The organism is Curtanaerobium respiraculi (assembly GCF_024609215.1).
GTDB classification, from domain to species: Bacteria; Actinomycetota; Coriobacteriia; order Coriobacteriales; family Eggerthellaceae; genus Curtanaerobium; species Curtanaerobium respiraculi.
Map to the genome: position 1 here is coordinate 1 of NZ_JANIPD030000044.1, position 57,671 is coordinate 57,671.

General features: G+C 61.4%; 52 protein-coding genes, 2 tRNA genes and 1 riboswitch (1 of these 55 running past the window's edge). Of the genes, 20 read left to right on the forward strand and 34 right to left on the reverse strand.

Translation table 11 applies throughout. The features are described 5' to 3' along the window. Positions 1-482: 482 nt before the first annotated feature. From NOV21_RS10855 to NOV21_RS10885, 7 genes are all read right to left on the reverse strand, one after another. The gene (locus NOV21_RS10855) at positions 483-1,097 is read right to left on the reverse strand and encodes an L-2-amino-thiazoline-4-carboxylic acid hydrolase (protein ID WP_283171067.1); all 615 of its coding nucleotides are present in this window, start codon (positions 1,095-1,097) and stop codon (positions 483-485) included. A 7-nt stretch (positions 1,098-1,104) separates the two neighbouring features. Then, entirely contained in the window at positions 1,105-1,941 is an 837-nt protein-coding gene (locus NOV21_RS10860) for a class I SAM-dependent methyltransferase (RefSeq protein WP_283171068.1), read from the reverse strand. 162 nt (positions 1,942-2,103) lie between these two features. Continuing rightward, positions 2,104-3,192 carry an ABC transporter substrate-binding protein gene (locus tag NOV21_RS10865; protein ID WP_283171069.1) on the reverse strand — a complete coding sequence of 363 codons (1,089 nt, stop codon included), beginning with the start codon at positions 3,190-3,192 and terminating at the stop codon, positions 2,104-2,106. Positions 3,193-3,305: 113 nt separating this feature from the next. Next, the gene (locus NOV21_RS10870) at positions 3,306-4,157 is read right to left on the reverse strand and encodes an ABC transporter ATP-binding protein (RefSeq protein ID WP_283171070.1); all 852 of its coding nucleotides are present in this window, start codon (positions 4,155-4,157) and stop codon (positions 3,306-3,308) included. After that, positions 4,154-5,176 carry a FecCD family ABC transporter permease gene (locus NOV21_RS10875; protein ID WP_283171071.1) on the reverse strand — a complete coding sequence of 341 codons (1,023 nt, stop codon included), beginning with the start codon at positions 5,174-5,176 and terminating at the stop codon, positions 4,154-4,156. Before NOV21_RS10875 ends, NOV21_RS10870 begins: the two co-directional genes overlap by 4 nt. 446 nt (positions 5,177-5,622) lie before the next feature. Then, positions 5,623-7,134, reverse strand: a complete 1,512-nt coding sequence (locus NOV21_RS10880; protein WP_283171072.1) for a sensor histidine kinase — start codon at positions 7,132-7,134, stop codon at positions 5,623-5,625. Then, positions 7,134-7,811, reverse strand: coding sequence for a response regulator transcription factor (locus NOV21_RS10885; protein ID WP_283171073.1), 678 nt, complete (start codon positions 7,809-7,811; stop codon positions 7,134-7,136). The genes NOV21_RS10880 and NOV21_RS10885 overlap by 1 nt, the downstream gene beginning before the upstream one ends. Positions 7,812-8,035: 224 nt before the next feature. Here NOV21_RS10885 and NOV21_RS10890 point away from each other — a divergent pair, with 224 nt between their 5' ends. From NOV21_RS10890 to NOV21_RS10905, 4 genes are read left to right on the forward strand one after another with little or no spacing between them, the layout of a single operon-like run. Continuing rightward, positions 8,036-8,272 (forward strand): hypothetical protein, encoded by a 237-nt coding sequence (locus tag NOV21_RS10890; protein ID WP_283171074.1) that lies wholly within the window; start codon positions 8,036-8,038, stop codon positions 8,270-8,272. Positions 8,273-8,298: 26 nt separating this feature from the next. Beyond that, complete coding sequence (locus tag NOV21_RS10895; protein ID WP_283171075.1) at positions 8,299-9,210, forward strand: efflux RND transporter periplasmic adaptor subunit; 912 nt, start codon at positions 8,299-8,301, stop codon at positions 9,208-9,210. Between the two features lie 8 nt (positions 9,211-9,218). Next, positions 9,219-9,938, forward strand: coding sequence for an ABC transporter ATP-binding protein (locus NOV21_RS10900; protein WP_283171076.1), 720 nt, complete (start codon positions 9,219-9,221; stop codon positions 9,936-9,938). Then, positions 9,935-11,089: an ABC transporter permease gene (locus NOV21_RS10905; protein ID WP_283171077.1), complete on the forward strand. Its 1,155-nt coding sequence runs from the start codon at positions 9,935-9,937 to the stop codon at positions 11,087-11,089. The genes NOV21_RS10900 and NOV21_RS10905 overlap by 4 nt, the downstream gene beginning before the upstream one ends. A gap of 444 nt (positions 11,090-11,533) precedes the next feature. Here NOV21_RS10905 and NOV21_RS10910 read toward each other — a convergent pair whose 3' ends face one another. The 3 genes from NOV21_RS10910 to NOV21_RS10920 are packed head-to-tail and all read right to left on the reverse strand — an operon-like array spanning position 11,534 to position 15,738. After that, complete coding sequence (locus NOV21_RS10910) at positions 11,534-12,169, reverse strand: TetR/AcrR family transcriptional regulator (protein WP_283171078.1); 636 nt, start codon at positions 12,167-12,169, stop codon at positions 11,534-11,536. 60 nt (positions 12,170-12,229) lie between these two features. Further along, the gene (locus NOV21_RS10915) at positions 12,230-13,969 is read right to left on the reverse strand and encodes an ABC transporter ATP-binding protein (RefSeq protein ID WP_283171079.1); all 1,740 of its coding nucleotides are present in this window, start codon (positions 13,967-13,969) and stop codon (positions 12,230-12,232) included. Between the two features lie 14 nt (positions 13,970-13,983). Further along, positions 13,984-15,738 (reverse strand): ABC transporter ATP-binding protein, encoded by a 1,755-nt coding sequence (locus tag NOV21_RS10920; protein WP_283171080.1) that lies wholly within the window; start codon positions 15,736-15,738, stop codon positions 13,984-13,986. Between the two features lie 326 nt (positions 15,739-16,064). Here NOV21_RS10920 and NOV21_RS10925 point away from each other — a divergent pair, with 326 nt between their 5' ends. Next, a complete protein-coding gene (locus NOV21_RS10925; protein ID WP_283171081.1) occupies positions 16,065-16,193 on the forward strand; it encodes a hypothetical protein in 129 nt (42 codons plus the stop codon). A gap of 186 nt (positions 16,194-16,379) precedes the next feature. Here the strand turns inward: NOV21_RS10925 and NOV21_RS10930 are convergent, their stop codons facing one another. The 10 genes from NOV21_RS10930 to NOV21_RS10975 form a co-directional block, all read right to left on the reverse strand. Beyond that, entirely contained in the window at positions 16,380-17,141 is a 762-nt protein-coding gene (locus NOV21_RS10930; RefSeq protein WP_283171082.1) for a glucose 1-dehydrogenase, read from the reverse strand. Between the two features lie 232 nt (positions 17,142-17,373). Beyond that, on the reverse strand, positions 17,374-18,087 hold the full coding sequence (locus NOV21_RS10935) for a hypothetical protein (protein ID WP_283171083.1): 714 nt from the start codon (positions 18,085-18,087) through the stop codon (positions 17,374-17,376). After that, positions 18,084-18,878 carry a DUF4428 domain-containing protein gene (locus tag NOV21_RS10940; protein ID WP_283171084.1) on the reverse strand — a complete coding sequence of 265 codons (795 nt, stop codon included), beginning with the start codon at positions 18,876-18,878 and terminating at the stop codon, positions 18,084-18,086. Before NOV21_RS10940 ends, NOV21_RS10935 begins: the two co-directional genes overlap by 4 nt. 51 nt (positions 18,879-18,929) lie before the next feature. Beyond that, positions 18,930-19,358, reverse strand: a complete 429-nt coding sequence (locus tag NOV21_RS10945; RefSeq protein ID WP_283171085.1) for a hypothetical protein — start codon at positions 19,356-19,358, stop codon at positions 18,930-18,932. A gap of 1,018 nt (positions 19,359-20,376) precedes the next feature. Continuing rightward, positions 20,377-20,598 carry a hypothetical protein gene (locus tag NOV21_RS10950; protein WP_428978398.1) on the reverse strand — a complete coding sequence of 74 codons (222 nt, stop codon included), beginning with the start codon at positions 20,596-20,598 and terminating at the stop codon, positions 20,377-20,379. Then, complete coding sequence (locus tag NOV21_RS10955) at positions 20,516-21,106, reverse strand: AAA family ATPase (RefSeq protein ID WP_283171087.1); 591 nt, start codon at positions 21,104-21,106, stop codon at positions 20,516-20,518. The genes NOV21_RS10950 and NOV21_RS10955 overlap by 83 nt, the downstream gene beginning before the upstream one ends. Continuing rightward, positions 21,075-21,344 (reverse strand): AAA family ATPase, encoded by a 270-nt coding sequence (locus tag NOV21_RS10960; RefSeq protein ID WP_283171088.1) that lies wholly within the window; start codon positions 21,342-21,344, stop codon positions 21,075-21,077. Before NOV21_RS10960 ends, NOV21_RS10955 begins: the two co-directional genes overlap by 32 nt. Before the next feature lie 173 nt (positions 21,345-21,517). After that, positions 21,518-21,594, reverse strand: a tRNA-Glu gene (locus NOV21_RS10965). A gap of 3 nt (positions 21,595-21,597) precedes the next feature. After that, positions 21,598-21,671, reverse strand: a tRNA-Gln gene (locus NOV21_RS10970). A gap of 122 nt (positions 21,672-21,793) precedes the next feature. Further along, the gene (locus tag NOV21_RS10975) at positions 21,794-22,732 is read right to left on the reverse strand and encodes an NYN domain-containing protein (protein WP_283171089.1); all 939 of its coding nucleotides are present in this window, start codon (positions 22,730-22,732) and stop codon (positions 21,794-21,796) included. Between the two features lie 159 nt (positions 22,733-22,891). On the opposite strand from NOV21_RS10975, the gene NOV21_RS10980 reads away from it, so the two are divergent. Then, positions 22,892-24,250 (forward strand): CCA tRNA nucleotidyltransferase, encoded by a 1,359-nt coding sequence (locus NOV21_RS10980; protein WP_283171090.1) that lies wholly within the window; start codon positions 22,892-22,894, stop codon positions 24,248-24,250. A 324-nt stretch (positions 24,251-24,574) separates the two neighbouring features. On the opposite strand, the gene NOV21_RS10985 is transcribed toward NOV21_RS10980, so the two are convergent. Continuing rightward, the gene (locus NOV21_RS10985; protein ID WP_283171091.1) at positions 24,575-25,867 is read right to left on the reverse strand and encodes an amidohydrolase; all 1,293 of its coding nucleotides are present in this window, start codon (positions 25,865-25,867) and stop codon (positions 24,575-24,577) included. A 184-nt stretch (positions 25,868-26,051) separates the two neighbouring features. On the opposite strand from NOV21_RS10985, the gene recN reads away from it, so the two are divergent. Then, a complete protein-coding gene (gene recN, locus NOV21_RS10990; RefSeq protein ID WP_283171092.1) occupies positions 26,052-27,686 on the forward strand; it encodes a DNA repair protein RecN in 1,635 nt (544 codons plus the stop codon). A 116-nt stretch (positions 27,687-27,802) separates the two neighbouring features. Here the strand turns inward: recN and NOV21_RS10995 are convergent, their stop codons facing one another. Continuing rightward, a complete protein-coding gene (locus NOV21_RS10995; protein ID WP_283171093.1) occupies positions 27,803-28,813 on the reverse strand; it encodes an MBL fold metallo-hydrolase in 1,011 nt (336 codons plus the stop codon). 105 nt (positions 28,814-28,918) lie between these two features. Beyond that, positions 28,919-29,053, forward strand: a riboswitch (FMN riboswitch). Positions 29,054-29,057: 4 nt separating this feature from the next. Between NOV21_RS10995 and ribD the strand changes: the two genes are divergently transcribed. The 6 genes from ribD (at position 29,058) to NOV21_RS11025 (ending at position 34,610) form a co-directional block, all read left to right on the forward strand. Then, complete coding sequence (gene ribD / locus NOV21_RS11000; protein ID WP_283171094.1) at positions 29,058-30,194, forward strand: bifunctional diaminohydroxyphosphoribosylaminopyrimidine deaminase/5-amino-6-(5-phosphoribosylamino)uracil reductase RibD; 1,137 nt, start codon at positions 29,058-29,060, stop codon at positions 30,192-30,194. Next, a complete protein-coding gene (gene ribE, locus NOV21_RS11005; protein WP_283171095.1) occupies positions 30,195-30,857 on the forward strand; it encodes a riboflavin synthase in 663 nt (220 codons plus the stop codon). Positions 30,858-30,867: 10 nt separating this feature from the next. Beyond that, positions 30,868-32,070, forward strand: coding sequence for a bifunctional 3,4-dihydroxy-2-butanone-4-phosphate synthase/GTP cyclohydrolase II (locus NOV21_RS11010; RefSeq protein ID WP_283171096.1), 1,203 nt, complete (start codon positions 30,868-30,870; stop codon positions 32,068-32,070). 52 nt (positions 32,071-32,122) lie between these two features. Continuing rightward, positions 32,123-32,596 (forward strand): 6,7-dimethyl-8-ribityllumazine synthase, encoded by a 474-nt coding sequence (gene ribH, locus NOV21_RS11015; protein ID WP_283171097.1) that lies wholly within the window; start codon positions 32,123-32,125, stop codon positions 32,594-32,596. A 271-nt stretch (positions 32,597-32,867) separates the two neighbouring features. Further along, positions 32,868-33,536, forward strand: coding sequence for an HAD family hydrolase (locus tag NOV21_RS11020; protein WP_283171098.1), 669 nt, complete (start codon positions 32,868-32,870; stop codon positions 33,534-33,536). Between the two features lie 84 nt (positions 33,537-33,620). Then, on the forward strand, positions 33,621-34,610 hold the full coding sequence (locus tag NOV21_RS11025) for an EFR1 family ferrodoxin (protein ID WP_283171099.1): 990 nt from the start codon (positions 33,621-33,623) through the stop codon (positions 34,608-34,610). Between the two features lie 498 nt (positions 34,611-35,108). On the opposite strand, the gene cysK is transcribed toward NOV21_RS11025, so the two are convergent. Next, a complete protein-coding gene (gene cysK, locus NOV21_RS11030; RefSeq protein ID WP_283171100.1) occupies positions 35,109-36,032 on the reverse strand; it encodes a cysteine synthase A in 924 nt (307 codons plus the stop codon). A gap of 140 nt (positions 36,033-36,172) precedes the next feature. Between cysK and NOV21_RS11035 the strand changes: the two genes are divergently transcribed. Beyond that, positions 36,173-36,598: an RrF2 family transcriptional regulator gene (locus tag NOV21_RS11035; protein WP_283171101.1), complete on the forward strand. Its 426-nt coding sequence runs from the start codon at positions 36,173-36,175 to the stop codon at positions 36,596-36,598. Positions 36,599-37,169: 571 nt separating this feature from the next. On the opposite strand, the gene NOV21_RS11040 is transcribed toward NOV21_RS11035, so the two are convergent. From NOV21_RS11040 to rpsA, 4 genes are all read right to left on the reverse strand, one after another. Continuing rightward, positions 37,170-38,054, reverse strand: a complete 885-nt coding sequence (locus NOV21_RS11040) for a methionyl aminopeptidase (protein ID WP_283171147.1) — start codon at positions 38,052-38,054, stop codon at positions 37,170-37,172. 744 nt (positions 38,055-38,798) lie between these two features. After that, positions 38,799-40,919, reverse strand: a complete 2,121-nt coding sequence (uvrB, locus tag NOV21_RS11045) for an excinuclease ABC subunit UvrB (protein WP_283171102.1) — start codon at positions 40,917-40,919, stop codon at positions 38,799-38,801. After that, the gene (gene coaE / locus NOV21_RS11050; protein ID WP_283171103.1) at positions 40,920-41,522 is read right to left on the reverse strand and encodes a dephospho-CoA kinase; all 603 of its coding nucleotides are present in this window, start codon (positions 41,520-41,522) and stop codon (positions 40,920-40,922) included. Positions 41,523-41,768: 246 nt separating this feature from the next. After that, positions 41,769-42,980 (reverse strand): 30S ribosomal protein S1, encoded by a 1,212-nt coding sequence (gene rpsA, locus NOV21_RS11055; RefSeq protein ID WP_283171104.1) that lies wholly within the window; start codon positions 42,978-42,980, stop codon positions 41,769-41,771. A 512-nt stretch (positions 42,981-43,492) separates the two neighbouring features. On the opposite strand from rpsA, the gene NOV21_RS11060 reads away from it, so the two are divergent. The 4 genes from NOV21_RS11060 to NOV21_RS11075 are packed head-to-tail and all read left to right on the forward strand — an operon-like array spanning position 43,493 to position 47,360. Beyond that, positions 43,493-44,083, forward strand: coding sequence for an MptD family putative ECF transporter S component (locus NOV21_RS11060; protein WP_283171105.1), 591 nt, complete (start codon positions 43,493-43,495; stop codon positions 44,081-44,083). A gap of 3 nt (positions 44,084-44,086) precedes the next feature. Continuing rightward, positions 44,087-44,830 carry an energy-coupling factor transporter transmembrane component T gene (locus NOV21_RS11065; protein ID WP_283171106.1) on the forward strand — a complete coding sequence of 248 codons (744 nt, stop codon included), beginning with the start codon at positions 44,087-44,089 and terminating at the stop codon, positions 44,828-44,830. Continuing rightward, positions 44,827-46,347: an ABC transporter ATP-binding protein gene (locus NOV21_RS11070; RefSeq protein ID WP_283171107.1), complete on the forward strand. Its 1,521-nt coding sequence runs from the start codon at positions 44,827-44,829 to the stop codon at positions 46,345-46,347. The genes NOV21_RS11065 and NOV21_RS11070 overlap by 4 nt, the downstream gene beginning before the upstream one ends. Further along, a complete protein-coding gene (locus NOV21_RS11075; protein WP_283171108.1) occupies positions 46,344-47,360 on the forward strand; it encodes a helix-turn-helix domain-containing protein in 1,017 nt (338 codons plus the stop codon). Before NOV21_RS11070 ends, NOV21_RS11075 begins: the two co-directional genes overlap by 4 nt. Before the next feature lie 64 nt (positions 47,361-47,424). On the opposite strand, the gene NOV21_RS11080 is transcribed toward NOV21_RS11075, so the two are convergent. Beyond that, positions 47,425-48,804, reverse strand: a complete 1,380-nt coding sequence (locus NOV21_RS11080; RefSeq protein WP_283171109.1) for a sodium:proton antiporter — start codon at positions 48,802-48,804, stop codon at positions 47,425-47,427. A gap of 269 nt (positions 48,805-49,073) precedes the next feature. Between NOV21_RS11080 and NOV21_RS11085 the strand changes: the two genes are divergently transcribed. Continuing rightward, complete coding sequence (locus NOV21_RS11085) at positions 49,074-49,643, forward strand: MarR family winged helix-turn-helix transcriptional regulator (protein ID WP_283171110.1); 570 nt, start codon at positions 49,074-49,076, stop codon at positions 49,641-49,643. Positions 49,644-49,983: 340 nt separating this feature from the next. Here NOV21_RS11085 and dxs read toward each other — a convergent pair whose 3' ends face one another. The 6 genes from dxs to accB are packed head-to-tail and all read right to left on the reverse strand — an operon-like array spanning position 49,984 to position 56,248. Then, positions 49,984-51,897, reverse strand: coding sequence for a 1-deoxy-D-xylulose-5-phosphate synthase (gene dxs / locus NOV21_RS11090; RefSeq protein WP_283171111.1), 1,914 nt, complete (start codon positions 51,895-51,897; stop codon positions 49,984-49,986). A 48-nt stretch (positions 51,898-51,945) separates the two neighbouring features. Then, positions 51,946-52,188: an exodeoxyribonuclease VII small subunit gene (locus NOV21_RS11095; RefSeq protein WP_283171112.1), complete on the reverse strand. Its 243-nt coding sequence runs from the start codon at positions 52,186-52,188 to the stop codon at positions 51,946-51,948. A gap of 1 nt (position 52,189) precedes the next feature. Then, entirely contained in the window at positions 52,190-52,651 is a 462-nt protein-coding gene (nusB, locus tag NOV21_RS11100; protein ID WP_283171113.1) for a transcription antitermination factor NusB, read from the reverse strand. A gap of 9 nt (positions 52,652-52,660) precedes the next feature. Next, complete coding sequence (locus NOV21_RS11105; protein ID WP_283171114.1) at positions 52,661-53,005, reverse strand: Asp23/Gls24 family envelope stress response protein; 345 nt, start codon at positions 53,003-53,005, stop codon at positions 52,661-52,663. 1 nt (position 53,006) lies between these two features. Next, a complete protein-coding gene (accC, locus tag NOV21_RS11110) occupies positions 53,007-54,353 on the reverse strand; it encodes an acetyl-CoA carboxylase biotin carboxylase subunit (protein ID WP_283171148.1) in 1,347 nt (448 codons plus the stop codon). After that, the gene (accB, locus tag NOV21_RS11115; protein ID WP_283171115.1) at positions 54,353-56,248 is read right to left on the reverse strand and encodes an acetyl-CoA carboxylase biotin carboxyl carrier protein; all 1,896 of its coding nucleotides are present in this window, start codon (positions 56,246-56,248) and stop codon (positions 54,353-54,355) included. Before accB ends, accC begins: the two co-directional genes overlap by 1 nt. A 238-nt stretch (positions 56,249-56,486) precedes the next feature. On the opposite strand from accB, the gene sstT reads away from it, so the two are divergent. After that, a protein-coding gene (gene sstT, locus NOV21_RS11120; RefSeq protein ID WP_428978400.1) for a serine/threonine transporter SstT crosses the window boundary here: on the forward strand, positions 56,487-57,671 show its 5' portion. It continues 93 nt past the right edge of the window; the window shows 1,185 of its 1,278 coding nt (coding positions 1-1,185); the start codon lies at positions 56,487-56,489; its stop codon lies beyond the right edge, outside the window.

A 57,671-nucleotide genomic window follows, 5' to 3' on the forward strand; every position in this document is an offset into this window, starting at 1 on the left:
GCATCGTGTTGGGGTTTACCCCCGCTTGAACGGCTAGGTCGCGCACCGATGCGACCTTCTCTCCCGGGGCGAGCCTACCACCCGCAACGTCAGACTTGATGCGCACGGCAATCTGCCGCCAGATGGGTGACCCGTCTGCAAACTCCCATGGCACGCCTATCCTCCTCCCATCTGTCTTATTGTACTATGTACTTAGTACAATAAGACATCGATCAAGAGATGTCAACGACGAATATGCAGATATCATGGGATATCTCACGCTCATCGGGGTTTTAGACGCTTTTCTCAGAGTTTGCGCAGGTAAGGATTGGGGAGGTTCGCTCACCGTCTCAGAACCTGCCGGATGGCTCAAGCGTCCAGGGGTGCGGGGTGCTTGCATGTGCGCACCATTGTTCTGGAAGGATGAGACGGTGCCGTCGGGATAGGGCCACCCGCTCCAAAACCCGCGAGATTCGTATCGGGATGATTTCCAGCCCCAGCCCCTACCCCCTTGGGCCCTCCATATCGGACTGCAAGCTGTAGCGGAAGTCGCAGACGTCATCCCCACCGCCGATCGTCTTGGTGCGGGTGAGCCGCACGCCCATCATCTCGGCCATGGGGAAATCCAAGCGGCAAAGATATGGCGTGAGCTCGGGAACCCCTTCGTCTTGGCATAGGAGGCAGATGCCGCAGGCTGTGTAATCCAGGCCGTAGGCGAAGGTGCCATCAGGCTCCACGATGTCGTAGACCCAGTTGTTCTCGCCTCTCAGCTCGTGCGACTCCGCCGCGTGCAGCTTGCGCTCTTCCATCTTGGAAGCGTCCAGATAGGATCCCGATGCGGCGCCGAGGACCCTGCGGACGATCCCGCTGCCCATAAACCCGCGCTCGATGGCCAGGTAGTTCTCCTCGGGCGAGAGCCCGGTATTGCGACTCATGGCTATGAAATAGGCGCCCATCGCATACGATGCCAGCAGGTTGGCCTGGCTCATAGGCTTGGCTCGCCGCAGGATGGCCGCGTATTCCCTGCTCACTTCATTGCGTACGGGTTTCGGGATGGCGCCCCTCACCAGCCTGCCGAAGAACCAGCCTATGCCCCTGAGCTTCATCGTATACTTCATCTTCCACCTACTTCGTGAACAGGAAGTCGCAGGTCTGCCCATCCAGCCGCGCGTGCACCACCTTCGCGCGGCCCCACTTGTCGGCGAAGTACATGAAGACGCGGGTGCGCAGGCCGAGCCTCCATCCCAACTTCCGAGCATCGTCGTAGAAACCGCTGACCTCCAAGAGCCCTATGCCCGCCCTCGCGGCAAAGTCCCGCGGGTCATCCAGCCCGAAGTACATGCGCGCAGCTTCGTTGCCCGTTTTCTCCACGTATCTGTTCGTGAACTCGAGGCCCTTGGTGTCGGTGGCGTCGAAGACGAGCTCGCCCAGAGGAAAGGCAGCCTTCAGGTCGGCGATCATCTGGAGTATCCGATCCTCATGGAAGTACTGCCAAACGCCCGACACTACGAGCAGCGTCGGCAGCGACGCGTCAACGTGCCATGCCCACCCCATCGCGAACATGTCGCCCTCGACGAGCTCCTCGTTTGCAGCCTGGGAGAGCACTCGCCTGCGGATCGCGACGATGTCGGGAAGGTCCACCTGGTAGCAATGCGCCGTGTCGTTTCCAACCCGGCACCAGGTGGTCTCCAGCCCGCCGCCCAGGAACACGACGTTGCCCTTCGGGTTCCGGGAGATGAACGCGCGCACCATCTCGTCGATCACGTGCGAGCGCGCCACCGATGCCATGCACTCGTACTCGCCGGAATTCGCCGCAATGGCACCGCCCGGGATATGCGCCTCCAGAGCGAGCGCCTGCTTGTCGCAGAAGTACTCGGGGAACCGCTTCGACACGTATATGCGCGCCACGAGCGGGATGTAGGTCGTGTCGGGCACGCCCTCAAAAACCTTTTCGCCATCCATATGCCACCTCATTCAGTTAGACATATCTAACCGAATGATAGCACTCGAGAATACGAGCTGATTCACCGCACGGCGAAAGAAGCGCCTGCGTCGAATCGCGGAATCAGGGGACGGGCCGAGGGGAGCACAAGCAACCTCCCGCAACGGGGACGGCAGCGCCTCCTAGAAAAACGAGAGGTATTCCTCGTCGGAGAGCTCGTAGCCATAGAACTGCCTATAGAAGCCCTTGGCCTCTTCTTTGAGGTCGATATCCCCCATCTGCTCCGGATACACCGTCTGCGCGAGCCACATGAAGCCCAAGATGGCTTCGGGGCTGGGACGATCCCACCAGAATCCCGCAATGGGGCACGAGTAAACCTGACGGTTCCGAATTGCCTTCAGATCTTTGATCTGGTCGTTGGCATAGAGAGCCTCTATATCGTTCCCGCCTTGGACGACGATGACATCCGGATCCCATTCGAAGACCTTCTCAATCGTGACATCGCCTTCGATCTCTGATTCCGGCACGGCAAAATCGGCACCGATGGCGTTGACCCAAGTACGCCCCCAGCTAGACTTCTTGTTCGCCTTCGTGATATCGGCCGCGGAGAGATAGTAGACCTTCTTGCGCGCTGACGTGGGTATTCCCGCCGCACGTTTATCGAGCTCGGCAAAGGTTTCGTTCCAGCGTTCGACCAGCTCCTGGGCCTTCGCCTCGTTGCCGAGGATCTTGCCAACGTTCAGGAACTCCTGTTTGAGTGTATCGATGGCCGCCCATCCGATGAGCATGACGTAAGTGGGGATGCCGACATCCGCAATCTGCGCGTTGCCCTTTTCGGAGCTGACGCCCACCAAGGCGACATCGGGTTTCCGGGCGACGAGAGCTTCGATGTTCAAATCGTCGAAGGAGCCGGCGTCTATCACGTCGTTGAACACCGGATACATCTTGAGCAGTTGAGGGAACCTCTTCATGGAAGGCTGCGCAACGATCTTGTCAGCGCCGCCGAAGATGGCAACCTCATGGGTCGCACCGCCGTTGCAGGTAATGGCGATGCGATCGACACTTTCCGGGATGGTGAACTGATTTCCCTTCGCATCGATCACGATGTTCGATGCCTCTTCCGATGAGCTTGAAGCGCCAGGCCCGTTTGACGTGCTTCCTGCCGGCTGCGTGCAGCCGTTCAGCAAGGTTGAACCCGTTGCCGCAACCCCCATGACGATCAAGAGCTCGAAGAAGCGCCTTCTGTCGATCATGTTAGCTTTGCCGTTCATTGCTTTCCTCCTTTTTCGATCCTTCGGATCATTTCCTACCGCTACGCTTCAAAGCGCACCGCGATCGCTGTTTGCAAGCTTGCGACCCCTTGCCACGCGGATCGAAGCCTTTTTCAAGGCATGATCTTGCGGCTCAGCCCCCCTGCTCCCCCGTCACGTGGACAAGGGCCGTCCTTTGTTTTAAGTAGCGGTACGCATGTGGTCACGGAGCCGTCGGGATGCTCGGGCACATCGATGGCGGCTATCTTCACGGGGATGCCGTAGGCATCCCGAAGCGTTTCCTCGGTTACGATCTTCTCGACGGCGTCTATGCGGAAGGGCTTCGTGCGGCTCATGACGGCTGCCTTGTCGCAACACAGGAACGCGTGGTCGGGAAAATGGGAAGTCATGATTATCCCCATGCCCCTTTGGGACAAGGCGCGAATCTGCGCAAGCACCCGCATCTGGTTCCCGAAATCCAGGCTTGATGTCGGTTCATCCATCATGAGAAACGCCGGATTCTGCATAAGCGCGCGGGCGATGAGCACCATCTGGCGTTCCCCGCCGCTGATCTCGGTGTATATGCGATCGCGCAGATACGAGATATCGAGAAGCTCGAGAAGCGCATCGGCCTCCTCGAACGCCTTGCGCGACGGTCCTGCGAAGGGATCGGAACGCGAAATGGATCCCATCACCACCACGTCGATGACCACGAAGGGGAAGGGCGGCTCATGCACCTGCGGCACATAGCCAATGAAAGACGCCATCTCCTTACGGTCTCTATGGTCGAGGGGATGTCCGTCGATATACAGACCCCCGGACGAGAAGGGGATGAAGCCCAGAAGCGATTTGAAAAGCGTCGTCTTCCCCACCCCGTTGGGTCCGAGCAGGCATAACACCTCGCCGCTCTCGATTTGGAAGCTGACATCGTGCACGACATCGATGCCGCGGTAGCCAGCGCAAACATCGCGTACCTCGAGAATCATGGCTGGCCCTTCTTCCTCTTGAGCAGAAGGTAGAAGAAGAACGGCGCTCCTATGATGGAAGTGAGGATCCCCAGCGGTATCTCGACGGTGAACATGTTGCGCGCCACGTTGTCTACCAAGAGCAGGAAGCTGCCACCAGTGAGAAACGACATGGGAAGCAGCTCCTTGCAATTCGGCCCCACGAGGAATCGGGCCATATGGGGGATGATGAGCCCTATCCACCCGATCATGCCCGCTATCGACACCGCCGCTGCGGTCAGCAACGTAGCGCAGAAGATGAACGTCGCGCGCAGCCGGTTCACGTTGAGACCCATCGCCTGCGCCTCCTCATCGCCGAATGCCATGGTGTTGAGTTGCCAGCGCAGAGCGAACAACGGCGCCATCCCCAGGATGGTTGGCGGCAACAGGAAGACGATGTCCTGTAGATTGATGGTCGAAAGGCTTCCCATGAGCCAATATGTGATTTCGGGGAGCTTGCTGTCAGGATCGGCGACGTATTTCGTCAGGGTGATGAACGATGAGAAGAGGGTCGATACGATCATGCCGCCGAGCACCAACATGAGAAGGGCATCTTTCCCCTGGCTCACGCACTTGCAAATGAAATACGCCAGGGCGACCGCCGCGATGCCGAAGATAAACGCATTGACCTGGATAATCGCATAGGGGAGAGACAAGAGTATGGCCAGAGCCGCGCCAAAGCCAGCGCCGGAGGAGGCGCCGAGGATATCGGGAGAGACCATGGGGTTCTTGAAGAGCGCTTGGTACACGCAGCCTGCCACGGAGAGCTCCGCACCGATCACCAGCGCGGCGCAAATACGGGGGAGCCGCACCTTCCACACGATCGTCTGGACCATCTCGCCTTCCGAGCATGGAAGCCCAAAGGACTTGGACACGATGATATCCACCACCGTAGACGGCTCAATAGGATACTGCCCCACCATGAACGACGCGAAGAACAGCACGAGCATGATAATCGAAGCGATGGTTATGTACGCGAAGGTCGATTTTCCCTTTGCCATGTTTACTCCGGCTCGTCGAACTCGCCCGTTCGTATTCCAGATGTCGCGGCACCCTCTGGGATTCTCCTCAGTTCCAAAACAATGCTCCTCGGCAAATTCATCTTCGATCGCACACCAGGGCAAGCAGTCATCATGGGACCCGGCACGCTGATTGCCGGATCGCCCCCGATGATACCGATCCCCACCGGACGCCCGAGAATGGCTACGAAGCTCGATCGAGGACGAACTTCGCACGATCCCCTGCGAATGGTGATAATCTATATATCCTTGCGTAAGGATAATACTTAAACCAGATAAGTCCACCGCTTTATCGATATTCCTATGAGATGGGGGATTCCCCGTAGAGATCCCAGCGGGACGGATAGCGGAATGCGACCGAACCGGAGCTCGGCTTCGGATCGCTCACGGGCTCGCCGGCTTTGCGCAAAGCGCAGCGAGTCGCACGGCTATCGTTCGGGGCGGAACCGGGGGATTCGTATCTCAACGACCGATCCCCGTCCTTGCGGGTTGGGCATGAGGGCGATATCTCCCCCATGCGCCTCCACTATCATCTTCGCGATGGACAGACCGAGCCCCCTGCCCCCACGCGATTCTCGGGCCTTGTCGGCCCTATAGAACCGGTCGAACGCCCTTTCGGCGTCCTCGGGGGCGACCCCGATACCGGTATCGATCACGGAAATGCGCACGCGCCTGCCCTCGAGCGAGGCGTCCACCCGGATCGAATCCCCCTCCGATGTGTATTTGATGGCATTGTCGAGCACAATGGCAAGAAGCTGGCAAAGCTTGGCTCGGTCTGCCGAGGCCGTCGCCCCGCTCTGTGCGCGCGCGGCAAGGTCCTTCCCCTGGAGCTCGGCGTAATCTCGGTAGACGGCAACCATCGACATCACGAGATCGTCGATATCGACCTCTTCCCTCTGAAGCTCGCCTCCGCCAGAATCGAGTTCTGTCAGCGTCAACAGATCGCCCGCCAAACGTGCGAGCCGGTCGGATTCGTCGATCGTTGCGGCTATGCCCTCGAAATGGTCGACGATTCGGTCGTTCGGATGCTCTAAAAGCACCTCTTGAGTCGTCTTGATCACGGCAAGCGGGGTACGCAATTCATGGGAGGCGTTCTGCACGAAGTCCGATTGCTTGCGCCATGATCGCGCGATAGGCTCGACCATTCGACGTGAAAGGAGGTAGCTCACCGCCGCGGCAAGCGCGAGGGCAATCGAGAAACCCACCGCCATCGATCTCGTGAACGTGGTAAGGATGCTCATCTCCGAATCGACATTGGCGACCACTTGGACGTATCCGAGCGCCGAAGGCCCATCGCCCACGGCCGAAGTCGTCATACGGAGCAGGTGCCCATCGCATGAGACCGTCTGCGGGGCGCCGAACGACGAGGGGTCGAAAGGAATGTCCTCAAGGTAATCGGGTTCGATCTCATAGAGGCTGATGGCGCTTTCGGGCGAGCCTTGCGCATCCCGAATCACAAAGATGAACTGGGGTTTCGCCCCGACGTTGCGCTGCATGATCTCGAGCAGCCCCGAGGGGAACTCAAGCCCGAAGTCCGCGGGGAGGGCGATGCCATCCTGCGTGGCATCCGCCGTGGCCCCCTCGCGCTCGGCTCCCCCCGTCGACCCCCCATCGGCGGGCGATTCGAAGGAATCCCCCCCTTCGCCCACCTCGTACGACGAATTCCCGGAACGAACCGGGTCGGCGGCAGAAGCGCCATCGACAGCGCCCCCTGGCACCGGTTCGCCTCCCGATGAGGAACCGCTCTGCCTGATCCCGTTTTCGAGCGACGTTTGGATCCCCTGAAGCTGAGCATCTATGCCGTCGAAGAGGTTATCGCTCACCTGCCGATAGATGAAGAACCCCAGTATCAAAAGCAGGGCCGCGAGGACCACGAAAAGCGCGAGCGTCCCGCGTATCAACTCGCGATTGATCAGTCTCTGCTCCACGCGCGTCGGCACTAGGCATCATCTCCCCCGAATAGATAGCCCGCGCCCCGGATGGTTTGCAGATAACGGTCGTATCCGAAGGGTTTGAGCTGCTTGCGCACAGCGCTTACATATACCTCCACCACGTTCGGGAAGGTATCGGACATGAAGCCCCAAACTTTATCGAATATCTGGGTCTTGGATATCAGCTGACCTTGGCGGCTCACTAAAAACTCGAGCACATCATACTGGCGCCCCCTCAGCTCGAGCTCTTCGCCACCGATAGATGCGGTGCGCGAATCCGGGTAAAGGGTCAGTTCCTTGAAGGTGAATTCGCGCCGGACGAACGAGCTCATGGTCCGGCGCAATATGGCCTCGATACGCAAAAGCAGCTCGTCTTTGGCGAACGGCTTCGTCAGGTAGTCATCGGCACCGCTTCGGAATCCCCGAATCCTATCGTCGATCCCGCGCAGGGCGGTGAGGATGAGGACCGGAGTATCCACTCCCTCGGCACGAAGGCGCTCGAGAACCTCGTACCCGCCCATGTTGGGGAGCATCAGATCGAGCACGATCAGATCGTAGATGCCTTCTTTTGCAAAAAAGTAACCCTCTTCCCCATCGAAAGCCTGTTGAACCGCGTATGTCGGTTCAAGCACCTGGCGCATCGCCTCCGACAGCCTCACGTTATCATCGATAAGAAGGATAACCAAAAGAACCAGCCTCCGTCATCCGAATGGTTGTTAGATCACGAGCCCGGCAGCGATCGGGAAAACGGGGCGGGGCAAGCGTGGGACGCATAAGCGGAAATCTCCGATTTCAAAGAATAATACCCGTTCAAGATGGCCATAGGATAACCAAAATCCGGATTTAAGGAACCTTTAAGGTGACGTTCCCTACAATCGCAGCGCCAACATCGAAATCGAAAGGAGATCCAATGGCAAAGAAAAACACCCTTTCCAGAATCGTCATCATCGCTCTGATCGCGGCAATTGCGGTGGTCGGGGCCCTGCTTGCGGTGCAGCATGCAGGCATCCAGCAGGCAGTCGCACCCAATGCCGCTCAAGATCAGGGCCAGAGCTTCGAGGTCGACCCCGACAATCCGCCCGAAGGCTTCGAGATCATCAGGGACGGGGAAGCGCCCAGCTCCGCCTCCGCAGGAAAAGCATCGTAGCCGCCTGCTTCGACAAGGAAACGAACATGAGCAAAACCACTGGAACAAGGATCGCAATCGTCATTCTAGCCGGAGTGCTGGGAATTCTCATCTGGGCGCTCGTCGGGGGATCGTCTTCTCTCGGCCTGGGCATGCAACAGCCGGACAATGGGGAAGCGGCGCCGCGCACCGCATCGGTCGAAAGGCGCACCATCGAGGCGCTGGTCACCGGACCTGGCGAGATAAAGGGCTCATCGTCCTCGAGGCTTGAATTGGATTCGAAGCGCAACTTCAAGAGCTTCGATCAGCCCATGAACACTCGAATCGCTCAGGGAGAGACGCTTGTCAGTTATACGTACGGCAAGCCGCTCGTCGCGCCCTACGACCTCGTGGTCACCGAGAAGAGCCTTCCGAAAGAGGGTAAGCACGTGACAAGCGAGCACAGTCTGCAGGTTACGCGCATCGACACGATGAACGTCGATATTTCGGTCGGTCAGAACGATGTCGACAAGATCGAGAAAGGGCAGTCCGTAGACGTCGCCATCAGCGGCGACAAGGAGCGCGTGGTCCGGGGGACCGTGGAATCGATCAATCAGGTTGGAACCTACAGCCCTTCCGGATCGAAGTACACGGTCACGGTATCCATCCCGAATGAAGACGGCTCCATCCTCGTCGGCATGGCCGCCAATCTGAGCATCAAGACCAAAGAGGCTGCAAACGTCCTGGCCGTGCCGGTGAGTGCGGTCAAGGTAAACGGGCAGAGCGCCACCGTATCCGTCGTCAAGGCGGATGGCTCCGTGGTGGAAAAGAGCGTCACCCCCGGCCTTTCCGATGGGAAATTCGTCGAAATCACCGGAGAGGTCGCTGAAGGAGACCAGGTCGCGCTCAACGAGATAGGATCGGCAACCGAAACCGCCCATTCGAATCAACCCACCGGGACCCGATCCGCGATGAGCTAGGAGGCGACGTGAACGACCTTAATACCGCGCTCGTCGATCCAACTTGGCCGTTGATCCACATGCGCAATATACATAAGACCTATCTCATGGGCGATGAGCGCGTAAAAGCCCTCGACGGCATCGACTTCACGGTGGAGCGAGGCGAGTTCGTATCAGTCGTCGGAGCCTCCGGCTCGGGCAAATCTACCCTCATGAACATAATCGGATTGCTCGACGTCCCCGACGAAGGCGTCTACCATCTCGACGGCCGCGATACCACGGCGCTGACGGACACCGAACTCGCAAGGATTCGAAACCGGACGATCGGGTTCGTGTTCCAAGATTTCAATTTGCTTCCCACCATAAACGCGGTGGAAAACGTTCGGCTCCCCCTGCTTTATCGCGGCGTCAAGTCGAAGGAAGCTGACGAGAGGGCGCGCGAGCAACTTGCCCGCGTCGGACTCGGCGATCGCGAACGCCATCTCCCCTCGCAGCTCTCGGGGGGACAGCAGCAGCGTGTGGCGATTGCACGGGCGCTCGCCGGCAACCCCGAGGTTCTTCTCGCCGACGAGCCGACCGGGGCGCTCGACTCGCATACGAGCGAAGAGATCATGAGGATTCTCGAGCAGGCGAATGAATCGGGACAGACCATCGTATTCATCACCCACAATCCCGAACTCGCGATGCGCGCGGCTCGGAAGATGACCATATCGGATGGCCATATGCATGAGGAGGTGCCCGCCCTATGAACCTCATCCAAACTCTGCGGGAGTCTTCGCTCAACGTCTTGCGCAACAAGTTCCGCACCGCGCTTACCATGCTCGGCCTCATAATCGGCATCGCATCCGTCATCGTGCTCGTCGGAATCGGAGACGGCTCGAACGAGCAGGTTGCCAAACGCATCCAATCGCTGGGCGGAGATGTCATATCGGCCTACACCTACAACAACCGCAGCCTCGATTACAAAGATATCGAGCGCATCCGCGAAAGCGAAAACGTTCTGGCCGTCTCGCCCTCTAAATTCATCTCCGCAGATGTTACCTGCAACCATACGAAGCTGGGACAGGCAAGCGTCACCGCAGCTGACGAACAGTACCTCGACGCACGCAATCTTTCGCTTGAAAGAGGGCGCAATCTATCGGCAATCGATCGAACCAACAAGAGCAAGGTCTGCATCGTCGGCCAAAAGATCGCGAAAGATCTCGGCGGCGACGAGCAGGCAGTTGGAAAGACCCTCAAGCTCAACGGACATATCTTCACCATCGTCGGCATCATTCGATCTCAGGGAGAGTCGATGGGGACCGACACGGGGAAGCTCGTGGCCATCCCCCTCACCGTCGCGCCCGAGCTCGGCGCCGACATGAGCTTCAACGAAGCCTATGCGCGAGCAGCAAACGAGCAGGTCGATGCGGCGAAAGCCGATTTGGCCTCATATTTCTCCAATGAACGGCAGCTCAGCCCGAACCACTGGACCGTCAACACCCAAGATGAGCTCATCAACGCGACCTCGTCGGTCAATAAGACGATGTCGGCGCTTCTCGGGGGCATCGCCAGCATCTCCCTGTTAGTGGCGGGCATCGGAGTGATGAACGTGATGCTCGTTTCCGTCGCCGAACGCGTGAGAGAAATCGGCATCAAGAAAGCGCTCGGGGCGCGGCGAATCGATATTATGGGGCAGTTCCTTACCGAGTCGCTCATCATCAGCGTGCTGGGAGGCTCTATCGGAATCCTCTGCGGGCTCGGCTTCGGCTTCGCGGCCACGCAAACCGGGGTTGCTTTCGCCCCATCCCCCGCCATCGTCGCAGTGGCGGCGGCGACAAGCATCGGGATCGGCCTGGTGTTCGGACTTGTTCCGGCATACCGCGCCGCTGCTCTCAATCCGATCGACGCTCTCAAATAGGGGCCTTTCCGGCATTCGAATAGCGTGGAAGCAGCCGCCCGGATTAGGCAATAGGAAGATGAAAGGAGCATCAAGCCAATCTGGTTGCCGGTCTTCGTAGACACGGAACCCAGGAATTCCATCTTCAAGGACCGATAGCCGCAGGGCGCGTCTGCACCCTGCGCTATCCTCGTGTACGGAGACGGCAACGATATCCAACAACATCCTGGACCTGCCCGGGAAGGAGCTGCTCATCAAGTCCTACAGGCGGAGTCCTAGCGTCAAGATCGCGGACTTCTGCAAGGCGAACAACATGACAGGCGACATCCCAGACGTGGCTCGGAGGATACGACGTGCAGCAATGGGATGCGAGAACGCTTGAGAAACGACTTTCTGGTGCACGATTTTCGCGAAATCGGTTTTTTCGAGCTTTTTCGCAACGGATTTCCTCAACCCGGCACTTCCTCATGCGTCCTCGAACAGGGCCTCATAACCGCGGTGGTAGAAGCGCACGAGCGCCTGCATATTCGCAAAGGCATCCGCTTCGGCAGGCTCCAATCGGAAGACCTCGAAGAGGCAGGCGAAATACGAGCGCGCGAGCGTGCGAGCGAGCGTATCGGATATCGCGGAGATCTTATCGTCGCCCCCCTCGTTGCGGACATCGACGTAGCGGGTGGTGCTTTCCGCCTCGATCTCCACGAACCGCTCCACGTAGTCGGCCCACGGCGTGCCGCCCGCTTTCTCGAGCACAAGCAGGAACGCATCGCGGTTGTCGTAGAGCACCGAGACGATCCTCTTGTTCACCTCCAGCGTGAAGCCCAGCATGTCCTCCATCCCCTGCCGTTCGAAAGGCTGCTCGTAGAACTTTCTCTGGGCGCTTTCGAAAAGCGAGAGCAGCTCGTTCGCCGCCGGCGCCACGATCGCGTTGAAAAGATCCTGCTTCGTGGAGAAGTATCCGTAGATGGCCCCTGTGGTCAAATCCGCCTTCTGCGCGATGACGCGCAGGGATGCCTTCTCGAACCCCTTCTCCGCGAATTCCCCTCGCGCCGCGTCCAGGATCCTCTCCCGCGACGCGGCGCCATTCATCGTCTTCACCGCCATGCCCTCTCGTCCGCCTGCACCGTTTCGCCCCATTATAGGCAAGCGGTCGGCTCCGGATCGCTACGCGACGGCTATCTTCCATCCGGCGGCGCGTTCGCGCATGTTCACGAAATCGGCGTAGAGGCCGCCCTGCTCCATGAGCTCGCCGTGGGTCCCGCGCTGCACGATGCGTCCGGCATCCATCACGAGTATCTGGTCGGCGTCTCGCACGGTCTTCAGCCGATGGGCGATCATGATGACGGTCTTACTCTGCGTCAGCTCGGCGATCGCCCGCTGCAGATCCAGCTCGTTTTCCGGGTCGACGTTGGCGGTGGCCTCGTCGAGCACGACGATGGGCGCGTCCTTCAGTATGGCGCGCGCGATGGACAACCGCTGCCGCTCGCCTCCCGAAAGCGTCGCCCCGTTCTCGCCGAGGCGCGTGGCGTAACCGTTCGGGAGCGCGGAGATGAACTCGTCGCAGCACGCCCTGCGCGCGGCGGCAACGACCTGCTCGTGGGTGGCGGCAGGCGTGCCGAACTTGATGTTGTTCTCGATGGTGTCATCGAACAGGAATACGCCTTGGAACACCGTCGAGAAATTGGCGAGCAGAGCATCCACCCGGTAGTCGCGCACGTCGCGCCCGCCAAGCGCGATCCTCCCCTCGTCGACATCCCAGAAGCGCTCGATCAGGCGAACGAGCGTCGTCTTGCCAGAGCCGGACGGTCCCACGATGGCGCAGGAGGTTCCGGCGGGTACGGTAAGGCTCACGTCCTCGAGCACCCTGCCCGAACCGTAGCCGAAGGACACGTTCTCGACGTTGATATCCAATCCGGGCGCCTCTTCCAAGCCGGCGCCCTCGTCCATGCCCTTGACGGCGAGCATGGCGTCGACGCGGCCCATGGCAACTTCGATCTGGCGCAATATGGTGGAGAATGCGCCCGACATCTCGAGTCGGCTGAACACCATGAACGATGCGACTATCATGGTCAGGCTGATGCCTGCGTCCATGGAGCCGGAGACGAGCAGCCAGCACGAGAGCAGGCACATGGCGACGCTCGACGCCTTCGATACGAAGGCCTGCATGACAGCGAAGCGCATCGCGGCAAGCTCGAATGCGACATTTTGGCGCTCGCAATCGGCTATAGCGCCGGAAAGGCGGTCTTGCGCGCTATCGAGCAGGGAAAACGCCCGCACGACGCCGATTCCGCGCACGTATTCGAGCACGGCGCCCACGATGCGCGCCTGCGCCGCGACGCGCTTGTCGGAAGTGGCGCGGACGAAGCGCTGCAGGAGTTCCATGCTTCCGGCGAACAGCGCGATGGTTACCAGCGTGAGCAGGCCGAGCCGCCAATCGAGCACGAACATCATGGCACAGATCATGAGCGAGAACGCCAGCCCGCCGAGCACGGCCTGATAGACCATGCCGCCGAGGTTCTGCACATCGTCGAGCGTGTTGGTCATGACGCCCGTCACCTCACCCAGGCTCTTCTCGTTGAAATACCCCATGGGGAGATGGCGCAGCCTGTCCCCCACCTCAGCGCGCTTCCTCCCCGCATTGCCATAGTTGGCGAAGCAGAAGTTCATGCTCGAGAGGTGGGCGGTGATGAACGAACCCGCGATGCTCGCCAGCATGATGGCGAGCGCGACGAGCGCGGTGGATCCGGACACCGTGCCGTGTGCGAGGTCGGTGAACACGACCCAGAGGGCCGTGATCTGCAGCGCCTCGAACAGCGCGTGCAGGAAGGTGAAGACGAGGCCGCGGATGAGCTTCGGCTGATAGGCGCGTCCGAATGCGAAATACTCTCTGAGAACGGAAATCATGGCCGCACCCTCCTTCAGGCTGCGTCCCGCGCACCGATGTGGGCGCGGTACATGTCGGCATAGAGCGGGCAGTCCGCCATGAGCTCGTCATGGGTCCCCTGCGCCTCGATACGGCCCTGGGATACCACGACGATGGCATCTGCGTCGCGCACGGTGGAAAGGCGGTGGGCTATCACCACGAGGGTCTTGCCGGCCACGAGTCGCGCGACGGCCGATTCGACCTCGGCCTCGCTCTCGGGGTCGGCGTAGGCCGTCGCCTCGTCGAGCAGGACGATGGGAGCGTCTTTGAGCATGGCGCGCGCGATGGCGACGCGCTGGCGCTCGCCTCCCGAAAGATGACCGCCCGAGCTGCCTACAACGGTTTGGTAACCGGCGGGCAGACCCGTGATGAAATCGTGGCACCCCGACGCCTTCGCGCAGGCGACCACCTCGTCATCGTCCGCATCGGGGCGCCCCATGCGGATGTTGTTCATGATGGTGTCGTCGAACAGATAGCTGTTCTGGTCCACATAGGCGACCTGCTCCGCCAGCTGATCGGCGGTGAGCTCTTCGAGCGAACGGCCCCCGATGCGCACGCTGCCGCCGTCCGGGTCCCAGAATCCGGCGATGAGGCGGGCGAGCGTCGACTTGCCCGAGCCCGACGGCCCCACGAGCGCCGTCACGCCCCCCTCTTCGATGGAAAGGTCGACGCCGTGGATGACCTCCGCATCGCCGTACGAGAAGCGGACATCCGAAAGCTCGATGCCATGGCCGTCGAGGTCGGCCGGCGCGGATGCGCGGTGCTGGTCGGCAATGTCGAGCACCCGCGAGATCTCGCCCACCGTGGTGCCGATCTGCGCCAAGGAGTCGGTGAAGCTCATAGCCGAGTACAGCGGAGGGAAGATGCCCACCGAAAGCACGGCGCACATGGCGAAGGCGGCAGGCTCGAGCGTGCCCTGGGAGACGAACAGGCAGCCCAGCGGCAGCACGGTCACGAGCGTCGCCGGCGCCACGGACAGCGTTCCGTCGGACCATATCTGGCAATGCGCCATCCAATCGATGAACGAATGCGCCGACGTATGCACGGCACGGGAGAACTTCTCGTACGAGCTGGCCGATTGGCCGAATGCCTTGATGACCTCGATGCCCGCGACGTACTCCACCGAGGCGTCGTTCATGGCCTTGCCCGCCTCGACGGTGCGGCCGTACCATTCCTCGTAGTCCCGTGTCATCCCCGCCATGCACAGCATGCCGAGCGCGATGGGCACGAGCGCGGCGAGGGCGAGCCTCCAGTCGAGGGTGAACAGGTACACGATGACTGCCAGGGGCACCAGCAGGTTGGAGGTGAGCTCGGGCACGGCATGGGCGAGCATGGTCTCGATGCTGTCGACCTTCTCCACCATGAGCGATTTCAGCGTCCCCGAAGGGGTCTCGAGCACGCGGCCCATGGGGACGTGGACGAGCTTCTCGGCCAGGAGGCGGCGGATATGCGAGATCGTGGCGAACGTGGCGATGTGCGAGATCGCCGTGGAGGCGAAGTGGAACACGAGGTAGACGAGGTAGCCGACGGCGGCAACGATCCCCCAATACAGGAAGAAGCTCCACTCCCTCCCCCCGTCGAGGATCCCCGCGACCATGTTGCCGGCGGCGAAATAGGGAACGATGCTCCCGGCGACCCCGATGATCGCCAGAACGACGCTCACGGCATAGCTGCCCTTCCGCTCCGACCACCCCAAGAGCAATGCCACGGGGGAGGGATCTCTGGGCGTTTCAGATTTCGAACGAGCCATATCCGTCCTTTCATTTGTTAGGGTAAGCTAACTATATAACACTGTTATATCGATTTGAAAAGACCGATTGGCGAAATCCCCGAACGCGAGGCAGGGGTGCGACGGTTTTCTCGGAGCGTCTCTCTGTTAGCGGTTATTCGGAGCTCCTTCTTGCTGATACACGATATCAGCTCCCCGCAATCGCCGCAGCGAAATCCCGCGCCGATTCGTGGACGAAGAAGCTCCGCGCGATATCCTGTGCCGTGGCGTCCGCGCGCACGAGGAACCGTGCGTCAACGGCTGCACCAGCTCGACCGGCGCGACGTCGTCCGCGTGCACAAGGAACCGTGGACCGTCCCTTAGGGTACGGCTCCACGGACAACGACCGCATCGCCGTGGCCGAAGACGGGAGCATCATGCAGGGATACGGGGTGGCTGCGCGGCGCCCGCCTTCACGATGCCCGACGATGACGTGAAGGTCACTGCCGCGTCGAGGAGCTCGATGCCCCGAACCGAGCAGCGATGGCCTGCGCTCGGAAGGGCCTTCCTCCCAAGACGATGGCGCTGGCAGAGGAAATCGCCCGAGCCGCGAAAAAAACCGTGCCTCGGGGGAGAATCCCGAGACACGGTTCCACGTTGATGCGATCTGACCGGCAGACAGGCTATGCTGCGTCCCACCCGCCATCAACCGGCATGATCACGCCGTTGACGAAGCTTGATTCATCGCTGGCGAGGAACAGCATGGCCTGCGCCAACTGCTCTGGCTCGCCCTGCCCGGGAAGGTTCGCCATGTTCAGTTTGACGCGATTGTAACCTGCCTCGCTTACCCCGGTCATCGACTGGGCGATATTGGTCTTCACCGCACCGGGGGCGATGGCGTTGCAGCGAATACCGTCGGGGGCGTACATGAAGGCGGTATTGCGCGTAATGCCCACGCCCGCGTGCTTGCTCGCCGTGTAGGCGACGCCGGCAATAGCGCCGCGCAGGCCGCCGTCGGACAGGTTGTTCACGATAACCCCCTTGATGCCGTTCTCCTTGAAGTAGCGCACCGCGTACTGGCAGGAGTACAGCAGGCTCTTCACGTTCACGGCGAACACCTTGTCCCAACGCTCCTCGGCGATGTCTTCGATGCCCTCCATGCCATCCATGATGCCGGCGTTGTTCACGATGATATCGAAGCGCCCCCACGTGCTGATTGCAAACCGGAACATCGCCTCGACCGATTCCCTGCTTGCCACGTTCGCGATGCAGCCGACAGCCTCCCCGCCAGCATCCTTTATCCCGGCGACGACGTCGTTCACACGATCCTCGGCGATATCGGCGACCACGACTTTGGCACCCTCCCTTGCGAAGAGCTCCGCGGTTGCTTTGCCCATGCCGCTTCCAGCTCCGGTCACGATGGCGATCTTGTTTTCGAGCCTCATGGTATTTCCTTTCCGAGAACGGTTTGCCTGTTCTGGCCATACAGGCGCAGGGTACCGGAAGGACGCGATCCCGCCAGAGGGAATAATCCCTTGATCGGGGAGCAGAAAGCTATCCATGATGATCGAGGGCGTGTTCTCTCCTCGGTGCAAGAATCAGCGTATGCTTTTTCTTGCACCGAGGAGAGGACGGACGGCATCGGCAGCTGCCAGAACGAGCACCAGCAGCGCGCGTCTACACGAAAAGAACGGTGACGACGGTCCCTACGGTGAGGATGAACGTTACGACGGACGACATGCACAAGCCGACGATTCCGCAGAAGCGGCCCGTGTAGGCTTTGTGCTGGTAGCCGCGCTTGAGCAGCACGGAATTCGCCACGAGTATTGCGGTGACGCCCAACACGACCGCCGGAATACCCGTGAAGAACAGGAAGAGCGAAGCCAAGCCGAGTACGAGCGCCAAGATCGAGATGCCGTTCGACTCGGGCGGAGCGATCTTCACCAGGCTCAAAATGTTCTCGACCGTCCCGTCCGCGTTCGGCTGGACGGGGACTGGGCGCTGCCACCTGGGCGGGCCGGCGAGCAGGCTCGCGTCTGCGAGCAGGGACTCCAGGTACGCGGCGTAGAGTGCCAGCGCCTGGGGCGCCACCCCGCGTAACTCGCCCGAAAGCCCCATATCGCCGGTGTCGCGCGCCAAACTCCGGAGCTGTGCCTGCTGCCCGGCGGAGTTGGCCATGACCGCCAAGACCACCTTGCCCGAACGCGGGAAGACGCATATCACGCTGCGCCCGGTCGCAGGGAGCATGACGTAGTCCTCGAACGCACCGGCGGCGGGCCTTCCCACCACGAAGTCATTGTAACGGGCCTTGTCCCAGCGCTGCTGCATGAGATCGGAAAGCTCCCGCAGGGTCAGGGTCCGATTGGTTGCAATGGCTTCGCGAGTCTTCACCTTGACCGGCTTTCCCCGACCGAGTCGGCGGCCTTCTTAAATGCGGACAACATAGTGGGGCGGTACCCCCAGTCAATTCTGGGACAGTTGCCCGTTACGCGGAGTATGGGCTGCGAAGCCGTACCGGTGATCATCTGGGACAGGCGGTAGCATTCCGCATACCAGTTATCGTACTGCTGGTGGGACTGCTCGGACATGGTTGTCTTCCCTACCGGACCGTAGCCGCCGGGAAGAGCGCGCCGGTCCATGCCCCCGTGCACGTACCCGGCGACGGCCGGGAACTCGGCGTGCCGCATGAGCGGCAAGTTCACGGCGATTCCGATGTGGAAAAAGTAGAAGTGCGTGCGCGAATCGACTGCCCCGGCATCCCCGCACTCTTCTTCGATGTACTCGACGACGACGGCGTGCACATCCTGGACGTCGGCCAGACGCATCACGTCGGCATGCCCATCGTTACCGCACACCACGCGGAACAGCCCCCTCGCACGGTCGACCTCGAAGATCGTCTCGCCATTCGTGATGTCGGTGTAGACCTCCACCGGGTTGAATACCGCATCGAGCTGTTTGCAATCCTCACGCCACGCCAAGTGGGCGCGGTACTCATCTACGGTGAAGGGCGTGAAGGACTTACCACCCGAGGGACTGTCGAGCGGGACCATTTCGACATAGGGCGAAATACGCTCCTGGCAATCCTTGCAGAGCCACCCGCCATCGATCAACGACCCGCCGCGTAAACCGCCCGTTTTCGCCCCGCATGCAAGGCACAGCTTGTCTTTCCCAAAAAGCCCCATGGCCCTCGCCCTCCTCTGCATCTCCTGCAGTTTTGCGAACGCTCCCGCCGGCTATGCGGTTCCCTTCTTGACGAAGGTCGCATCCACGCGGGTCAGATGGAGCTTTCCGTCAGTCAGGGTGCCTTTGCATATATCGTCAGCTGCCTTAAGGTACATTTCGGTTTCGCTCGACGCTTCCCAGACCTCATCAACGCTCTTCGACTCTCCGGTTTTCCCGTAGTTGAGCGTTCCGGTGCCGTCCGCGTTAATTGTCAGGTTCATGTAATAGCCGACCTCCTTCTGAGCGAGGACGACGTCTTCGTGCGATCTGGCGTCGAGCTCGTAGACCTCCCATTCGCCCACGAAGTTGGCAGCGTATGGGGTTGCGGAACTCGAAGACGGCTCGCTCGAAGCTGACGGGCTGCCGCCGCAGCCCACGAGGGCGAAGCACAACGCGCATGCCACCGCGATGATTACGAGCGCAAGTTTCCTGTTCTCCACGGGATTCCCCTTTCCCCAAGCCGGTATGCGCAATGCGCACTATCTCTGAAGAACATATCCCCGCGAGGGGTGCGTGCGTCAAGGGGAAAACCGTGCCAATCGTGACACGGTTCGCGCCAAACGCTTTCGACGGACCACGGCAAACAGCTCTCGTTTCAGCGCGGTCTGGAGTCTGCGGATCGGTTCCGGTCGCCCTGAGGGCCAACATCCCGCCTTTCTCGCTTTTTTCGAACCTGCGATTCTCCTCCTTACGTGCGTAGTTTTGCATCCGACCAGGTCAAATGGGTGAACAAATGGATCGCCTTTTCATCCCATACCTCTCTCGAATGAGAAACCCTCGAAGTTGGCGCTCCGGAGCCCGTTTTATGCCCTCCAGCTTCCGAAAAGCCTAGAAACCCTGAAATTTGGCGCTCGGACAAACCAAAGAAGCGCACTACGTTGGGAAAGGTCATCGTGAGTGGCAAGCGCCTCATTCCGCTCAAAGGATGAGGCTATATTCCAAGAGCTGTTCTCACGTGCTTGAGGTAATTCTTCTTGAAGGACTCGATTGTTCCGAAGAACTTAGAGGATAAGCCCGTCGTGGATATCGACCCACACTACGCTATTTAGATGAGCTCGAGCCCATTCTTCACTAACTCAAAGCTAAATGAAAACCGACTAATTCCTGACCAAAGCCAACCTAGTCAGTGTGAGCCATGCCAAAGTCAGCATCCAGTCAGTCGTGAAATCGTTACCGCTAACAAAAATCTGGGCTGTGCACGTAATCTTTCGGTAGGTAAAGACCAGAAGGCGGATCGTATGCCTTATGCCAACGTCCATCATCTATATCGTCCTGCACCCATACCCGCTTCAAGGTAACGAGTAAAATATGAAGGGCGCTATCGAGGCCTTACCAGTTTCTTTTCTTGACAATGTCAGTACGAAAGCTGTCTTTCACCACTTTTTCCAGTTAATCTCAGCTAAACATTACACCCCTTGTTGATCGCACGCCATATAGCGAAGCCGCTCGCCGCATTGCCTAGCGCCACGCCCGCATAGATCTCCCAGTCGCGTCGCATGAGCCAATCGCGACCATGTTCTCGTAGACGTGGCCCCAGTCCATGTTTCGCGTGCCCAGTTTCGCATAGCGGAAAGCATGGTCGGCGAGGTAGTACTTGTCACCACTCATCAGGTACCTCTTTCCGCGGATGTCGTAGCGGCGTACGCGGTAAAACGCGAAGGCTTCGCATAGGTAGTCCATGTATGCGCCGACAGTCTTGTCGTTGGCCTTTTCGCCACCGTTTCTTCAGGGCATCAGCGATACTGCGCGCGGAGCTGATGTTGGAAATGTTGTCCATCATGAAATCCGCGAGCCGATTGAGCATTTCCGGATTGCGTATACCGTGTTTCTGCCTGATGTCGCGTACGATAAGCGTGTCGAAAACATCGGCGACGTATCGGTAGCGATCCCCTTCGTTTTTATACACGTGCGAGCCCGACATGCCGCCCGTTCTCGTATACGATTCGAAAGCGGCGTCCACGCTGCTGGAATTGCCGAAGTATTCGCGGTATTCGGAGAAGGAGAACGGATAGATCTCGAACGTGCGCCCGGTAAACAGCGTGGCGAGGTCGCTGCTCATGAGGAAGGCATTCGAGCCCGTGATGTAGATATCGTACTTCTCGGAGGCATGCAGCCAGTTGACTGCCTTCTCGAAACCTTCGACAACTGAGCCTCGTCTATGAGGAGGTATTTTCGACGCCAGCGACATAGTGTTCTTCCACGTACCCGTTCAGCGCATGGTATTCCATCAGCATCTCGTATTCGGCAAGGTTGAAGTTCACCTGCATGATGTTTGCCTTGTGGTCGCTGCTCTTTATATATGCTTTGAACGCCTCGAGGAGCTTCGATTTGCCGGCGCGCCTCACTCCCGTAATCACCTTGATATCGGGAGTGCCCATCACGTCGATGAGCTTTTGAAAATACGGTTTCCGCTCTATGAGTTTCATGCCAGTTTCCGATTCCTCTATACCTATTTCGCGATATCGCAATAATTTCAATTTCGCGAAATAGGTGTAGAACAACCTCTCCGAATCCATTATGCAAGTTCTTTGCAAGTTGCCAGCAGTTTCTGGCCGAAGCAAAAAAGGCCAGGGCTCTAAGCCACTGACCTAGGAAAATTTGGTAGCCCGTACGAGATTCGAACTCGTGATCTCCGCCTTGAGAGGGCGATGTCCTAAACCGCTAGACGAACGGGCCATATGGCTGGGGTAGCAGGAGTCGAACCCACACATATGGTACCAGAAACCACTGTACTACCATTATACGATACCCCAGTAGGTGCGATCCGCGCTCCGCTCAAGCGCCTCAACGCGAGTGGATATACTACGCATCGTCCCCGCTCACGTCAAGCAGCTTGCACGATTATGGAGAATGAAAGCACAACCCGCCCGGGAACCTACTCGTATTCGGGAAACACGCGCGTCACGCCATCCACCTGCTCCATCATCACGCCGTCCACGTCGCGCGCGAACTTGCTCAGCTTGCTGTACCCGAAATCCTTCATGTTGAAGTCGGGGAACTCGTCGTGGATCTTGCCTCCCAGCACGCCCAGCGCAACGCCATCGCGCGAGCGGCTCCTCACGAGCTCGCGCATGAACGCCACCACGTTCTGCAGCAGCGCATCCGTATCGCGCAGGCTCACCAGCACGCTGTTCTCGCGCCGGTCGACGCGCAGGTTCGGGAAACTCTCCAAGAACTTGCTCAGCTGGCTGTATCCGAACGAGCGCACGTCGAAATCGGGGTAGATGCGCACCAGGCGGCTTCCCAACTCCGATGCAGACACATCGCCGCCCGCATCGTTGATGATCCCCGTGATGGCATCCGCGACATCGCGCTGGCTCGTTCCCTCGTCCTGTTGGGGCGAAGGAGCCACAGACTCTTCGGTCTCGTCGGCCTCGATCACCAATTCCAGGCTGGTGAACACCGTGCAGGCGCTACGAAACGACCGCGGGGTCTTCTTCTCCCCCATGCCCACCACGGTCATGCCGGCATCGCGTAGGCGGCTTGCCAGCCGCGTGAAGTCGCTGTCGCTTGACACGATGCAGAATCCGTCCACCTTGCCCTCATACAGGATATCCATGGCATCGATGATCAGGAAGCTGTCCGTGGCGTTCTTGCCCTTCGTGTTGGCAAACTGCTGCATGGGGGTCAGCGAGTATTCCGCCAGCACATCCTTCCATTTGCCCATCTGAGTGCTGGTCCAGTCACCGTAGATGCGGCGGTAGGTCACCTGGCCGTGACGGCTGGTCAGCTCGTTCATGATGCCCTGGATATACTTGGCCGACACGTTATCCGAGTCGATGAGCAGGGCGAATGACTTGCGTTCTTCTTCCATGCATGCGCTTTCTCGTGCGAAACCCCCTGCGGGGGCGTATGCCCTGCGGAGGCGTATGACGCGGAAGCCGTACGGCATCGTAAGTCGATTGCGCGCAAAAACCGCCGCGTCGTTTGCTTTAGCCGATATTCTAACGCACGGCACAGGTACAATAGCCGCATGAGCAAAGACAGCACCATATCCGTACCTGCTAGCGATTCCGCACTCCGCGCGCTCTCCATCCTTGAGGATGCCGGGCTCGAGGCATGGATGGTGGGCGGCTGCGTGCGCGACGCCCTGCTCGGCCGACCCGTCAACGACATCGACATCGCGTGCTCAGGTCTATGGCGGGAAAGCAAGGCGGCATTCGAGGCGGCAGGATGCAACGCGTTCGAAACCGGCACCGCCCACGGGACGATAACCGCCCAGGTGGACGGCGAACTGTTCGAGGTGACCACCTACCGCGTGGATGGATCGTACTCCGACGGCCGCCATCCCGATACGGTCACGTTCACGCGATCGATCGACGAGGATCTCGCCCGCCGCGATTTCACGGTGAATGCAATGGCATATCATCCGGATCGCGGCTTGCATGACCCGTTCGTGGGACGGGAGGACCTCGCCGCAAAGGTGCTGCGCGCGGTCGGCTCTCCCGAGAAGCGCTTCCAGGAGGATGCCTTGCGCATCGTCCGGGGCGTACGCTTCGCCAGCCAACTAGGGTTCGCGATCGAACCCGCCACCGCGCAAGCCATGCGCTTCCAAGCAGCCGGGCTGCAACGCATCGCGGTGGAGCGCATCGCCCACGAGCTGACCGGCATGCTCTGCGGGGAGCACGTCCACGACGCACTCATGGACCACGCCGACATCGTGTTCGCCGTCCTCCCCGAGCTGCGACCGCTCTATCGGTTCGAGCAGCACACGAAATACCATATCTACGACGTGTGGGAGCACACCGCCTACGTGGTGGAATACGTTGAATCCGCCCCGCTCAACCGTTGGGCGGCGCTGTTCCACGACTGCGGCAAGCCCGATGCCTTCTTTATGGAAGGCGACGTCGGGCATTTCTACGGCCATGCGAAGCTTTCGGTGCCCATCGCGAAAACGGCGATGGGCAGGCTGAAGCTGCCGCCTCGGTTCATCCACGACGTCTGCCTACTCGTCCGCGAGCATGACACCGTAGTGCCCCCGAAGCCGAAAAGTGTGAAGAGGATGCTGCGGAAGTTGGGCGGCAGCGAAAGCCTGTTCCGCGACCTCTGCGACCTCAAGCGGGCGGATTCCCGCGCGCACGCCCCCGACCACCGCACGGGCATCGGGCTCGCCAACGAACTGGAAGCATGCCTCGATCAGGTGCTCGCCGAAGGCCAGGCGTTCACGTTGAAGCAACTCGCAGTCAAAGGCGGCGATATCATCGCCCTCGGCGTACCGGCGGGGCCGAGCGTGGGCATGATCCTGAACCAGCTCCTCGAGGCCGTTATGGAAGAGCGCGTGCCCAACGATCGAGATGCCCTGATCGACCTTGCGCTCCGCCTGCGCAGCTAAGCCCCTGGCATGAGCGGGAAAACCAGGAAGCCTTACGACCCCGCCGCCCCTCGGAGCGAGACGCCCTGTGGAATATTCTGAACATCCTCTATGTGCGCCATTCATAATGGCGCAACCTTTCGCTGCATGCGAAAGATTCAAGAACAAGCATGAGGCAGCGCAATGCAGGGGCCTTCTGAAGGTTGATTATCTTCAGAAGGCCCCCAATGAAGCGGGGTCCCACAGGGCGTCCCGCTCCGAGGGGCGAGCCTCGCTGGCACGTCAGACAACGAAGAACCGATTTCGAGACGCAGATACCTACTTGCCCCGGCAGGGCTGCATCCTCTACAGCGCGCCCTCGATGCGTTCGACCGTGGCGGAACATTCCGCCATCGCGCGCTCGACATCGATTCCCGACCACGCGCCATCGCGATACCGTACGCTGCCATCCACCATGGTAAGGCACACGTCGGACCCGTGTCCCGCGTACACCGCGTTCGCCACCATATCCGTCGCCGGGCTCCATGAGGGACCGCTCGCGTCCAGCACGCATAGATCGGCCTTGAAACCCTCCTTTACCAGTCCGCAATCATCGCGCCCCTGCGAGAGGGCGCCCGCCCGCGTGGCGGCGAACAGCACCTGGGCTGGCGTGATAGCTGCCGCGTCCCGCGTCGAACCGCACGTGGCCAGCGCCATCGTGTACGCATCCTGGAACATGTCGTGGTTGTTGTTCGAAGAGCAGCCGTCGGTGCCCAGGGCCACCTGCACGCCTTCGGCGAGCATGCGCTTGACCGGTGCGAACCCGCTGCCCAGCTTCATATTGGACACGGGGCACGTCGCCACCGTCACGCCCGCCTCGCGCAATATGGCGAAATCCTCGTCCTCCAGCCAAACGCAATGCGCCGCCGTGGTTGGGTTCCCGAACACGCCTAGGCTGTTGAAATACGCGATGGGCGTCATTCCGCCGTGGCGCTGCTTGCATTCCTCGGTCTCGAGCTCGGTCTCGCTCGCATGCAGATGCATGCGCAGGCCCCGCTCGGCGGCGTATTCCGCCGCGCCGCGACACGTAAGCGGATTGCTGGTGTACTCGCCGTGGATGCACACGTCCAACCTCAGCCGGCCGTCGCTCGCACCGTGATAGCGCAGCAGATCCTCATTCAGTTTGAATAGGGGATATTCCCGATAGGGCTTCTTCTCGAAGGCAAGCAGCCCTTCGCATGCGTTGATCTTCATGCCCGCCTCGTCCGCCGCCTTGAAACGCAGCTCCGTGGCGTAATACATGTCGGTGAAGCCCACCGTGCCGTAGCGGAGCATCTCCGCGCACGCCAGCACCGTTCCCCAGTAGTTGTCCTCGGGGGTCATCTTCGCCTCGAAGGGCCAGATGCGGTCGTTCAACCAGGCTTGCAACGGCATCGCCTCGCCGTAACCGCGCAGAATCGTCATGGCGGAATGTGCGTGCGCGTTGAACATCCCGGGCATCAGCAAACGGCCTCCACCTGGGTATACCTCGCCGTATCCACCCGCATCGACCGGCGGCTTGTCCCCAACATACGAGATGCGGTCGCCTCTCGTGCCCACCCAGCAGTGGGGCTTGAAGCGGAAATCCTCGTCGATGATGCCGATATCGCTGAATAGCATGCGCGCCTCTTTCGCCTTGTTGCACCGTCTCAGTATGGCACAGATCGAGCGGTTCGACGCCATGGAACCCCCTGCCACGGTATCCGAAGCGGGCGGGCAGGCGCTCCCCGCGCGATCGGGATGCTACAATTCATCGGATGGAGCATCTGCCCCGCGCACCTCAACCCCGCAGGAGGACTCTGCGATGATCGACGAAATGCACGTGCGCGATATCGCGCTGATCGAAGACGCCGCGCTCGCGCCGGCGCGCGGCCTCACCGTAATCACCGGCGAGACGGGCGCGGGCAAGACGGCCCTGCTCTCCGCGTTGAAACTGCTGGTGGGCGAACGGGCGGACGCAACGATGGTGCGGCAGGGAACGGCCCGGGCATCCGTTGAGGGACGCGTCTTCTCCGGAGTAGGGGATGTCGAGGGGACGGTCGCTGAGCGCACGCTCTCCGCCGACGGCAGGAGTCGCGTCCATATCAACGGGTCGATCGGTAGCGTGCGCCAGTTGGCGGAACTCGTGGGATCGACCGTCGACCTCTGCGGGCAGCATGAGCACCAGCGCCTGATGAGGCCCGCGAACCACCGTGCCATGCTGGATACTTGGGTGGCCGGCGATATAGAACGGGCGGCGAACGCCTATCGGGATGCCTGGGCGAGTGCGAAGGCGGCGGCCGACGCCGTGGAGACGATCCGCGCTGCGGGCGATCTGGGCAGCGAAGCGCTCGACCAGGCGCGGTACACGCTCAACCGCATTGCAGAGACAAACCCCCAAGGCGGGGAATACGAGGAGATCCTGGAAAAACTGCCCCTGCTCGAGAACGCCGAATCTCTGCTGCAAGCCACCGGCGGCGCCCACGAGGCGCTTTCAGGGGAAGCGAGAGCGCTTGATGCGATCGGGCAAGCCGTCACGCTGTTGGAGGGCATGGCGGAAGTTGACGGATCCCTGGGAGAGGCGGCGCAAAGCCTGCGCGAGGCATCGTATGTGGTCGAAGACGTCGCACGCGACATGGGCGCCTACGCGGACACCGTCGAATACGACCCCCAAGCGCTCGCGCAGATGCAGGAGCGCATCAGCCAGCTGCAGATGCTCATGCGCACCTGGGGTCCCACCATGGACAACGTATTCGAGGCCTGGGATGAAGCACGCCAGACGATCTCTGCGGTGGAGGGATTCGAGAAAAACCTCGCGAAAGCCCAGGCAGCACAGCAGGATGCCGAAGAGCGCTTGGCAGCCGCCGCTGCCGAACTGCACAGCGCGCGCCGCGATGCCGCACCGAAATTCGCCGATGCCGTCACAAAGCAGATGGCGCGCCTTGAGCTGGGCAGTGCCCAGCTGGTCTGCTCGGTCGAGAAGCAAAACCGGGAACGCTGGACGGCGGAAGGGCCCGATGCCGTCGAATTCCTTTTCAAGCCAGGTTCCGGCATGCAGGCGCGTCCGCTCGCCAAGATCGCTTCCGGCGGCGAGGTCAGCCGCGTCATGCTCGCCATCAAGGTGGTTCTTGGGAGCGCCGACAGCGTGGAAACGCTCGTGTTCGACGAAGTGGATGCGGGCGTCGGCGGTGCCACGGCGCGCAGCCTCGCCGATGTGTTGCAGGACTTGGCGGAAACGCACCAGGTGATCGTTGTCACCCATCTCGCCCAAGTCGCCGTGCGAGGCACGGTCCACTACACGGTTGTGAAATCGGACGGCGCGCAGCCGGTCACCACATTGGAAGCGGTGGAAGGAGAGGCACGCGAGCGGGAAATCGCCCGCATGCTCTCCGGCGATGCTTCGGAAGCGTCGCTCGCCCACGCGCGGAAGCTGCTTGCGGAAGCCGAGCGAGCGCGCTGACGTGCGCGAACGGGGATCGATCCGCTCCGGCGCCAGCATGTCGTCCTTGGGCTGGCGGAATTCATCAGCGGTTCCGCAGCGCCTGCACAACCCGGAAATATCGAAGCGCGAATCCGCTACACCACGATATGCGGGCCCGGCGGTGCAATGCGATACCGTGCCGACCCGTCATCGTCAATGCGCCGCTGCGCCCTGCCCTGGTCACAGAGCTCCTCGAAGTACGCGAGCAGCTTGGTCAAGCGGAACGCCTGCTCAACAGTGGAGAACGTCGCGAAGCCGCCCACGCGGTAGCCGTAGAACACCCGGGCGAATTCGGCCGCCGTCATCCACTCGTCGCGCGCGGCCAGGATATCGCCCGCCTTCTTCACGATCTTCCCGAAGCTGTCCTCGATGCCGTCGATCACCTCGTCGATCGCCTGCTCGCCGAACACGGGATGCAAATGCGCTGGGAACATGACGCGAGGATGTAACGCGCGCACCGCCTCCAGCGACTCGTGGAAGCGCTCCATGTCGTGCCGATCGAGCCGCATGGACGTCACCGCGGGCACGATGCCGTCGATGATCTGATCCCCCGTGAACACGATGCCGGTCTCCTCTTCGTAGAGCCCGCCGTGCCCTTTCGCATGGCCTGCGAACTCGATAACCCGGAACGTGCGCGAGCCGATGCGCACGGTTTCCCCCGCATCGAGCTTCTCGATGGGATGCCCGATCGCAGCCTCCGACGCATTTGCATCGATCTGATGGTACGTCCTCCGATGCGAAGGACCCGCCTCGAATCCGGCGAGCCGGAACACGTCGGCGGGGTCGAACGGCTCCCCCTCGTTCCTGCTGCGCCGCATCTCCAACCGCGCCCCTTCGCTGGCGAGTTGGCTCGCATTGCCCGTGTGGTCTCGGTGCAGGTGCGTCAACCAGAGCGTCGTGCGGTTGGCGGGAACGCCGACCTCGTCGAGCAGGCGGTACGAGCATTCGTTCTCGCCTGCGCCCGCATCGACCAACAGCGCCTCCCCTTCCGATTCGACCACGTACAGGGAAAGGAACCCGGCGGAAAAGGGCTGGGTGGTCCCGAAGACGCCCTTCGCCCAGCAGAGAACCTCCTGATTTCCAACGGTTTCCACTTCTTTCGGCATGGATGCCCTCCCTTGCAATCGATTGGCCCATGGTACACCTCCCGCGCGGGCAGGTGGAAATCTCCGGTTGCACGATACACGAAGTGCGCCTATACTTCCCGCAGAGCAACTGTTCAGGGCGAGGTGAGATTCCTCACTGGCGGTAACGGCATCGCGCCGGAGTCCGCGACCCTTCGCAAGAAGGCTGATCTGGTGAAAATCCAGGACCAACGGTTACAGTCCGGATGGAAGAGCAGGAGGCACGATGGCTACCCCATCTGCATTCGACGCGCATATGATGCGCCGCGCAATCAACCTTGCGGCGACGGCCGCAGGTTGGACGAACCCCAATCCTTTGGTCGGCGCCGTCCTCGTGCGCGATGGCCGCATCATCGGCGAAGGCTGCCATGAGCGCTACGGCAAGCCCCACGCAGAGCGCAACGCCCTTTCCCACTGCACGGAAGACCCGACGGGCGCCACCCTGTACGTGACGCTCGAACCGTGCAACCACACCGGCAAGCAACCGCCGTGCACCGACGCGATTCTCGAAGCGGGCATCGTCCGCGTGGTGGTGGGATCGCGCGACCCGAACCCCTTGGTGGCGGGACGGGGCAACCAGCGGCTGCGCGATGCGGGCATCCGCGTGGACACCGACGTCCTGAAAGAAGAATGCGACGCGCTGAACCCCATCTTTTTCCATTTCATCACGCGGAAACGCCCCCTCGTGGTCGCGAAATGGGCGATGACGATGGACGGCAAGGTCGCTACCCGCACGGGCGATGCGCGTTGGGTGTCCGGAGACGCTTCGCGCGGCGATTGCCACGACCTGCGCCACCGTTTGGCGGCGGTCATGGTCGGCGCGGGCACGGTGGCGGCCGATGACCCTGCGCTCACGGCACGCCGCGGCGTCCCCAGCAACCAGCCGCTGCGCGTCGTGTGCAGCTCCGCCGGCAGCCTGCCCGCAGGATGCAATCTTTTGAGGACCGCCGGCAAAGCGCCCCTTCTGATCGCCTGCGTCGAGAGTCGGGCGCTGCGGCCGCCCATGGTTGCGCCCGAGCAGATCCTCCCCCTGCCGGCAGACGGAAGCGGCAGGCCCAGCCTCCCCCATCTGATGGACGAGTTGGGACGCCGCGGAATCGACTCCGTGCTCGTGGAGGGCGGCCCCACCCTGCATGCGTCGCTATTCGAGGCGGACCTGGTGGACGAGGTAATCATCTACCTCGCACCGAAGGTCTGCGGCGGAGCGTCAGCCCCCTCCCCCATCGGGGGATTCGGCGCAAAGCTGATGACCGATGCGCAGACGTGGCGCCTTGCCCGCACCGAGCAGTTAGGGGACGACCTGAAGCTCGTATACCACCGCGCGGGAGCTCCTGGGAATGCAAGACAGCGGAAGGAGGCCTAGATGTTCACCGGCATCATCGAAGAGATCGGCACCGTCGAGCGCGTTCTTTCCGGAGCGCGCGCAGGCAGCATCACCATCGCTGCGGCGCGTGTGCTCGAAGACGCGCACGCGGGGGACAGCATCGCGGTCAACGGGGCCTGCCTCACCGTCACCTCCTTCGACGCGCGGTCCTTCACCGCCGACGTCATGCCCGAAACGCTGCGCCGCACCGGACTGGGGCAGCTCCATGCGGGCGACCCGGTCAACTTGGAACGTGCCATGGCCGCCGACGGGCGCTTCGGGGGGCATATCGTCTCCGGCCACATCGACGGCACGGGGCGCATCGCCCGCATCGCCCGTGAGCAGAACGCCCGCATACTGCGCATCGAGACCACGCCGGCCATCTGCTCCCTCATCGTGGAGAAGGGGTCGATCGCCATCGATGGCACCAGCCTGACCGTCGCCACCGTCGAGCGGGACGCCTTCACCGTCAGCATCATCCCCCATACCGTGGAGGCGACCGCGCTGCTGCGCAAACCCGTCGGCACCGTGGTGAACCTTGAAAACGACATCGTGGGCAAATACGTCCAAAAGCTGATTGCCCCGGGGACCGCTCCACCCACCCCCTCGCCGCCGGGCAAATCCGGACTCACCTTGGATTATTTGCAAGCGAATGGATTTTAATAGGAGCATCATGAACACCGTCGAAGAAGCCCTGCACGAACTCCAGGCCGGCCATATGATCATGGTCGTAGACGACCCCGACCGCGAGAACGAGGGCGACCTTATCTGCGCCGCGCAATACGCCACGCAGGCGAACGTGAACTTCATGGCGACCCACGCGAAGGGGCTCATCTGCATGCCCATGAGCCCGGACCTCGCCCGCAAGCTGAACTTCCAGCAGATGGTCAGCGAGAACACGGACAACCATGAGACCGCCTTCACGGTCTCGATCGACCACGCGAGCACCACCACCGGCATCAGCGCCGCCGAACGCAGCGTCACGGCCCTCAAGACAGTGGAAGACGATGCGAAGCCGGAGGATTTCCGCCGGCCCGGTCACATGTTCCCCCTGGTGGCGAAACCCGGCGGCGTGCTGGAGCGCAACGGGCACACCGAGGCCACCGTCGACCTGCTGCGCCACGCCGGCATGAAGCAGTGCGGCCTGTGCTGCGAGATCATGCGCGACGACGGCACGATGATGCGCACGAGCGAGCTGAAGGGGAAGGCCGAGGAATGGAACCTGGCGTTCATCAGCATCAAGCAGCTGCAGGACTACTGCCGGGAGCACGACAACCATATGCAGGAGGTGGCGGTAGCCAAGCTGCCGACCACCTGCGGGGAGTTCCGCATCCACGGGTTCCGCAACGATATCACCGGCGAGGAGCACGTCGCCTTAGTCAAAGGGGACATCGGCAACGGACGCGACGTGCTGTGCCGCGTGCACAGCGAATGCTTGACCGGCGACGTGTTCGGAAGCCGCCGCTGCGACTGCGGCGATCAGCTGCACGCGGCCATGCACATGATCGAGGAGGAAGGCCGCGGCGTGATCCTGTACATGCGCCAGGAAGGGCGCGGCATCGGGCTGATGAACAAAATCCGCGCCTACGCGCTGCAGGAGCGGGGCCTGGATACCGTGGAGGCCAACGTCGCCTTGGGATTCGAGCCCGATCTGCGCGAATATTGGAGCGGCGCGCAGATCCTGCGCAACCTGGGCTGCCGCACCATCCGCCTGCTCACCAACAACCCCGACAAGGTATACGGGCTGGGTGGATTCAACCTGGAGATCGTCGAGCGCGTTCCCATCGAGATCGAACCGCAAGACGACGACCGTGCCTATCTGCAGACGAAGGCCGACAAAATGGGCCACGTCTTCGAAACCATACTGAACGATTAGCGAAACGAAAAACGGCGCGCGGGATTCGGGCGCCCCAAAGAAAGGAATCGCCATGGCCGTCACCACCCTCGAGGGAAATGCCTACGCAAGCGGCATCCGCGTGGGAATCGTCTGCGCGCGCTTCAACGAGATCATCACCAACAAGCTCCTGGGCGGAGCCCTCGACGGGCTTCACCGCCATTCCGTGGAGGAGGAGCAGGTGACCGTCGCCTGGGTGCCCGGCGCATTCGAGATGCCCGTGATCGCGCAAAAGATGGCGCAATCCGGGGAATACGACGCCGTCATCTGCCTGGGAGCCGTCATCCGCGGCGCGACGAGCCACTACGACGTCGTAGTGAACGAGGTCGGCAAGGGCATCGCCCAAGCGTCTTTGAAAACCGGGGTGCCCGTGATGATGGGCGTGCTGACGACCGACACCATCGAGCAGGCGATCGAACGCGCCGGCAGCAAGGCGGGCAACAAGGGCTTCGAATGCGCGGTCGGCGCCATTGAGATGGCGAACCTCATACGCGCCCTCGGCAAGTAAACCCGGTCCGCACCCGGCGGTTGCGTCCGTAGGACTTGCCTTATGGACGTAACCGCCCGCTCGCGCATCGGGACGCGGTTGCCGCTGTTCCCGAGGATCCCTTATCGCCAATTCCGCCCCGGCCTTCAGGCTGAAAGAAGGCCCAGAGCCTGCGGCACCGCGGGCGAGATGCCCCCCGATTCGCGCATGGTATCTGGAACCTGACGCCCCGCCTGCGAAAACCTCCTCGTCGCGCCTATAATGGGCTCTCGTTCATGATAAGGAGTTTCATATGGGCACATCGAACATTCGCACCATCGTCTTCGACTACGACGGCACGCTGCACGACTGCCTCGTCATATTCGGCCAGGCGTTCCAGCGGGCATGGGATAACCTCGCCGCAGCGGGCCATGTCGAGCCGCACGTGTTCACAGAGGCGGAACGCGCCTCCTGCATCGGTCTCACGTACAAGGAGCTATGGAGCGGCTTGGTGCCGGACCTTCCGGAAAAGATCTGGATGCCCGAGGCCCAGGAGATCACGAACAAGATGCTGCAGCTGATCGAAGACGGGACCGCCCGGCTGTACCCCGGCGTGCCCGAAATGCTGCAGCGCCTGAAAGACGACGGCTTCACATTGGTGTTCCTGAGCAACTGCCGCATTCCGTACCGGGATGCGATGCGGAAGCGTTTCAGCCTGGATCGGTGGTTCTCCGCATATTTCGCGGGAGAGGAGTACGATTTCGCCCCGAAGGCGGATATCTTCAAACAGCACATCGAACCCGCCTTCCCCGGCGGCTTCGTGTTCGTCGGCGACCGCTACAAGGACATCGCAGCCGCATTCGCCAACGACATGCCCTGCGTCGGATGCACCTATGGGTTCGGTACCCGCGAAGAATTGGCGGGTGCGACGGCGCTGGCCGACTCCCCCAGCCAGATTGCGGGTATCATAGAAGCCCTGTAGGCTTCTTTCGCAAGGGATTCCGATGGTAACCGATCGCTGCCCAATCCGCATCCGGCGCCATGCGGCGCGGGAAGGCGGCCGCATATGATCTTCTATTTCAGCGCCACGGGCAATTCGCTCGAGGCGGCGCGCACCATCGCGTCCGTCAGCCACGATGCGCTGGTGGATATCGGGCGGGCCGTCAAAACGAGCCGCTTCACCTTCCCGGTCGAGCAGGGCACCAACCTGGGGTTCGTGGTTCCCACATACGCATGGAGCACCCCGCGCATCGTCGACGATTTCGTTCGGAACCTCGAGTTCACCACCCCCAACGGCAACCCGTTCGTACCCGGTTACTCCTTTGTCATCCTCACCTGCGGCAGCTTCGTGGGGAATGCGGCGCGCTTCCTCGAGAAACTGCTGAGGAAACACCAGGGCATCCGACTCGATTCCACGTTCTCGATCCAGAACGTCGACAGCTGCATCTTCCTCATGGGGCCCGGAAGCCCGAAGCGGCAGGAGAAGCTTCAGCGCAGCGCCCATTCCGCCGCCCGCGCCATCGGCTATCTCGTCGATGGCAAACGCATCACGCGGCAGGAGAGGCGAACCGCCATCGGAGCGCTTATGTCGGTATTTACCTGCCACGAGAATAAGGCGGTGAGCACGAAACCCTTCAGCGTCGACGGGGAGGCGTGCATCCATTGCGGACTATGCGAGGAACGCTGCCCCACGAACACCATCCACCTGGAAGAGGGCCTGCCCGTTTGGGAGAGGGGAACCTGCACTTGGTGCATGGCATGCGTGCAGCGCTGCCCGACCGCGGCCATCCAGTACGGTGCGAGCACGCGCCGGCGCGCGCGGTACACGCACCCCATCCTCTCCGCCAGCCCCACCTTCCACAGCGATGCCGTCAAGCAGGTGGACATGTCCATCCCCGACCCCGAGCCCATCGTCGTCGAGCGCTGGGAGGAACCCGAGGTCGAGGAGGCGGATTTCGACCCGCCGGCGCCCGGGAAGATCGGCGCTTCCCCGAAAGCTGAGGATGCCGACGAAGGGACGGGGGAAGCAGTTCCGAGCCTGCGAGGAAAGCACTGATGAATTCCGCCTTGGCCGGGGGCGGCGGGCTGAGTGCCAAAGCGGCGAAAGGCGAGCGAGCGCACTGACACGTGCGCGAACGGGGATCGGGCCGCTCCGGCGCCAGCATGCCGTCCTCGGGCTGGCGGAATCCGTCAGCGCCTAGATGCAACCGACGCGGAAGAGACGGCGGAAAGCACCTCAGCGGACGACTCCGAGGAAAAGCCCGAGGAAACGAACCCCGGTTCCCCTGCGATGGGCGAGCCGGAGAGGCCTCCCGCAGGCAGCGAAGACGGGGGCGCCGTCGCCGTCGGAAACCCAGATGCGGAAGATCAAGGGTTGGGAAAGCCGGGGGCGGGAGCCAACGGCTAAGCGGGTGCGCGGCGACGGAGGCATCCGTCATCCGCCGTCCCCGGGCGATCCGTTTCAGGAAAAGGAGAAACGCCGCCGAGCTTTTGCAACGTGACAGCGCTTCTTACCCCATTCGGATAAAAGCGGGGATCCCGCCCCGTCGAGCTCCTAATCGGGGAGCATCGACAGATAGCGCTCGCCCGTGTCGGGCAGGAGCGCGATGATAGTCTTGCCCGCGAATTCGGGGCGCTGCGCGATGCGGGCGGCCGCCGCTGCCGCCGCCCCCGAGCTGATGCCCACCAGCAGGCCGAGCTCATGGCTCATTTTACGCTGGTATTCGAATGCGGTGGCCGAATCGATGTGGACCAGCTCGTCGTAGATGCCCATATCCATGGTTTCGGGAACGAATCCGGGGGCCAACCCCTGGATCTTATGCTTGCCGGACGGCTTGCCTGCCAGCACTTGGCTTTCCTCGGGTTCGACTGCGAAAATCTTGACGGCGGGATTCCGCTCGCGCAGGTACTTCCCCGCTCCGGAAATCGTGCCGCCGGTCCCCACGCCCGCTACGAACGCATCAACTGCACCCTCGGTTGCATCCCAAATCTCGGGACCGGTGGTCTCGTAATGCACGCGCGGGTTCACAGGATTGGTGAACTGGCTGGGCGCGAAGCTGTTCGGCGTGGTGGCGAGGAGCTCCTTGGCCTTTTTGTCCGCACCGGGCACGCCTTCGGAGCCGGGCGTGAGGATCAGCTCCGCCCCGTACGATCTGATTAGATCGCGCCGCTCGACGCTCATGGTCTCCGGCATGGTGATGATGAGCTTGTATCCGCGCGAGGCTGCCACCATCGCAAGGCCGACGCCCGTGTTCCCGCTCGTGCTTTCGATGAGCACGGTGTCCTTATCAATGAGCCCGCGCGCTTCCCCGTCGTCGATGATCGCCTTGGCAATACGATCCTTGACCGAGCCGCCCGGGTTCGCCGCTTCGTACTTACCCCAGATCGTGGCCGAGCCGTCTCCAATCCCCGAGATGTCGATAAGCGGGGTTTTGCCGATCAGCTGATCGATCGAGCGCGCCCTTTCGATGTTGCCCATAGGAGAACTTCCTTCTCTTCGTTCGTCTTTTTATTTCCTAGGCTATCGCTAGGATTTATTTGCGTCAAGCAGAGGATGGCGAACCTCCATACTTCGTGGGGTATACTGTGACGCGGAAATCGAAAAAGAGGGGAGGCCCCATGCGCATTTCAACGAAAGGACGCTACGCTCTGCGACTCGCCATCGACATCGCCGCCCATGAGTGCGATGGGCCGGTCTCGTTACGCGAGGCGTCGAATCGGACGAATATCTCCGTAAAGTACCTTGAGCAACTCGCAGGCGCCATGGTGCATGCGGGCATCCTCTCAAGTACCCGTGGAGCACATGGCGGATACCGTCTTACCGGCGATGCCTCGCATTTCACAGCGGGCGACGTGCTTCGGGCGAGCGAAGGCAGCACCGCTCCGGTCGCGTGCCTCGATGATGGCGCCGGCATCTGCCCGCGGCGCAGCGAATGCGAGACGATCGGCTTCTGGGAGGGGCTCGAAAAGACGATCGACGACTACGTGGACAGCGTGACGCTGCGAGACCTCGTCCCCACCGCACACGCAACCGCCACGACATAGCGTGACGGGCAACCGTATTGTTTGTCACACTCCGTGACACGCAACCGGGCGGATTCTAGCGGTCATTGCACCACGATGAAGGATGTGATGCGATGTGCGGCTCCAGGTACACGATAGATGATTGGCGGGCGGTCCGCCGGGAGCTCGACCGGGGCGCAACGGTGCGCGGAGCGGCTGCCGCGGCGGGCGTCGACCGCGGGGCCGTGCGGCGGCGGGGCAAATCCGCCGACCCGCCGGAATGGATGTGGTTGCAGATGGAGATCCCCGCAGAGCCCGCGGCGCCGGCCCCGAGGCGCTCGCCGAAGGCCAGGCTGAGCTACGAGCAGCGCGTGATCATATTCTGCATGCGTGTCAGGCAACCGCATGCTTTGTCACGTGACGGGCACGCCTCGGATTGGCTGCCTAGGGGTACGAAAAATCGTCCGCATCCCCATGGTTTGTCACAACAAAATCGTAACAAAGCGTGCGGTTGCCTGGCACGGCTACGCAGCTGCCCGCCGCCATCAAAGGGTGACGGGAACCCTAAAGGGTCCCCGTCACCCGAAACGTGCACAATGTAAATCGAACAGAGCTACCAGCTGATGAGCTCGTAGCCATCCTCTGTCACCACGAGCTGCACCTCCCACTGAGCGCTGTCGCTGCCGTCGGCGGTGCGCACGGTCCAACCATTCGGATCGTTCATGTCGATAGCTGCCCTGCCCGCATTCACCATAGGTTCGATGGTGAAGCACATTCCGGGCACCAAGATGGGACCAGTACCCGCCTTTGCAACGAAGCTAACGAAGGGATCCTCGTGGAACTCCAGGCCGATGCCGTGTCCGCCGAATTCCGCCACCACGGAATAGCCGGCTTCGGTTGCCACCTTGTTCACGGCAGCGCTGACATCTCCCAGATGAGTCCACGGCTTCACCGCGGCAAGCCCGGCCTGAACGCTTTCGCGCGTGACCTCGCACAAGCGTCGACGTTTCTCGCTCACCTCGCCAACGTAGAACATCCGGCTGGAATCGCTGAAATACCCATTTCGAATCGTGGACATATCGATGTTGACGATATCGCCCTCCTTCAGGATATCGTCCTTCGAGGGAATGCCGTGACACACGACGTCGTTGATGCTCGTGCACACGCTTTTCGGGAATCCCTCGTAATCCAAATCGGCAGGGATCGCGTTATGGGCGGCACAGTAATCGTAGATCCACTTGTCGATCTCCTCGGTTGACACGCCGGGCCTCACCAGCTCCCCCACCCCGTCGAGCACGCCCACGTTAACTTCCGCGGAGTACTTCATACCCTCGATGTCTAACTTGGTCTTGAGCAGGGAGCGATGGGGGATCTCCTCCCCTTTCTCCCACAGCTCCTGCATGCGCTCGTCGTTACGCGCATGGCATTTTTTGTATTTTCGCCCGCTGCCACACCAGCAATTGTCGTTGCGACCGGGATTCTTCATTCCATCGAACATCAAAGACATGATTCGCACCTTTCAGCTGCATGTTTTTTCGCTCCACATGATAATCCAATCGCAGAACGAGGACAGCATGGTTAGGAAAGGCGAATACAAAGTCCTTAGCGAGAGGACACCATGAAGGCGCCAGAATGTGACAAAGTCTACGGTTTGCTGGCACCTACGGGGCTGGCACCCGGTTGGCTGGCACCGATGAAGACGCCGGGATGTGACAAAGCATGCGGTTGGCTGGCACGGTTGGCGATCGCTGGGCCAAATTTCAAGGATAATCGCATCCGACCTCCACCCGAACGAGCATATTCGGTATCTGCTATTCAATAGCCCCTGTTCAAAAGCGAATCAATTGAGCCGTCTGATCGGACAGGGCAGAGGAAATGCGATTATCCGACTAAAATGGCCCCGGAGGGAGCGCTGAACCAACGTAAAATGCGATTTGCTCCGCAGATTGGCCCTCACCGGTAAAGATTGTCGGTGCATATGAGCGCCCGCTGACGTGCCCACCCCGCATGCTTTGTCAATGGCAGCGGGGGAAGCGGACGAATAGTTGGACCAACTTGGTCCGGTTAGGCAGCCTGACGGTACGAAAAATCGTCCGCACCCCCAACGCCGCCGTACCAAAGCATGCGATTGCCCGGCGCAGGGTACAGTGACAAAGCATGCGGTTGGCTGGCACACGGCACAGGCACACGTGGAGAACGGTACGCCGAAAAGAAAACCGCACCCCGTCGAACTGGCAAAATGCTAGCGACGCTGGCGCTTGCCGTATTTGCTTCCCTTGCGGGCGGATTTCTTCAGATCGGCCAGCGCCTCGGTTTCGCTGGATCCCTCATACTGCGCCCGCAGCTTCACCACCTCGTCGCGCAGCTGCGCCGCGCGCTCGAAATCCATGTCGGCACTCGCCGCGGCCATCTCTTCCTCCAAGCTGGACAGGATGCGCAGCACTTCCTCGCGCGCCAAGCTGGCGAGCTGCAGGTTGACCTGCTCGCTCGTGCTCTCGTCATCGGAGAAGCCGACGATATCGCTGATGGCCTTGCGGATGGTCTGCGGCTCTATCCCGTGCTCCTCATTGTACGCCATCTGCATCTTGCGGCGGCGGTTGGTTTCCGTGATGGCCAGGTCCATGCTGTCGGTCGTCTTGTCCGCGTACATGATCACTTGGCCGCTGACGTTGCGGGCAGCACGGCCGATGGTCTGGATGAGCGACCGGTAGTTGCGCAGGAAACCCTCCTTGTCGGCGTCTAATATGGCTACAAGCGACACCTCCGGCAAGTCGAGCCCTTCGCGCAACAGGTTGATGCCCACGAGCACGTCGAACTTGCCCAAACGCAGATCGCGCAATATATCCACGCGATCGAGCGTGCCGATGTCCGAGTGCATGTAATTCGCCCGTATCCCCTCGTCGAGAAGATGGTCGGTCAAATCCTCCGCCATCTTCTTCGTGAGTGTGGTTACCAGCACGCGCTCCTTCCGCTCGGCCCGCATCCGTATCTCGTCGATGATGTCGTCGATCTGGCTCGCGCTGGGCCGCACGATGATCTCCGGGTCGAGCAGGCCCGTGGGCCGGATGATCTGCTCCACGGTCTTCTGCGTCACGCGCTTCTCGTAATCGCCCGGGGTGGCGCTGACGTAGATGAACTGCGGCACCCGCTGCTCGAATTCGTCGAAGCGCAGGGGGCGGTTGTCCAAGCAGCTGGGCAGCCGGAACCCATGCTCCGCCAACGTGACCTTGCGGCTGCGGTCCCCTTCGTGCATGCCGCGGATCTGCGGCACCGTCACGTGGCTCTCGTCGATGATGCAGAGGAAATCATCGGGAAAATAGTCGATCAACGTGTACGGCGGCTCACCCGGCGCGCGCCCGTCAAGATGGCGCGAGTAGTTCTCGATGCCGCTGCAGAAGCCCATCGTCTCCATCATCTCGAGATCGTAGGTGGTGCGCATCTCCAAACGCTGAGCTTCGAGCAGTTTCCCCTCGCTCTTGAACTGCTGCAGGCGCACGCGCAACTCGTCGCGAATCGTGCGGATGGCGTGGTCCATCTTAGGCTTTGCCGTCACATAATGGCTCGCGGGCCATATGGGAAGCGCCTCGAACGAGTTCACCGCCTCACCCGTCACGTTCCCGATCTCGGTGATAGATTCCACCTCGTCGCCCCAGAACTCCACGCGCACGGGATTGTCCGCGTAGGCGGGAAACACATCCACTGCGTCCCCCCGCACGCGGAACGTGCCGCGGGACAGCTCGTAGTCGTTGCGGTCGTATTGGATATCCACGAGCCCTCGGATGAAATCGTCGCGATCCATCGGCTTCTCCCTGTCCACGAACACCGCCATGCCCGCGTAGTCCGCCGGGCTGCCGATGCCGTAGATGCAGGAGACCGATGCGACCACGATCACATCGCGGCGCGAAAGCAATGCGGCTGTCGCGGCATGCCGCAGCTTCTCGACCTCCTCGTTGATGCTGGCATCCTTCTCGATGAACGTGTCCGTGGTGGGTACGTATGCCTCGGGCTGGTAGTAGTCGTAGTAGCTTACGAAGTACACCACGGCGTTGTCCGGGAAGAAGTCCTTCAACTCCGCGGCGATCTGGGCGGCCAGCGTCTTGTTGGGCTCCAGCACCAGCGTGGGCTTGCCCGTTGCCTCGATGGTTTTGGCCATGGTGAACGTCTTGCCGCTTCCGGTGACGCCGAGCAGCGTTTGGTAGCGAAGGCCGTCCTCCACGCCTTGCGCGAGCTGATGGATGGCCTGGGGCTGGTCGCCGGAAGGCTCGAAAGGGGCCTTCACCGTCAACGGCTGGCTGGCAAGGCGCACATCGGGCAGCTTGCCCTCCATCGGGGCGCCTTCGATATTCCGTAAATGCTGCGACATCTACGAGGTGATCTGCTTCCACACGCGGTCGGTCTGGGTCTCCAGCTCTTCCAGCGTGCCCTTGTTGCTGATCACGTAATCGCTCCATATCGCGCGCTGTGTGTCGGCGGGCTGCCGGGCGATGCGGTTCTTCACGTCCTGCGGATCGAATCCCTTGGCGATGGCGCGCTCGAGCCGCACGCGCGTGGGGCACGTGACGGCGATGATGCCGTCGTTCCCGCGGATAAGCGGGGCGAAGGTGCCCTCGGGGCCGTCGTAAACGGAAATCTCGATCACCAGGTTCTCGACGCCCTCCTCCCGCAGTGCGGCAACCTTCTCCTGCGCCAGCTTCAGCAGGCGCGGCTGGGAGATCGCATTCAATTTGATGGTGTTGGCAGGGGTGGAGAAGGCGGCCTCAGCGAGCTTCGGCCGGTTGATCTGGCCGTCCTCGGTCAATATGTCGTTCCCGAACGTGCTGGTCATCAGCGCCACCACCTCGGGTTTCAGCAGCACCTCATGCCCGACTTTGTCCAAATCGAGCAGACGGGCCCCACGCTCCTCGAGCAGCTTGGCGACCGTGGTCTTTCCCGAGCCGATACCGCCGATGAGTATGAATTCCTTCATGGTGCCTCCTGTGCTGATGAAACGCGCCCCCTATCGGATGCTCTGGGCGCAGGGACTTCGCTGCATATCCTAGCAAGAATGCAGCACTTCGTGCGCGGCAATCGCAGCAATCATGGTAATCGGCATTTTCGCAGGTGGCGAGCGGATATTTGGAAAGTGCGAAGGCGCCCTCCATACTCGGCGCACAGAAGAAGGGCCCGCCCGGGGGGAGCGGACCCTTCGATCGAGCGCGTTTCAGCGCAGAGGCTATTCGGCGCCCTGCTCGCGGGCGGCGCGCTCGGCGGCGCGCTTCTCCTGACGGATGCGCTTCTCCTCCAGAGCGGCCGGATCGGGTTCGGCGACGGCAATCTCGATGCCCAGCTCCTCGGCGGCGGCCTTCATGGACAAGCTGATGCGGCGACGCTCCTTGTTGATCTCCATGACCTTGACCTTGACCTCGTCGCCCGCATGCACGACCTGCGTGGGGGTATCGATGTGGCGGTTGGCCATCTCGGAGATGTGCACCAGGCCCTCGACGTTGGGGCCGAGCTCCACGAACGCGCCGAACGGAACAGTCTTGGTGACCTTGCCGTCGGCGATGCTGTTGACGGGGTAGCTCTCCACCAGCTTGACCCACGGATCCTCGGTGGTCTGCTTCAGACCCAGGCTGATGCGCTCGCGCTGCAGATCGACGTCGAGCACCTCGACCTCGACCTCGTCGCCCACCTTGACGACTTCGCTGGGATGGTTCACATGGCTCCAGGAGAGCTCGGAGATGTGCACCAGGCCGTCGATGCCGCCCAAATCCACGAAGGCGCCGAAGTCGACGATGCTGGACACGGTACCCTTCAGGCGCATGCCCTTGGACAGGCGGGACAGGATCTCGGCACGCTCGTTCTTGCGGCCTTCCTCCAGCAGCACGCGGCGGGAAAGGACGACGTTGTTGCGGTTGCGGTCCATTTCGATGACGCGGGCTTCCAGCTCGGTGCCCATGTACATGTCCAGGTCCTTCACGCGGCGAAGGTCGACCAGCGAAGCGGGCAGGAAGCCGCGCAGGCCGATGTCCAGGATCAGGCCGCCCTTGACGACTTCGATGACCTCGCCCGTGACGGTCTCGCCGGCCTTGAATTTGTCTTCCACGGAAATCCAGGCGCGCTCGTACTCCGCACGCTTCTTCGACAGGATGAGGCGGCCGTCCTTGTCCTCTTTCTGAAGGACCAGCGCTTCCAGCTTGTCGCCCAGCGAAACGATCTCGGAAGGATCGGCATCCTTGCGGATGGAGAGCTCGCGGCTGGGAATGACACCCTCGCTCTTGAAGCCGATGTCGACGAGCACCTCGTCATGCTCGATCTTGACGACGGTGCCGTCGACCAGATCGCCCTCATCGAACTCGGTGAGCGTGCCATCGATCATCTCGTTCATCTTCTCATCGGAGACGTCCTCGTAATCGATCACAGACGGGTTCTTGATTTCGGTCAAAATGGACCCCTTTCATAAAAACGGGGACCCTTCGTCATGATTGCGTGCTACGTACCATGTTCACAACATCGAATGTGAGCAAAACATGTCTCGGGGGCCAATATTCCTCCCTGCGCGACCCGTTATCGCACAAGTTCGCTCATTGTAGCACGACCCCCCGCGATGCCGCCGTGAATTCGGCGGGTTTTCACGCCCGCGAGCCGAACCGGAGGTTGTTGTTCGCACCCCGGCATGCGGCGGCCGGAGCGCCGCTTGGGACGGGGCGATCAGCCCGGCTGCTTGGGAAACGTCCCTCGCAGGGGTTTGGACGGGCAAAGCCCGAAAAACCAGCGGTTCCTTAGAGGAAGAACAGGCATCGTGATGGAGAAAGCCAGATCCCTTTCGGATGCTATCAGGAATAAAAATCACAGCAGGATATATTACGAGCAGTTAGACTTGTCTAACATATGTGCTTGCAATAGAGCGGCTCCAAGGCTGCCGCACCCACCATCGCTTCGTTTGGAGGTTGTCTCATGAGTCAGAAGAAATTGCAAGCCAGGGACTTCATCACCATAGGCATCTTCACGGCCATCCTCTGGGTCGTCCAGATGATCCCCATGATGGCAGGTTTTCTCTCGCCCTACATCATCGCCGGCTACTGCGTGCTCATCCCGCTGTTCACCGCGATTCCGATGATGCTGTACTACGCGAAGATAGAGAAATTCGGCATGATCACCATCACATCGATCATCGTGGCCATCCTGCTCTTCGTTTTCGGAATGGGCTTCACGGGCGCTCCGATCTGCATCGTTTCCGGCATCATCGCCGACCTTATCGCAAGATCCGGCAGCTACAAGAGCAAGAGAAAGTCGGCGTTGAGCTTCGGGATGTTCTGCGTGTGGGTATCTGCAAGCTATCTTCCCTTGGTTATCACTGCGGATTCGTACAAGCAGAGCCTTCTTGAAGGTGGATATCAACAGGATTTCGTCAACACGCTGTTCGCCATCGTGACCCCCGAGACGTACCCGCTGATCATCGTCGGCTGCTTCGTCTTCGGCGTCATCAGCTCATATCTTGGCATGGCCGTGGTCAAGAAGAATTTCGAAAAAGCAGGGATCGTTTAGTTAATGGCCGGAGAAGGGAATCGAGATGCCGCCGGCGTCCTCCACCTCGATCCGAGGACGAAACTGCTCATCATGGTTCTGTTCTCGGTCGTGGTGATGTTCGACGTTGTAGACGGCCCTGCCTACATCGTGAGGACGATCATGACCTTCATACCCGTCGTCCTAGTGTGCTTGGAAGGAAAGGTCCATATAGGAGCGCGATTCACCGTCCTGTTCATAGCGGCGACGTTGCTCCAATCGTTCGCGCAGCAGAACATCCACGGCATGCTCGGCATGATCGTCTTATTCATATGCTATATGGTCACCCAATTCGCGCCGACGGTGATCATGGTCGGATATTGCATCACGACGACGAAAATCAGCGAATTCATGGCAGCGATGGTGCGAATGCGCTGCCCGCAGGGACTCTCGATCGCCGTGGCGGTCATGATGCGCTTCTTCCCGACGCTCGCCGAAGAATACCGTTCCATTCGAGATGCCATGAAGATGCGCGGGATCCGGTTCGGTGGCGGGAAAGTGACGAAGATGGTCGAATACCGTCTGAGCCCGTTGCTGTTCTCATGCGTCAACATCGGCGACGAGCTCTCCGCGGCGGCGATAACTCGCGGGCTGGGAGCCCCGGTCAAACGCACGAACGTATGCGAGATCGGCATCCGCAAGCGCGATGTCCTCATCCTGATCGCGACAACCGCCTTCACCGTGCTCTACTTGCATCTCACGCTTCAGCATGGAAGCGTGATCGCATGATAGAAATCGAGGATGCGACGTTCACCTATGCGGGGCTCGAGCGAAGCGGCATCGCCGATATCAACCTGGCCATCGACGATGGCGAGTGCGTGCTGCTATGCGGGGCATCCGGGTGCGGGAAGACCACGGTCACCAGGCTCATCAACGGGCTCGTCCCGCATTTTTTCAAAGGCGAGCTCACGGGTAAAATCACGGTAAACGGCAACGACATAGGCGAGAAGGAGCTCTACGATCTGGCGGGAATCGTGGGAAGCGTCTTCCAAAACCCGCGCAGCCAGTTCTTCTCAGTCGATACGGACGGGGAAATCGTATTCGGGCCCGAGAACATCGGCATCCCCAAAGATGGGATACTCGAACGAAAGGCCCACGTCATCAACGCGTTTAATCTAGAATCGCTCATGAACCGCAGCCTGTTCGAGTTGTCCGGCGGAGAGAAGCAGAAAATAGCATGCGGTTCCGTCGCAGCGCTTCTGCCCGAAATCATCATTCTCGACGAACCGTCATCGAATCTCGATTGGGATTCGATCCGCGATTTGCGAAATATAATCGAGCTCTGGAAAAGCCAGGGCAAAACCGTCATCGTGTCGGAGCATAGGCTTTGGTATCTGAAAGACGTCATCGATCGGGCCGTCTATATGGAAAACGGCCGGATCGTGCACGAATGGGATAGGGAGCGTTTCTCGGCGATGGACGCGGACGAGCTTGCAGCGTTCGAGCTGCGTCCCGTCGACATCGAGGAACGATACATGGCGGAATTCTCCGCACCGGTCGTGCCTCCCTCGGGATCCGCCGATTCCGCCGAACCGCTGCAAAGCCCTGGACGGCCGGACGCAAGCGCCCCCGATGCGATATCGATCAGAGATTTCTACTTCACTTACACGCCGAGGAAATACCTCTTCGTCAAGAAGAAGCTCACCCCGGACGATGCAGATATCTGCACGATCCGCATACCGCGCATCAACGTGAGGAAAGGCGAGGTCTGCGGCATCATCGGCAGAAACGGATCGGGAAAATCAACCTTTCTGCGATGCCTGTGCGGTCTGGAGAAAACATGCATCGGCTCGGTGGAGATCGGAGGGAGGGCATACGCGGGCAAGAAGCTTGCAAACGTATGCTATCTGGTCATGCAGGATGTCAACCACCAGCTGTTCACCGACAGCGTGATCTCGGAAGTGATGCTCTCGATGGACGATCCCGACGAGGCGGCGGCGATGGGCATCCTTGACGAGCTGGATCTCCTGGAGTTCAAGGACAAGCACCCCATGGCGCTTTCCGGCGGGCAGAAGCAACGCGTCGCAATCGCCTCGGCATTGGCTTCGAACGCGGAGATCCTGCTGTTCGACGAGCCGACATCGGGACTGGATTACGGCCATATGAAAGAAGTCTCGCAGCTCCTTCGCGACATCGCGGGGAGCGACAAAGCCGTTTTCGTATCAACCCACGATCCGGAGTTCTTAGCGGAATGCTGCGATCGCACGATTCTCATCGTAGACGGCGCGGCCAGGGAGATTCGATGATGGGGGATGCGAAACATACCATCTTGAGCCAATTCAAGAAGGTGCCTGGTTCTCGAGCGTTGTCCGGCGACGCGGGGATCGAGATACCCCTGCCATCGTCAAATGGGGCTTTCCAAGGGAAGATGGTCTCGGTATTCCCCGGAGGGGGCCTGCTTCTCAACATCATCGATATTCGCTCGGCGAGCATACCCGATTGCCTTTCGAAACCCGACGCCGCGGCAAGGAGGCTCAAGGTGAACTTCTGCGCGAAGGGACGCTGCGAACTTGAGACTAAATCCAGAAAATGCACGTTCCTCACCGCAGGAGAAATCGCTATCGACGCAGGCCAAACGTATGAAACGTATTTCTATCCGACCGAGGAATACCTTGGGTTCGAGCTCATCGGGTACATCGACGGCCTCGACGGCGATGCCGACGCGCCCAAGATCCCCGCGATGGACGACCTGTTCGACCGCTGCACGGCAAGCGAGCACCCCTGGATCCGCAACGCGGGCAAGCACCTGGCTGACTTCTACGATGTATTCAAATTCTACCTGGACAGGGACCTCGGACACGACCTCGTTTTCCTCAAGTGCGCCGAGCTCCTGACATGTCTGAGCCGAATCGACTTCGAAAGCACGCAACTCGCCCGAACGTACTACACTCCCTCGAAAATGGAGATCGCGAAACGCGCAAGATCCATTATCATGTCCGATTTATCCGTTCGCCATACCGCCAAATCGCTCGCCGATCGATTCGGGGTAAGCGAAACCAGCCTGAAAAACTACTTCAAAAGCGTGTATGGTTGCGGATATGCCGAATTCCAACATGATATACGGATGAAAAAGGCGGCCGAGCTCCTTCGCGAATCGAACGATAGAATCGCCGACATCAGCGCAGCGGTGGGCTTTGCCACGCAAGCGAAATTCGGGGTTGCATTCAAGAACCGATTCGGATCCACCCCCTTGGAATATCGCCGTATGGATAGGCTCAATTCCAAAGAGGTGGAGGGACGCGTTGACCTCGAGCGGTAAAAGGAGCGAAGCCCGGAAGGGGAGATGACGGACCGCCCGACCGCCCTGCGGCAGGCGGTCCCGCTTAGAGGAAGAACACGAGGCTGTCGATAGCGAACAGCGGGATGAGAATCGCGCCGCTCCAGCCCATATAGGCGAAGAAGCTGGGCATCTTCACGTTCGCGCTTTCGGCGATGTTCTTGACCATGAAGTTGGGAGCGTTGCCGATGTAGGTGTTCGCTCCCATGAACACGGCGCCGGCGGAAATCGCCAGGAGCATCTTCGGATCCACGATGCCGACCGCGGTGGACAGCGCGTTCGCAGCGGTGCTGCCGAGCGCCCCGGCCGTTGTCATGAACACGACGTACGTGGGGCTGTTGTCCAAGAACGAGCTGAGCGCGCCCGTGGCCCAGAAGAACTTCAAGGGCGAGTCGATACCCAAGCTCGCGCCGTTGGTACGCAGGAGCATGAGGGCAGGAATCATCGTGATGAAGATGCCGATGAACAGCTTGGCGACCTCCGCGATGGGGCCCCATTCGAAGTTGTTGTCCTCGCGCAGCTCCTTCGGAGTGGTCTTCAGAGAAAGGGCCATCGCGATGAGGATGAGCACGATCTGGACGATGTAGTCCACGCCGATGTGGACGCCTTCCACATCGAAGCCGTATGTCGCACCGGTAGCGGGATCGATGAATGCCTCCATCTGGGGGATGGAGCCGTTCAGGATGACGGCGATGATGATCACGGCAAGGAAGAAGAGGTTGTGCCAGCCCTCGATGCGGATGGGGGTGCGCTCGTCCGCCGCATCCTCCAACGCCAGAGCCTCGGCGCCCTCCTTGCCTTCCTTCTTGATGTAATGACGGTCGATCAGGGCGAACACGATGAGCATGATGACCGTGTTGAACACCAGCATCGGCCAGATATGCTCAAGCGTCCAGAAGAACGGAACGCCGCGCAGGTAGCCCAAGAACAGCGGAGGGTCGCCCAACGGTGTCAGACAGCCGCCCATGTTGGCGACGAGGAAGATGAAGAACACGACGATATGCGCCTTATGCTTGCGCCATAGGTTTGCACGAAGCACCGGGCGGATAAGCAGCATGGCGGCGCCAGTGGTGCCCACCCAGCTGGCGATGAACGTGCCCAAGGCGAGCAGCACGACGTTGTTCTTCGTCGTGCCCACGATGGTGCCCTTGACGTGGATGCCGCCCGCGACGGTGAACAGCCCCAGCAGCAGCACGATGAAGGGCACGTAGTCGCCCAGCACCGTCTCCGCCAAGCTCTCGACGGTCACGCCGAACCCGAAGACCGCGGTGAACGGGATCAGGAAGACCAGCGACCAAAACATCGCGACATGCAGCTCGTGGGCCTCCCACCATTCTCCTTTGACCAATGGAAAAATCGCGATGGAAAGCAGCATGCCCGCGAATGGGATGATGCTCCATATCGGCAATACGCTTCCAATATCCATGTGCCCTTCTCCTCTCCTCAAGATAACCCCCGCATTTTAGCCCAAGAACCCGCATGCGCAAAACAGAAGCCTATCGGAAGCGCATATTCCTGACACCGAAACCAGATGCGGCATTGCGCAGGTCGTGTGCGTGCAGATCCCAAGGGAGCCGTCCCAATGCCCGAATTTTGAAATATTGATAAGTTTTCTTACTTTCAACGGAAACCGAAGTTTCCTTCCGTATAATAATAAGCAACCTTAGTTGTTATCGATGATAGAAAGGATATGCCATGCCCACCGACAACGAAGAGCTCATGAACGATCTGCAGAGGGTTTCCGCCGTTCTCCGCCGCAGCCATCACGACCAGATGAAAGGCGGCCATCGTCATCGGCATCACGGCGCCGAGGCCGCCGGCGAGGACCATGCGCACCACGGGAAGAAATGCCATGGCGCCGAGGGCAAAGGCGCCGGCCACGGCTATGGCAGCCACAAGTGCCACGGGGGAAGCGGACGCCACGGCCAGAACCGCATCCTCGCTGTGCTGGTCATGCAGGACGGCACCAGTCAGAAGGATCTCGCCTACCTGCTGGGAATCCGCCCGCAAAGCCTGACCCAGGCGCTCGAATCCCTGGAAGCGCATGGGTACATCACGCGCAAGCAGGACGAGAGCGACCACCGCACCCGCCGCGTGTTCTTGACGGAGAAGGGCGCGGGACGCGCCGCGAAAGTCGCCGAAGATCGCAAGAGCTACGCCGACAACGCCCTGGGCATGCTCTCCGAGGATGAGAAGGAGCAGCTGTCGGACATCTTGGCGAAGATCAACGCCGGCCTGGACGAGAAACTCGCAGAGGGCGAATAGGCGGGCAACGCCTCCCCGGGACACGCGCCTTCCCGCACGACCGAGGCCCCTCGCGGCAACCAGCCGTGAGGGGCCTCCCCTCTCAAGAGGGTGCAGGGAAGAACGTCGATTACGATTTCGCCACCCGCGAGGGGCCTCCCCTCTCAAGGGAATGCAGGGTCATCGCATAGGCATGCGCGTTCGCCGGAGCGGCGAAATCGCACGTGACGGTTCGGTCCGCGCAGGGCCGCGAAACGCTCCGAACCGCAATCCGCACATGCAGGGCGCTTCGATCCCTCCTGTGCAGACCGGGCTGGAAGCCTCCGCCTCCAGCCCGGCCATCGAAACTCGTTTGAAAACGTCAGGAAACGCGCCCGTCCGGTTTCCGAACCGCCGCCTGCAGCCGAGCGAGGACGCTGTCCGCGATGCCCTCCGCATCCAAGCCGAGGCGCTCGAACAGTATTTCGACATCGCCCTGCTCGATGAAGGCATCGGGAATCCCCAAGACCAGAGCGGGAACGGCGAGCCCGCTTCGGGCAAGCTCCCCCAAGGCGGCTTCGCCCACGCCTCCGCGGACCACGCCCTCCTCCACCGTCACCATCAACTTCGTATCGGCAGCGGCGCGCACGGCCTCCGCGTCGATCGGCTTCACCCAGCGCATATCCACCACACGTGCCTGGATTCCTTGTTCGGCAAGGATATCGGCGGCACCGAGGGCGTTTTGAACCATGCGCCCCCACGCCAATATGGCAACGTCTTCGCCTTCACGGACCACGCGGCTCCTCCCCACGTCCCAGGTCTCATGCTTAGGAGGAAGCTTCGCGCCGACGCCTTCGCCGCGCGGGTAGCGCAGGGCCACGGGGCCGTCCATCTTCAAGGCGGTGTGCAGGGCTGCCACCAGCTCGGCTTCGTCGGACGGAGCCATCGCGCGCATGCCCGGTATCATCCGCAGGTACACCATGTCGAGCGTGCCATGGTGCGTCGGACCGTCGTCGCCCACCAGGCCGGCGCGGTCGACGGCGAACACCACATGCCGCCTCGCCAACGCGCAATCGATATCGATCTGGTCTATGGCGCGCTGCAGGAACGTGGAGTAGATGCACACGACAGGCTTCTTGCCACCCGCCGCAAGACCGCTTGAAAGCGCGACCGCATGCTCCTCGGTGATGCCAGTATCGATGAATCGCTTGGGGAAGCGCTTCGAGAACGGCGCCAAGCCGGTGCCGTCCTTCATCGCCGCCGTGATGGCGATGATGGCCTTGTCCTTGCTCGCCTCCTTCATCAGGGCGTCGCCGAACACCGACGTGTACTTCGGTTTCGCGGCGGGGTTCTTGATGAGCTCGCCTTTGGCGACGTCGAAGGGACCCACCCCGTGGTAGAGCTCGGGGTTGCTCTGCGCGGGCGGGTAGCCGTTACCCTTGCGCGTCATCACGTGGACGAGCACCGGGCCGTCCGATTGCAGCGACATGCGCAGCACCTCGCGCAGCTGAGCCAGGTCGTGCCCGTTCACCGGCGCCGTGCAGGTGATATCGAGCTGCTCGAACACCATCGTGTCGGGGACGACGAACTGCTTCATCGACTCCTTCATGTTGCGGCCGAAGTCGAGCATGGCCTGCGTGAGCGGACCCGAATGCTCCATCGCCTCCTGCATGGTATCGCGCGTGCGCCGGTACTGCGAGGACATGCGCATGTAGCCGAGATGCTGGACGAGCGCCCCCACGGGACGCGAGATCGACATGCCGTTGTCGTTCAGCACGATGACCATGCGCGCCTGCTCTTGGCCGATATGGTTGAGGGCCTCGAACGCCATGCCGCCCGAAAGCGCCGCATCGCCGATGACCGCGACGATGTTGTTCTTCTTGCCATCGAGATCGCGCGCGCGGGCAAGGCCCATCGCCACCGAGAGGCTGTCGGAGGCATGGCCTGAGGGGTGCACGTCGTAGGGGCTCTCGGAGGGGTTGGGGAACCCGGTGATGCCGTCGATCTGGCGCAGCGTCCTGAATCGGTCGCGGCGGCCGGTCAGCAGCTTGTGGGCGTACGCCTGGTGTCCCACATCGAAGACGATCTTGTCCTCAGGGCAGTTGAGGATCGAGTGCAGGGCGACGATGATCTCGACCGCACCGAGGCTCGGGGCGAGATGGCCGCCGTTGGTCGAGGTGGTCGATATGATCTCCTGCCTGATCTCGTTGCAGAGCCGCGAAAGGTCCCCCAGCGGCAGGGCGTGCAGATCCTGCGGACTGTTGATCCTGTCGAGTATGCGCTTCGGCTTGTCCACGTGTATCCCTCTTCCCGCCCCGCGCCCGGACGGACGTGGGGAGGCGGCCTAGATGCTCTCCTCCGCCGTGCGCGCGGGGGCATCCCCCATCTGGGCCGTCTCGTCTTCAGCGGCATCGCGGGCGGCGATGCCCTCCTCGAGCAGGCTCGATGCCTGCATTCCCAATTGAACCGCCTCTTCGAACAGGTCGAGGGCATCGTCCAAAGGCATGCCCTCGTCCTCTACCTGGCGCCCGATTTCCCTCAGGCGCTCGTTGATATGCTCGAAGGTCGGCTTCTCCTGCGACTCCATATTACTCCGCATCGCCTTCGCCGGAAGCGGATTCGGCCGCAGCGGCCGCCTCGAGGCTGCGGGCTATGGAGCCAAGCACCCCGTTGACGAACCCGGCGGATTCGTCTTCGCCGCCGAAGGAGCGCGCGAGTTCGATCGCCTCGTTGATGGCGACCGAAACCGGCACGTCGTCCGCATAGCGCATCTCGTAGACGGCGACGCTCATGATCGAGCGGTCGACCAGCGGCATGCGGTCGACCGACCAGTTCTTCGAGGCGGCCGTCAGCAGGCGGTTGATCTCCGCCTCGTGGGAGCCCACCCCGCGCACCAGCTTGACGGCGTAGTCGGGCAGTTTGCCCGCATCGGGAACCGCATCGGCGCGGTCCGCGATATCCCAGGCGGCATCGCCCGTGATGATGCTCTCGTAGAGGACCTGGGCAGCCAAGCGCCGCGAGAGCGTGCGCTCTGCATGGTTGTTCGACATCCGCTGCCCCTACTCGAAGCGGATGCCGTCGATGTACACGTCGACGGACGAGACGGTAAGGCCCACCTGCGTGAGCACGGCATCGACGACTGCTTGGCGGATCGCCTCGGCAAGCTCGGGCAGGATCGCGCCGAACTGCGCCTCCACATGCACGCCCGCGGCGATGGTGCCATCGTCGGTGGGGGCGACGTCGATGCCTTGCGTGGCGGGCTTGCTCTGCAACGCGGAAAGGATCCCGCTCGCACTGGGAACCCCGACGTTGGCAACGCCCTCGACGTTCTTGACCGCGATGGAGATCACGGTTTCCACGACGCCGTCGGCAAGTGTCATACCCTCAATGTTCAAACTGGGCATGCTATTCTCCCATCTCGGTTTCGATGAAGTCGGTGTAGGCCTCCCCGCGCTCGAACGCGGGGATCCCGAGCACCTTCTGGTGGAAGGAAATCGTGGTTTTCACGCCCTCGATCTCCAGCTCGGATAGAGCGCGCTTCGCACGGGCGATCGCCTCCGCGCGGTCGTAGCCCCATACGATGAGCTTCGCGATCAGCGAATCGTAGAACGGGCTGATGCGGGCGCCCTCTTCGAGGTACGTCTCGACGCGGATGCCCGGGCCGGCGGGGAGCGTGAACTTCGTGATGGTGCCGGGGCTGGGCATGAAGTTATGGTCGGGGTCCTCGGCGTTGATGCGGAATTCGATCGCGTGGCCGTACGGCGTGAACGGCGCGCGCTCGGCGCACGCCAGGGGCTCGCCTGCGGCGATGCGGATCTGCTCTTTGATGATGTCGGTGCCGGTGATCTGCTCCGTCACGGGATGCTCGACCTGCACGCGGGTATTCATCTCCATAAAGTAGAACTTGCCGTCCTGGTCGAGCAGGAACTCGATGGTGCCCGCGTTGCGATAATCCACCGCTCGCACGGCCTTGATGGCGGCAACGCCCATGGCCCGGCGCGTCTCGGCATCGAGGGCGGGGCTCGGGGCCTCCTCCAGGAGCTTCTGGTGGCGGCGCTGGATGCTGCAGTCGCGCTCGCACAGGGCGACGCGGTTGCCAAAGTCGTCCGCAAGGATCTGTATCTCCACGTGGCGCGGGCGCAGCACGAGCTTCTCAAGGTAGACGTCGCCGTTGCCGAAGGCGGCAGCCGCCTCGGTCTTGGCCGCCTGGTATTCCTTCTCCAAATCGGCGGGGTCGTGCACTTCGCGCATGCCCTTGCCGCCGCCGCCGGCGCTCGCCTTGATGAGCACGGGATAACCCACCTTGGCGGCGAATTCCGCCGCCTCCTCCACGGTGTCGACCGTGCCGATGCTCCCGGGCACCGTCGGCACTCCGCAGCGCTTCATGGTGTCGCGCGCGACGCTCTTATTGCCCATCGCCTCGATGCAGTCCGGCGAAGGGCCGATCCAGACGATGTCGTTGTCCATGCACGCGCGGGCAAAGTCGGCGTTTTCGGCCAAGAAGCCGTAACCGGGATGGATGGCCTGGGCGCCGGTCGTTGTCGCCGCGGCGATGATGTTCGGCATGGCCAGGTAGCTCTTCGTGGCGGGAGCGGGCCCGATGCACACGGCCTCGTCGGCATAGCGCACCGGCAGGGTGTCCGCGTCCTCCGTCGAATAGACGGCGACGGTCTTCACGCCCAGCTCCCGGGCGGCCCGCATGATGCGCAGAGCCACTTCCCCGCGGTTGGCGATGAGGATCTTATCGAACATCACACGTTCTCCAAATCCTTGACGCCCTCGGGGTTATGGGGTTCCAGATAGAACAGCACGGTGCCGAACTCGACGGGGTCGGCGTCGTTGAGGCACACTTCACGGACGGTGCCCATCTGCTCGGCCTCGATCTCGTTCATCAGCTTCATCGCCTCGACGATGCACAGCGTCTGATGCGCGGACACCTCGTCGCCCACCTTCACGAAGGGAGGCTGGTCGGGCGCGGGGGCCACGTAGAAGGTGCCCACCATGGGAGATGTCACCGGCACCCACGTGGGGGGGCGATCGCCTGCCGGCTCGGGTGCGGCATGCTTCGGCGCGGATTCCGCCGGAGCGGCCGCGACGGCAGGAGCCGTTGCAACAGGGGCGGCTGCGGGAACGGCTGCCATGGCGGAGGGCATGCGCACGGAAATGCGGGCGCCCTCCTCTTCCACGACGATCTCGCCTACGCCGCTTTCCTCGGCGACGCGAACCAGCTCGCGAATCTGATTGATATCCACGTAATCGTCCTCCTTCGTTCCGCTCGACTCGTTCTCGAGCAGGAAATCCACTTTTTCAGATGTGCGGTGCTTGCTCAGGTACGTGCGCGCCTCGTTGGGGAACATCGCGTACATGAGCACATCCTCTTCGTTCTGCGCCAGGTCGCCAATCTCCTCCACCAGGTCGTCGTATGTGGTGGTGACCAAGGAACCCGGGGCGATGCTCGGGTCGAGGATGCCCGAGTCCCCCACAACGCGTTTGACGATCTCCGGGTCCATCATGCCGGGCGCCTTGCCGTAGTAACCGCAGATGTAATCCTTCATCTCCTTGGAGACGATACCCCATCGCTTGCCGGTGAGCACGTTGAACACGGCCTGCGTGCCGACGATCTGGCTCATGGGGGTCACCAGCGGCGGATACCCGACCTCGGCACGGACCTTGGGGATCTCCTTCATGACGTCGTTCAGGCGGCCGCTGGCATTCTGCGTCTCCAGTTGCGCCATGAGGTTGCTCATCATGCCGCCCGGCACCTGGTGGCTGTATACCTTCATGTGCACGAGGCTGGACACGCCGCGCTTGTGGTGGGTGCGCTTGCGCACTTCCTCCCAGTAGTCGGCGATCTCGAACAGCAGGCTCAGGTCGAAACCCGTGTCGTAACGGCTCTCCTGCAGGGCGGCGGCGAGCATCTCCACCGCGGGCTGGCTGTTGCCGAACGCCAAGGGGGCGCTCGCGGTGTCCACGATGGCGGCGCCGGCCTCGGCTGCCTTGATGTAGTTGGCGGGCGCCATGCCGCCGACGTAGTGGCAATGCACGTGCACCGGCAGGCCGATCTCGGCGTTCAACGCCTTCACCATGCGCTCGGTGCGATACGGGGTGAGCATGCCGGCCATGTCCTTGATGGCGATGGAATCGGCGCCCAGGTCCTTCAGATCCTGTGCGTACTCCAGATAGCTGTCGAGCGTGTGCACGGGGCTCATGGTATAGCTGATCGCACCCTCGAACCAACCGCCGCACGCCTTGATGGCATCGGCGTTGTCCACGACGTTGCGGATGTCGTTCAGCGCGTCGAACACGCGGAAGACGTCGACGCCGTTGCGCTTGGCGCATTTGATGAAACGGTCGCAAACCTCGCGCGAATAGTGCTTGTAGCCCACCAGGTTCTGGCCGCGGGAAAGCATGGCGAGCCGCGTGTTGGGCGTCTTGGCGTCGATCGTGCGCAGGCGCTCCCACGGGTTCTCGTCCAAAAAGCGCAGGCAAGTATCGAATGTCGCACCGCCCCAGGCCTCGATGGCCCAGTAGCCGACCTTGTCGATCTTCGGCAGGATGGGAAGCATATCGCCCACGGCCATGCGCGTCGCCCACAGGCTCTGCTGACCGTCGCGGATGGTGGTGTCCATGATTTGAAGTCTGGGCATGCGAAACCTCCTTGATAATTGAAGTCACATTATAGGGAAACATGCCGCATCGGGCTTTACCGCATCAAAATTCATAGTCAATCTACCCATTCCCCAGACCAGCGGACCGTCGAACGGGCGTCCCATCTGGGGTCTTGGACGCACGCGGAGCGGAGCGCGCCGTTGAGGCGATTTTTGCTTGCACGCGATAGAGCGTTAAAGGAAAATAGGGCGGTTCATATCCATACGGGAAGGAATCATCGTGGGTAATCTTTGGAGAACATGGAATTCATGGAGCCTGATCGGCCGCATCGTCTGCGGTTTGGTCATAGGCACCATCCTGGCGCTCGTCGTGCCGGGGAGCGAATGGATCGCATTGCTCGGCACGCTGTTCGTATCGGCTCTGAAGGCGGTAGCACCCGTGCTCGTCTTCTTCCTGGTCATCAGCGCGCTGTGCAATGCGACCAAGTCCGGTGCCATGAAGCGCATCGTCGTGCTGTACGTCATCGGCACGTTCATCGCGGGAATCGTGGCGGTCTGCGCCAGCTTCCTGTTCCCGCTGCAGCTGACGCTCCAGGGCGTCGAGGCGGCGAACAAGACGGCGCCGTCCGGCGTGGGCGAAGTGCTCAGCAACCTGCTTACCAACATCGTCAGCAATCCGGTCGGATCGCTCACCGAGGCGAACTTCCTGGCGATCCTCACCTGGGCGATCCTCATCGGCATCGCCCTGCGTGCGGCAAGCGACGGGACGAAGCGGATCCTGGCGGATACGGCGGATGCCGTGCAGAAGGTCGTGCGCTGGGTCATCGCCTTCGCGCCCTTCGGCGTGCTGGGCCTGGTCTACAACGCCGTCACCACCAGCGGCATCGAGATCTTCACCGAATACGGGGAGCTCATCCTCATCCTCGTCGGCTGCATGGCGATCATCGCGTTCATCACCAACCCGATCATGGTCTACCTCAACATCCATCGCAACCCGTTCCCCCTGGTGTTCCGCTGCCTAAAGGATTCGGCCATCACGGCGTTCTTCACCCGCAGCTCCGCGGCGAACATCCCCATCAACATGGAGCTGTGCCGCAAGCTCGGGCTTGACAAGGACAACTACTCCGTGTCGATCCCCCTGGGCGCCACGGTCAACATGGCCGGCGCCTGCGTGACGATCACCGTCATGAGCATGGCCGCGGCCCAGACGCTGGGCATCCAGGTCGATTTCCTCACCGCCGTTATCCTATGCGTGCTCTCCGCTGTGAGCGCGGCCGGCGCTTCCGGCGTCGCGGGCGGCAGCCTCCTGCTCATCCCGGTCGCCTGCTCGCTTCTGGGCGTCCCCACGGACATCGCCATGCAGATGGTGGGCGTCGGGTTCATCATCGGCGTGATCCAAGACAGCTGCGAAACGGCCCTGAACTCCAGCTCCGACGCCCTGTTCACCGCCACGGCCGAATAC

Bases quoted from the DNA above. Each gene is read 5' to 3' on its own strand.
- NOV21_RS10855 (WP_283171067.1), bottom strand. From the start codon at position 1,097: ATGAAGTATACGATGAAGCTCAGGGGCATAGGCTGGTTCTTCGGCAGG.
- NOV21_RS10860 (WP_283171068.1), bottom strand. From the start codon at position 1,941: ATGGATGGCGAAAAGGTTTTTGAGGGCGTGCCCGACACGACCTACATC.
- NOV21_RS10865 (WP_283171069.1), bottom strand. From the start codon at position 3,192: ATGAACGGCAAAGCTAACATGATCGACAGAAGGCGCTTCTTCGAGCTC.
- NOV21_RS10870 (WP_283171070.1), bottom strand. From the start codon at position 4,157: ATGATTCTCGAGGTACGCGATGTTTGCGCTGGCTACCGCGGCATCGAT.
- NOV21_RS10875 (WP_283171071.1), bottom strand. From the start codon at position 5,176: ATGGCAAAGGGAAAATCGACCTTCGCGTACATAACCATCGCTTCGATT.
- NOV21_RS10890 (WP_283171074.1), top strand. From the start codon at position 8,036: ATGGCAAAGAAAAACACCCTTTCCAGAATCGTCATCATCGCTCTGATC.
- NOV21_RS10895 (WP_283171075.1), top strand. From the start codon at position 8,299: ATGAGCAAAACCACTGGAACAAGGATCGCAATCGTCATTCTAGCCGGA.
- NOV21_RS10905 (WP_283171077.1), top strand. From the start codon at position 9,935: ATGAACCTCATCCAAACTCTGCGGGAGTCTTCGCTCAACGTCTTGCGC.
- NOV21_RS10910 (WP_283171078.1), bottom strand. From the start codon at position 12,169: ATGGCGGTGAAGACGATGAATGGCGCCGCGTCGCGGGAGAGGATCCTG.
- NOV21_RS10915 (WP_283171079.1), bottom strand. From the start codon at position 13,969: ATGATTTCCGTTCTCAGAGAGTATTTCGCATTCGGACGCGCCTATCAG.
- NOV21_RS10920 (WP_283171080.1), bottom strand. From the start codon at position 15,738: ATGGCTCGTTCGAAATCTGAAACGCCCAGAGATCCCTCCCCCGTGGCA.
- NOV21_RS10930 (WP_283171082.1), bottom strand. From the start codon at position 17,141: ATGAGGCTCGAAAACAAGATCGCCATCGTGACCGGAGCTGGAAGCGGC.
- NOV21_RS10940 (WP_283171084.1), bottom strand. From the start codon at position 18,878: ATGGGGCTTTTTGGGAAAGACAAGCTGTGCCTTGCATGCGGGGCGAAA.
- NOV21_RS10950 (WP_428978398.1), bottom strand. From the start codon at position 20,598: ATGGACTACCTATGCGAAGCCTTCGCGTTTTACCGCGTACGCCGCTAC.
- NOV21_RS10955 (WP_283171087.1), bottom strand. From the start codon at position 21,106: ATGTCGCTGGCGTCGAAAATACCTCCTCATAGACGAGGCTCAGTTGTC.
- NOV21_RS10960 (WP_283171088.1), bottom strand. From the start codon at position 21,344: ATGAAACTCATAGAGCGGAAACCGTATTTTCAAAAGCTCATCGACGTG.
- NOV21_RS10975 (WP_283171089.1), bottom strand. From the start codon at position 22,732: ATGGAAGAAGAACGCAAGTCATTCGCCCTGCTCATCGACTCGGATAAC.
- NOV21_RS10980 (WP_283171090.1), top strand. From the start codon at position 22,892: ATGAGCAAAGACAGCACCATATCCGTACCTGCTAGCGATTCCGCACTC.
- NOV21_RS10985 (WP_283171091.1), bottom strand. From the start codon at position 25,867: ATGCTATTCAGCGATATCGGCATCATCGACGAGGATTTCCGCTTCAAG.
- recN (WP_283171092.1), top strand. From the start codon at position 26,052: ATGATCGACGAAATGCACGTGCGCGATATCGCGCTGATCGAAGACGCC.
- NOV21_RS10995 (WP_283171093.1), bottom strand. From the start codon at position 28,813: ATGCCGAAAGAAGTGGAAACCGTTGGAAATCAGGAGGTTCTCTGCTGG.
- ribD (WP_283171094.1), top strand. From the start codon at position 29,058: ATGGCTACCCCATCTGCATTCGACGCGCATATGATGCGCCGCGCAATC.
- ribE (WP_283171095.1), top strand. From the start codon at position 30,195: ATGTTCACCGGCATCATCGAAGAGATCGGCACCGTCGAGCGCGTTCTT.
- NOV21_RS11010 (WP_283171096.1), top strand. From the start codon at position 30,868: ATGAACACCGTCGAAGAAGCCCTGCACGAACTCCAGGCCGGCCATATG.
- ribH (WP_283171097.1), top strand. From the start codon at position 32,123: ATGGCCGTCACCACCCTCGAGGGAAATGCCTACGCAAGCGGCATCCGC.
- NOV21_RS11020 (WP_283171098.1), top strand. From the start codon at position 32,868: ATGGGCACATCGAACATTCGCACCATCGTCTTCGACTACGACGGCACG.
- NOV21_RS11025 (WP_283171099.1), top strand. From the start codon at position 33,621: ATGATCTTCTATTTCAGCGCCACGGGCAATTCGCTCGAGGCGGCGCGC.
- cysK (WP_283171100.1), bottom strand. From the start codon at position 36,032: ATGGGCAACATCGAAAGGGCGCGCTCGATCGATCAGCTGATCGGCAAA.
- NOV21_RS11035 (WP_283171101.1), top strand. From the start codon at position 36,173: ATGCGCATTTCAACGAAAGGACGCTACGCTCTGCGACTCGCCATCGAC.
- NOV21_RS11040 (WP_283171147.1), bottom strand. From the start codon at position 38,054: ATGTTCGATGGAATGAAGAATCCCGGTCGCAACGACAATTGCTGGTGT.
- uvrB (WP_283171102.1), bottom strand. From the start codon at position 40,919: ATGTCGCAGCATTTACGGAATATCGAAGGCGCCCCGATGGAGGGCAAG.
- coaE (WP_283171103.1), bottom strand. From the start codon at position 41,522: ATGAAGGAATTCATACTCATCGGCGGTATCGGCTCGGGAAAGACCACG.
- NOV21_RS11060 (WP_283171105.1), top strand. From the start codon at position 43,493: ATGAGTCAGAAGAAATTGCAAGCCAGGGACTTCATCACCATAGGCATC.
- NOV21_RS11065 (WP_283171106.1), top strand. From the start codon at position 44,087: ATGGCCGGAGAAGGGAATCGAGATGCCGCCGGCGTCCTCCACCTCGAT.
- NOV21_RS11070 (WP_283171107.1), top strand. From the start codon at position 44,827: ATGATAGAAATCGAGGATGCGACGTTCACCTATGCGGGGCTCGAGCGA.
- NOV21_RS11075 (WP_283171108.1), top strand. From the start codon at position 46,344: ATGATGGGGGATGCGAAACATACCATCTTGAGCCAATTCAAGAAGGTG.
- NOV21_RS11080 (WP_283171109.1), bottom strand. From the start codon at position 48,804: ATGGATATTGGAAGCGTATTGCCGATATGGAGCATCATCCCATTCGCG.
- NOV21_RS11085 (WP_283171110.1), top strand. From the start codon at position 49,074: ATGCCCACCGACAACGAAGAGCTCATGAACGATCTGCAGAGGGTTTCC.
- NOV21_RS11095 (WP_283171112.1), bottom strand. From the start codon at position 52,188: ATGGAGTCGCAGGAGAAGCCGACCTTCGAGCATATCAACGAGCGCCTG.
- nusB (WP_283171113.1), bottom strand. From the start codon at position 52,651: ATGTCGAACAACCATGCAGAGCGCACGCTCTCGCGGCGCTTGGCTGCC.
- NOV21_RS11105 (WP_283171114.1), bottom strand. From the start codon at position 53,005: ATGCCCAGTTTGAACATTGAGGGTATGACACTTGCCGACGGCGTCGTG.
- accC (WP_283171148.1), bottom strand. From the start codon at position 54,353: ATGTTCGATAAGATCCTCATCGCCAACCGCGGGGAAGTGGCTCTGCGC.
- accB (WP_283171115.1), bottom strand. From the start codon at position 56,248: ATGCCCAGACTTCAAATCATGGACACCACCATCCGCGACGGTCAGCAG.